This is a genomic window from Gemmiger sp., assembly GCF_057431175.1.
The window spans coordinates 1-57,671 of record NZ_DBMDDV010000008.1 but is presented as its reverse complement, the minus strand read 5'-3'; the positions used below and the strand labels follow the sequence as shown (position 1 = coordinate 57,671).

The window sequence follows — 57,671 nt, the reverse complement described above, 5'->3', positions numbered from 1 at the left end:
AGGCCGGATGAGGGGGGCCTTGCCGTAAGTTTCGCTTTGTAGGGTGGCATGGCAAACTTGCCCCTCATCAGCCCGCTTTGCGGGCAGCTTCCCCCCAGGGTGAAGCCTTTTAGCACAGCAACGCCCCGCATTCCCTATACCGGGAATGCGGGGCGCTGTTGTTTATATTGCGTAATGGTAGTACGCCCACCTTGGCGTGCCGTCCTCGGTGTAAATTGTCCCGCAGCGCACAAAGCCGCAGGCTTTCAGCGTGTGCTGCATATAGGTGTTGTCGGCGTGGGTATCGGCGCGTACCGGCAGGCCCTGCTGTAAACACCACTGCACGCACAAGCGCCCGATGCCGCCCACGTGCCCCGCCGACGCCAGACGATGGATCGTCGCGTAGGGTACATCCTCGGGCCAGGCACCGTCCTCGATGTGATGGTAGGTGGGGTCGTCGCCGGGTATCAGGCAGAACACCGCCTGAATGGTCTCCTCCCCCATCACCACATGGCAGACGCCTCGCTCGATTTCAGCGGCCAGGCGGGCTTCACCGGGGTAGCCTGCGTGCCATTGGGTGGGGTTGCCGTGGGTCTGCATGAAGGCCCGGGCGTTTGTGTATAACTGCATCAGTTCCGGCAACTCGGCGGTTGTTGCCGCGCGGACGGTGAATTCCATAGACAGCACTCCTTAATAATACCCGCAAAGTATATCACATTTCATCCCGGTGCACAATCACTGAAACTGCGGCGGCTTACCGCTTTTTTGATATTTTTCTTGCATCCGGCCCCTGTGTGTGCTACACTGTATCTGCAAAGTTAGAAGAGCCAAACTTTTAGACAAAAGAGGATTGTAAAATGACACTGGCAGAACTAAAAGTTGGGCAGGATGCTGTGCTGCGCACGATTGGCGGGCAGGGCGAACTGCGTCATCACCTGTTGGATATGGGGCTGACCCCCGGCACCGAAGTGACCTTGCGCAAGGTCGCACCGATGGGCGACCCTATCGAGGTGGAGCTGCGTGGGTATGAGCTGACCCTGCGCCTGGCAGATGCCGCGAAAATTGAAGTGGAAAATATCCACGAAACGGATCGCGCCGCCCGCAGTGAGCAGCGGCACACCCCTGTCCCCCACCCAGGTGTAGGCGAACTGCGCAAGGCCCCCAGCTATCATGACCGCAAGAATGGTTCGGAGATTGCCAAGGGCCGCCCGCTGCGCTTTGCCCTGGCCGGCAACCAGAACTGCGGTAAAACGACACTTTTCAACCAGCTTACCGGCTCCAACCAGCACGTCGGCAACTTTCCCGGTGTGACGGTGGACCGCAAGGACGGCGTTATCCGCGGCCACAGTGAGGCCACCGTCACCGATCTGCCGGGTATCTATTCCCTGTCGCCTTATTCCAGCGAGGAGATCGTCACGCGCGATTTTTTGCTGAACACGCACCCGGATGGCATCATTAACATCGTAGATGCGTCAAACATCGAGCGGAACCTGTACCTGACCATGCAGCTGATGGAGCTGAATATCCCGCTGGTGCTGGCGCTAAATATGATGGACGAAGTCCGCGCCAATGGCGGCACGGTCATGGTCAACGAGCTGGAGGAACTGCTCGGCGTTCCGGTCGTGCCCATCTCTGCCGCCAAAAACGAGGGTATCGACGAGCTGGTCGAACACGCCTTGCATGTGGCCCGCCACCGCGAGACGCCCGGCCGCATCGACTTTTGCGATGCTGGCGACGGCAAGGGCGGCGCGGTGCATCGCTGTATCCATGCTGTGAACCATTTGATTGAAGATCACGCCGCCCGCGCGGGCCTGCCTGTGCGCTTTGCCGCGACCAAACTTGTGGAAGGCGATCCGCTGATTGAAAAAGCGCTGGATCTGGATGAGAACGAGAAGGAACTGCTGGGCCACACGATTGCCGAGCTGGAAAGTGAAACCGGGCTGGATCGTGAGGCCGCCCTGGCCGATATGCGGTTCAACTTCATTGAACGTCTGTGCGAAAGAACCGTTGTGCGCCCCGGCGAAAGCCGCGAGCACAAGCGCAGCGTAGCAATCGACAAGATACTTACCGGCAAATATACGGCTTTGCCATGCTTTATCGGCATTATGGCGCTGGTGTTCTGGCTGACCTTCGGTGTGATCGGTGCAGGTTTATCCGACCTTTTGACCCTGGGCATCGATGCCGTGACAAATTTGACTGACCGCGCGCTGACCGCCTACGGCATCAACCCGGTCGTACATAGCCTTGTCATTGACGGCGTGTTTGCCGGTGTAGGCAGTGTGCTGAGCTTCTTGCCGGTTATTGTCACACTGTTCTTCTTCCTTTCGATTCTGGAGGACACCGGCTACATGGCCCGCGTTGCCTTCGTTATGGATCAACTGCTGCGCCGTATCGGCCTTTCCGGCCGCAGCTTTGTTCCCATGCTGATTGGCTTTGGCTGTTCTGTACCGGCCATCATGGCGACCCGCACATTATCCAGTGACCGCGACCGCAAAATGACGATTCTACTCACACCGTTCATGAGTTGTTCGGCCAAGTTGCCCATCTATGCGCTGTTCACAACGGCGTTTTTCCCGCGGCAGTACCGGGCCCTTGTCATGATCGGGCTGTACCTGACCGGCATTGTGTGCGGAATTTTGTACGCCATCCTGTTAAAATTCACCAAATACAAAGGTGAGCCGGTCCCCTTTGTCATGGAGCTGCCCAACTACCGTTTTCCCTCTGCACGCAGTGTCGGCCAGTTGATTTGGGAGAAAGCCCGAGACTTTTTGCAAAAGGCATTCACCATTATTTTTGTTGCCACGGTGCTTATCTGGTTCCTGCAAACATTTGATGCACGGCTCAATGTAGCCGCCACCCCGGACGCCAGCCTGCTGGCGGGCATCGGCAGCTTTATTGCCCCCATTTTTAAACCGCTCGGCTTTGGCGACTGGCGTGTTTCTACGGCGCTTATCACCGGTTTTACCGCAAAAGAAAGCGTTGTTTCCACCCTGACTGTGCTGCTGGGCGGCGATACCACTGCGCTGGCTACGCTGTTTACGCCGTTCACGGCAATCGTATTCCTGGTATTTACCTTGCTGTATACGCCCTGTGTGGCCGCCATTGCGGCTGTCAAGCGTGAGCTGGGCGGTGCTAAGGCTGCTGCCGGGGTAGTTTTGATGCAATGTGCTATTGCATGGGGCGTGGCATTTGTGGTACACTGTGTAGGCAGTTTAATAGGTTTTGTGTAACGCAATACAATAAATCGAGGTATCCTACATGGCAAGTGTCATTGTTGTTGTAATTATTTTTGTTTTGCTGGCGCTGGCGATCCTGTTTATCTGCCAGAACGGCGGCTGGCAGGGCGGCTGCGGCGGCAACTGCGCCGGCTGCCATAACAAATGCGCCGAGAGCGAGAAGAAAAAGAAGTAACGCACTTGTAAAGGCTTTCCCCGCGGGGAAAGCCTTTTTCAAATGGCTCTGTTTTCCCATCTTGTTTTCCTTTCCGGGTTTCGCGTTTCTACTCCCCTATGCTTAATGCCCGGCCTTTTTTTCTTGCTGCCAAGGTTGCACAATCCGTCAAAACCGGGTATACTATTTATATCTATATTTTGGGGGAGGTTCTGCCCATGAAAGCCGATAAATACCGCTTTGACGGCTCCCGCGCCTGTGATCTGCGCGCACTGTCCTGCGATGGCAAGGACGACGCGCCTGACAAGGACGAAATTATAGCCAAAACGGCCGAGAATCTGCAAAAAATGGCCGCTTTGCAGGACGCCTTTTACGCCGATGGGCGCGAAGGGCTTATCATTGTTTTGCAGGCGCTGGACGCCGCAGGCAAGGACGGCACGGTCAAACACGTTATGTCCGGGCTGAACCCCCAGGGCGTGCAGGTCACGAGCTTTAAACAGCCCAACAGCGAGGAATTGAAGCACGACTTCCTCTGGCGCGTCAACAAAGCGCTGCCCCCGCGCGGGACCATCGCCATCTTCAACCGCAGCTATTATGAGGATGTGCTCGTAGTGCAGGTACACGACCTGCAAAAGACTTACCAGATGGCCGACCGCGTGCTGGGCGAGAGCAAAAAGGCATTTTTTAAAAAGCGCTACCGCCAGATCAGAAATTATGAGGAGTATCTTTTCGACAACAGCTACCGCATTGTGAAAATTTTCCTCAACATCTCCAAGAAAGAGCAGAAAAAGCGGTTTTTGGAGCGCATCGACAACCCGGCCAAGAACTGGAAATTCTCGTCCAGCGATCTGGCCGAGCGGGCGCATTTTGACGAATACCTGGACGTATACGCGGACGTCATCGACGCCACCGCCACGCCGGAAAGCCCCTGGTATGCTCTGCCCGCCGACCGCAAGTGGTACACCCGCTATCTGGTCAGTGAAATTGTGCTGGACGCTTTGCAGCAGTGCAGCCATACCTACCCGCAGCTGGACGCCGCCGCACAGGCCGCGCTCAAGGACTGCCGCACCCGACTGGAGGCTGAGTGATGCCGCCTATCCGTGTTTTGCAGATCATGCCCGCCATGGACGCCGGCGGCATGGAGACGTTCGTCATGAACGTATACCGCACCATCGACCGCGAAAAGGTCCAGTTTGATTTCCTCTACCATTACGATAAGCCGTGCTTTTTTGACGATGAGATACGTGCCCTGGGCGGCCGCATTTACAAGTTGACCGTACGGCAGGACAATAACATCCCACGCTACCTGCGCGCGCTGCGCACCCTGTTTGCCGCCCACCCGGAGTGGCGCATCATCCACGGCCATTACAGCGGGTTTGGGATGTTTTATAACCCTGTGGCCAAGCGGGCGGGCATCCCGGTACGGTGCGGCCACAGCCACAACACTGCCTATGAGCCGAACCTGGTGGGCCAGCTGGACCGCGTCATGAGCAGCTTTTTCCGCTTTGGCCTGACCGACCGCTTCGCCTGCAGCGAGAAAGCCGGGCAGATGCTGTACGGCAAAGCGCCGTTTACCGTAGTACCCAACGGTATTGACACGGCGCGATTTGCCGCCCGCGATGCCCAGCGCCGCGCTCTTTTGCGGGGCGAACTGGGCGTGACCGACCAGGAGATTTTGTTCGGCCACGTGGGGCGGTTTTCGGCCCAGAAAAACCACCCCGGACTGCTGAAAATTTTTGCCGCAGTGCGTACACGTCTGCCCAAGGCGCGGCTGGTGCTGCTGGGCGGCGGTGAACCTGCCTACGTGGAAAAAATGCAAAATCTGGCCGCCGAGCTGGGCCTGGGCGACAGCGTGATTTTTGCCGGTGTGCGAAGCAATATGCAAAGTTTTTATGATGCTATGGACGCCTTTATGCTGCCCAGCCTGTTTGAGGGGCTCCCTGTCGTGCTGGTGGAAGCCCAGACCGCGGGCCTGCCCTGCTTTGTGTCTGACACGGTGGACGCGGGCGCGGCCTTTACCGACCGGGTGAAATTTTTGCCGCTGAACGATGTTTCCGCCTGGACAAATACAATCGCGGCGGCATCTTTCCGCCGTGACCCGCAGGCGCGGGAAAAGGCCGTGAAGGCTGGGTATGATATCCACACCAGCGCCCAAGTGCTGCAACAATTTTACCTGCGCCGCTATGCCGAGGTGACGAAATGAAGCCCTGCGAGATTGCAGTCATTGTGCCGGTACATAACGCGGCGGCGTTTTTGACCGCCTGCACCGATGCCATTGCCGCACAAAAATTTGACGCCTTTCGGTGCATTTTGGTGGACGACGGCTCCACGGACGGTTCCCCCGCCCTGTGCGATGCCATTGCGGCGGGCGACCAGCGGTTTGTGGCCATGCACCAGCCCAACAGCGGTGTCTGCGCGGCCCGTACAGTCGGACTGCGCCGCGCCCAAGAACTGGGCGCACGGTGGTATGCCTTTTGCGACGCGGACGATCTGTATCACCCGGAACTGCTGGCTACGCTGTACGCCGCCGTGACCAACAGCGGCCTGCCGCTGGCCTGCTGCCGCTATGACACATTTACCGACGCTGCACCGGCAAATTCTTCCGTACCGTCCAACTGTAAGGTTCTGCGCAGCCCCGCGCATCTGGACGCGCTGCTGCATGACCACGCCGTGGACTACGGCCTGTGGAACAAGCTGTTCTCGGCCGATTTGCTGACTGAGGAAATGCTGGACAACGGCCTGGCCTACAATGAAGATTTATTGGCGAACTGGCGTGCATTTTTGGCAGCACCAGGGTGTGCCTACTGCGATTTTGCAGGCTACCACTACCGCCAGCACGCGGCCAGCGCCAGCCACCGCGCCCTGCCGCCGCAGAGCATCGACGACCAGCGCCGCGCTGCTGCTGAGATACGCGCAACCGCCCCCGACGCCCTGCGCGAGAGCGTGAACGCCTTTTATTATGAAAAGCTCGTCTACCTGGCCAGCATGATTTTACGCCGTGCCAACGCCGACGATTACCGTACCCAGCTGTGTGAGCTAAAGGTGGCGATTGCAGCCGGGGAAAAAGACCCCCAGCTGGGCCGCAACCCGCAGCTGCCGCGCAGCATACAGCTTGCGGCATTTTTGACGCTGCACGCGCCGCGTTTGTGGCGGTGGGCGTGCAAAAATTTCTTGAAGGACCGACAATAAATGCGCATTTTATTTGTACTGGACCGGGTGGAGAACGCCGCCAGCGCCAACGCCCTGATGGGGTTCCGACTGGCGGAACAGCTGGTTGCCTGCGACCACTCCGTACATATTTTGACCTTGTGGGACGGCCTGCACACCCCGCCTGCCCCGCCGGAAGGGGTCGTGCAGCATCTGCTGGCCTTTGCCGACGAGCGCCTGATGAATGAGGCGCTGGAAAACGGCCGCAGAGGCGGCACGCCGGTACCGCTGCGGCTGGCCCGGCTGGCCGCCCACCCCACGGCTGTGGCGGCAGCGTTCCGCCAGCTGGTGCTGAAAAGACCCCGCCGCACCGTGGATACGCAGCGGAAGATCGAGCGGCTGGACGCTGAATTTCACTATGACGTCGTCTGTGCTGTCTGTGCACCCTACCGCGCGGCCTTTGCGCTGGAGGAGGCGTCCATCGGCGGTAAAAAGTACCTATGGCAGCTAGACCCCTACGCCAGCAACCGGGACTACACGGCCCCGGGCGGCTTTGCAAGGGAGGGTCGGCTGCTGGACGCGCTGGATGGGACCTTCATCACGCCGCAGGCCGTGCCCGACTATGCCGACGATGCCCCGCTGGCGAACTGGTGCGAAAAGACCCATGTGCTGGGCTTCCCGACGCTGCTGCCGCGGGAGTGCCGCGCGGAAGAACACGACGATATGCGGTGCGTTTTCTGCGGCAGCTTGTACCCGGAACTGCGGGAGCCGCACTTTGCGGCGGCATTGTTCAGCGCCCTGCCCGGCACAGACGTGACCCTGACGATGGCAGGCGGCGGCTGGGAGCGGTTCGCCGCCGATGCCGCCCAGCTGGCGGACAAAATGGGCGCAAGATTTGTGCGCCCGGGGATGCTCTCGCCCGCCGACGCCGACGCACTGGAAAACAGCGCGGATGTTCTGGTGAGCCTGGGCAACGCCTACGACAATCAGATGCCGAGCAAGCTGTTCGGCTATTTTGCCACCGGCAAGCCGGTCTTGCACCTGGCCGTGAGCGAGAGTGACCCTACCCTGCCCTACCTGGCCCGCTACCCGCTGGCACTGGTGCTGCACGCGGGGGAAGACGTGACGCCTGGCGTAGTGGCAAAATTGGACAAGTGGCTGCATGATGTAAAGGGAAAACATCTGCCGTTCGCCGAGGTGGCGAAGCTCTACCCAGAGTTTACGCCCGAAAAGGTGGCGGAGGCGTTTTTGCGGGGAATGTGATAGTAACGCCCTAGTGCAACCGTAGGGGCGGGGCTCTGCTCCGCCCGTGCCCATTTGCCGTGTGACAGGCTTTCCGGGAAAAGGGATACCATCGAAAGGCTTCCGGGCGGAGCAGAGCCCCGCCCCTAGCCTGGCAATCATTTTGGTTATAGAAGGAGCACCCCATGCACATTCTCTGGCTTGTAAAAACGACGCTGCCGCAGGCGGCGGTGGCGTGCGGACTGGCAAGGGCCAGCGACGTGAGCGGCAGCTGGCTGACCGGCCAGCTGGCCGCACTGCGCACCCACGCCGATCTGCACCTGACGGTGCTCTGCGTCGGCAAGGCCGATGCCAGCGGCGCAGCGGACGGCGTGGACTACCGCATCGTGGCCGATGCCGCCGCCTTTGCGCCGCTTTTGCAGGCCGGGGCGTTTGACCTTGTGCACATTTGGGGCACCGAGTACGATGCTGCCGCCGTGATGGCCGACGCCGCCCGGGCGCAAAACCTGCCAGTGCTGTTCAGCATCCAGGGTGTCATGCGGGACTGCGCCGCCCACCTGTGCGACGGCGTGCCCGACGCCTACCGCCATTCGGGCGCGGTGTGGCACGCCATTGACCGCGCCGTGCCCGGGGAGCTGCTGGACAATATGCAGGCAAATTTTGACGCACTGGCGGCAAAAGAAGCGGCTCTGCTGCACGATGCCCGCCATGTGACCGGCCGCACAGGTTTCGACCGTGCCGCCTGCGCCGTCCTGGCCCCGAGCGCCCGCTACTACCCCTGCAACGAAACACTGCGCCCGCTGTTTTACACCGGCACGCTCTGGCACGCGCGGGAGTTTGCCGCCTCGCCGGTGCTGTTTCTGCCCCAAGGCAACTACCCGCTGAAAAATCTGCACACCGTCATCAAGGCACTGCCCGCCGTGCTGGCCCAATACGGCAACGCCCAGCTGCAAATTGCGGGCTGGCCCCCGCTGGACAAAGGCCCGCTGCTGCGCCCGGTCATCGACCGGATGTTCCCTTACAAACTCTACTGCAAGCGGCTGGCCGCGCAGCTGGGCGTGGCGGGGCACATCCGCTACACCGGCCCGCTGGACGCCTCCGCCATGCGCCAGGCATATCTGGAGGCCGACGTTTTCCTGCTGCCGTCCAGCTGCGAGAACAGCCCCAACAGCCTGGGCGAAGCCATGCTGCTGGGCCTGCCCTGCGTGGCCGCCGCCGTGGGAGGGATTTCCTCAATGCTGGAAGATGGCCGCGAGGGCTATCTGTACGGCGACGCGCTGGATGAAAAAGCGCTGGCCAACGCGATCCTGCGGGTGCTGCAAAGCCCAGACGGCGGCACGGCCATGGGCCAGGCCGCCCGCGCCCGGGCGCTGCAGACCCACGACGCCGCCCGCAACGCCGATGATTTGATACATATCTACGAGACTATTTTGCGCGAGGAACACAAGTGAGCATCCGTAACGTTTCCATCATCATCCCCTGTTATAAGGCTGCGGCCACGCTGCGCCGCGCCGTAGCAAGTGCCTTGACAGACGCTCCCTCCGACATAGAGATCCTGCTGGTGGACGACGGCAACCCCGATGACACCGGGGCGCTTTGTGACGAGCTGACCGCCGCAGACCCACGCATAACGGCCCTGCACCGCGAAAACGGCGGCGCGGGCGCAGCCCGCAATACCGGGCTGGACGCGGCAAGCGGCGAATGGGTGCTGTTTTTGGATGCCGACGACGCGCTGCTGCCCGGGCTGTGGTCTGCGTTGGACGGCGTAATCACCGACGCCGATATGATTTTGTTCGGCCTGACGCGGGTTTCCACAGGTGATATCCAGCCCACGGACTACCTGCCTGCGGGCGAATACGCCGACCTGGCCGCACTGGGCGGGGCGCTCTCTCCCCTGCTGTTTGACACCGGGCTGCTGGCTGCGCCCTATCCTAAGCTGTTCCGCCGCCGCACGCTGGGCGGCCTGCGGTTTGACGATCAGCTGCAAATCAATGAGGATGTTTTATTTAACATACAATTTTTACAAATTTCCTCTGCCATTTATTGCCTGCATGGTGTATACTATAAGCAGTATGATACGGAGTCTGGCAGTCTGTCCCGCCGCCTGCGGGGAGATTTGCTGGACGCCGAGCGCATCACCCGCCCGGCGCTGGCCGCCCTGCTGCGGAAAAGCGGCCTGGACCCCGCGCCCTACGAGCACACCAGCCGTCTGCGGGCCTGCCTGAACCAGTACGGTTTGCTGACTGGCTGCAGGGGGGATTTGCCATATGCAAGGCGCCGCGCACTGTTTGCCGAGATCCTGGCCGACAATGACGCCCGCGCCGCCCTGCAAGAGCGGCTGCGGAATGACCCAAACAAGATTCTGGCCGTGCCGTACCGTATTGGTGTGGCATGGAATTGGCCGGGGTTATTGGCGGCGTATACGCTCATCAAACAGCGGCTGCTGTAATGCGGGCGCATATAGAATGCGGCCCTCCGCCTTCCCATAAACGCTCGCTCGCCTTACACGACCGGGCCGGGCATGCCCGGCCCCTACAAGGCAGTTACTATAAAAGGAAGTACCTATGTCTGACCATCCCAAAATCAGCATAATCTCCACGGTGTACAACACAGGGCCTTATCTGCGCCCCGCAGTGGAAAGCATCCTGGCGCAGACCTTCACCGATTTTGAGCTGCTGCTCGTCGACGACGGCAGCCACGACGGCTCGGCGGAAGTCTGTGACGCACTGGCCGCGCAGGATACCCGCATCCGGGTATTCCACCAGGCCAACGGCGGCCCCGCCCACGCCCGCAATACCGGGCTGGACAATGTCCGGGGCGACTACATCGGCATCGTGGATTCCGACGACCTCATCGAGCCGACGATGTTCGAGACGCTTTATAACGCAGTACAGGCCCCCGGCGTGCGGCTGGCGGCCTGTGCGGCGGACTGCATCGACGCCGACGGCAGCAAGATCGAGGGCCGGATGGTCACGATCCGCCAGACCGGCGTGCGCGACGCCCAGGAACTGCTGCTGGAGGCATTCCAGACCGGCAGTTTCTATGGGCCGCTGAGCTGGAACAAGCTGTTTGACGCGCGGCTCTTCAAGGAAAAAGGCATCCATTACGATGAGACGATGCTGTTTGGCGACGATGCCAGTGTGCTGCACCGCGTCTTTGAAGGTGAGCGCTGCAACTGCCTGGGCGACGTGCTCTACCATTACCGCACCCGCGCCGGGCAGATCACGACGGCAGGCTTCCCGCCCCGCAAAATCGATGACTTGCGGATGTACTGGGAATGGCTGCAGTATTTCTCGGCCCGGCCGGGGCGCGAGGAATACTACGACTGGGCCGTTGTGCGGTACTGGCAGATTTTTTACCAGTTCTGGTGCCAATCCGACGCGGCAGGTAACCTGCCCGAACTGAAGCCTAAATTTTTGGCGCACAAAAATCATCTGGACGCCATTTTGCCGGATATCATAGCCAGTAAGCATCTGCCGCTGGGCGAGAAGCTGCGGGCCGCAGCCTTCTGCGCAAGCCCCACGCTGACCTACGGCGCGGCGGCGGCCTGGGGACGTCTGCACAAGAGGAAGGGGAACTAACCATGGAACATATTGCGATCAGCGTGATCGTGCCGATCTACAACACCAAGCCGTATCTGGAAGAGTGCATCGAGAGCATCCTGGCCCAGAAGATCAATGTGCCCATCGAGGTGCTGCTCATCGACGATGGCTCCACCGACGGCTGCGCCGAAATCTGCGATAAATATGCTGCCCGGGACGAGCGCGTGCGGGTCATTCACCAGGAGAACCAGGGCCTGTCCGCTGCGCGCAATGCGGGCATTGATAACGCCAAGGGCCGCTACTATTCCTTCGTCGACTCCGACGATATCGTACTGCCGCGCTTTTTGCAGACGCTGTACGACGCCTGCGAGGAGCACGACGCCTATATGTCCCTCTGCTCGGTCGAGGACGTGCAGGAGGACGGCAAGAGCTGTGACCCGGCCTACTTTACCCGCCCCACGCAGGAGGGTATTTTCTGCGGGAAGAATCTGCTGAATGAGTTCTACACCCCCTACGGCACGGTCTACACCGTGGCCTGGAACAAACTCTACCGCGCCGAGGTCTGGAAGCTGCTGCACTACCCCGAAGGCCGCCTGCATGAGGATGATTTTGTGGCACACCGCCTGTTCTGGCGCTGCGATAAGGTCGTCTGTGTGGACAAGCCGCTCTACCATTACCGCCTGCGCAACGGCAGCATCTGCCGCACCAACATCAAACCCGAAGCCTTCGACGCCGTGGACGGTCTGGCCGACCGTTACCGCTTCTATGTGGAGAACCGCGCTGACCGCACGGTCGTGGATGCCGCCTATGCGGCCTGCTGGCGGCGGTATCTGTTCCTCTGCGCAAAGGTGCGTCAGGCCCCGACGCCCGAGCTGGTCAAGGCCATCAGCAAGGAGCAGTTCCTGATGCAGGGCTTAATCAGCTACCTGCCCAACTGCCGCAACATGAAGATGACCGAAAAGCTCAGCGCCGCCCGCTGGGCCATGATGAGCGCACAAAGTTTGTGCCCGATCAAGTAAGGTTCGCGCGGCCCTCAACCTGCCGGGAACTGCCTTCCTGCGGGAAAGCTGCGGGCCGGGCATACCCGGCCCCTACACGCAGCCGATATCTGTTCAAAATCCACTTTCTAAGGAGCCTGCATTGGCGTTACGAAATCACGACAAAGAAAAGCGTCCCCGCGTGCTACTGATACCGCCGCCGGATCTGCCGGTGCCTGCGGTGCAGGGCGGTGCGGTGGAAACCCTGCTGACCCATTTGATCCGTGAAAACGAGAAACAGGGTCAGCTGGAGCTTTTGTGCGCCAGTGTGCCCGACGATGTCGCCCGCCGCGCTGCCGAGGGCTGGCAGCACACCAAAATGCTTTACGTGCCGCGCCCCAGCGGGCACCGCCGCTACTGGCCAATGGTCTTTCTGGAACGGTGCGTCGGCATCGCCGCCCCCTATGACCCCTGGTATCAAAAAGTTCAGCTTGCCCTCGCACTGGAATTGCCCCCGCCCGACCTGATTATCGGCGAGGGCGGCAACCTGACCCAATGCAGCGCCATCAGCCGTATGTATGGCCGCAGGCGCTGCCTGGCGCACCTGCACGGCCAAACAAACTGCACCCCGGTCATGGATGATATCTATGGCGGCGTGCTGGCCATCAGCGAGTTCATCCGCGGCGAGTACCTTTCCACCAGCAGCATTGACCACCAGCGCGCCTACATTCTGCATAACTGCATTGATACGAACCGCTTTCACCCCGGCCCGGCGTCCAAAACGCTGCGCGCCCAGCTGGGCTTTACCGATGAGGATTTCATCGTCCTTTACTGCGGCCGCCTTGACCCGGACAAGGGCATCCACAAATTGATGGAGGCCGTCGCGTCGCTGCCGCTGCCCCACGTCAAACTGCTGATCGTGGGCAGCCCCTTCTTTGCCCGCACCCAGCAAAGTGTGTTCCAACGCAAATTGGAGCAGCAGGCCAAGAGTCTGGGCGACCGGGTGCAGTTCACCGGTTATATTCCTAATGAAGATTTACCAGACTATTACCGCCTCGCCGACCTATGCTGCGTGCCCACCCTGGTGGAAGAAGCCGCAGGCCTTGTGGCGGTGGAGGCCATGGCCTGCGGCCGCCCGGTGCTTGCCACCCGCAGCGGCGGTATGCCCGAGTATCTGGAAGGCAGCCAGGCCGTGCTTGTCGAGCGCGGCGACACCGTGGCCGACCAGCTGGCGTGGAGTATCCGTATGCTGTACGAGCACCCGGCCCTCTGCGCCGAGATGGGCGCGGCCGGGGCCGAGCGCGCAAAGGCATTCTCGGTAGAACATTACTATGCGGAATTTGTGCGCATCGTGCGCGACATGACTGAAAACGGAGGTGCCCAGTGAGCAAGCCGACCATCACCGTCATTGTGCCGGTCTACAAGGCCATGGCTACGCTGGACCGCTGCGTCGAGAGCGTTGTCTCCCAGGACGTGGCAGGCGGGCTGGCCTGCATCCTGGTGGACGACGGCAGCCCTGACGACAGCGGCAAACTGTGCGACGCCTGGGCCGCGCGTGACCCCCGCGTGACGGTCATCCATCAGGACGACCTGGGCGTTTCCGGTGCGCGCAACAGCGGTCTGGCCGCAGCGGACAGCGAGTATATCGTCTTTCTTGACTCGGACGATGCCCTGCGCCCCGGGGCTTTGCAGGCGGCCCTGGACGCCCAGAACGCCGCACCGAATTCTTTCGTCTGCTGGCACTACACCACCGATGAAAACGACACTGCGCCGGTAACAGCCGCCGCCGAAACCCGCCCCCAGAGCGGCCTGGCTCGGCTGTGGCTGGACTGCCTGTTGGCGATGCCCTGGAATAAACTCTACCGCACGGCCTATGCCCAGCAGGTACAGTTTGACAGACAGTATACTTTGGGTGAAGATTTACAGTTCGTATTGGATTATGTCGAACTTTTGGGCAAAATCACCCCGGATTTCGCCTATACGGCCCTGACCGCACCGCTGACTTTTTACGATTGCAGCCGCGGCGGGACACTCTCGACCCGATATCACGCAGATTACTGCAAGATTTGGCCCGAGCATTTTGCCAAGCTGAACCGTGCTTGCAACGCCGCCCACTGCCCACAGGAGGATATGCGCCCCCTGCACCGTGCCGAGCTGACCGTTTTTGCCGAGGGCGTCGCCGACATCCTGCGCCGTGACCCGGCCAAGAGTGCCCGCGTGCGCCGGGATAAGGCCATCGCTGCGCTGCGCTGCCCCTGGATGCACGCTTTGCTGGAACGCATGAAAATTGAGGGAGCCTATTCGGCCTACTACCTTCCCTGCCGCTGGCACAGCACCCGCCTGATCTGGGCGCTGGCCGAGGCCAAGCGCACCGGCTCACCCCTGTACGGCAAGCTGGATTGGGCTGGCTATTACCTGCTGCGCGGAAAAATGCGCAGAGATTAAACGTAAAACCGCGGTGCCTGGCCGCGGTTTTTGTGTTATAAGGGCTGTGGCGCGAATCCTCTATGTCGCGCACAAAAATCCATATTCACACTTTCGTTCTCCTCATTCTCCCGCCCTTTTCTTGATACACTTTGCAAGGTTTGTCCTTTTTGGAAACGTTTCCTATTGAAATTGTTAAATGTTTGTCGTACAATACGTTTATACGCCAAGCGTATAACGTTTGTATAGAGAAGGGTTCTCCATGGATAAAAAACTGATCCTCGTAACCTCTCCGCCAGCCTGCGGCAAAACCTACGTTGCCAAGGCGCTGGCTCACGAATTGCAGCATATCGTCTACCTGGATAAGGACACGCTGATCGTCTTGTCCAAACAGATTTTTAAGGTAGCCGGGCAGCCGTATGACCGCAGCAGCGCGTTTTTCCAGGCCAACATCCGCGATTATGAGTATGACTGCGTCCTGGCCCTGGCCATGGAGGCGCTGGACTATGACGATATCGTACTCATTAACGCGCCGTTCACTCAAGAAGTGCGCGACAATGCGTTCATAGCCAATCTGAAGGCCAAACTGGCTGAGAAGGGTGCGACGCTGGCCGTCATCTGGGTCGAGACCTCGCCCGAGGTCGTCCACCACCGGATGATCGACCGCAACTCCGACCGCGACACCTGGAAGCTGACCCATTGGGACGAGTACATTAAGCAGTGTAATTTTGCCATCCCGGAAAACCTGGCCGACCCCCAGCACAAAGATAACTTGATTTTGTTCCAGAACAATAACGACGAGGAATTTGCCGCCTCTATGAAAAAGTGCGTGGCGATTCTCGAGGACACCGAGAACTGAAAAACGCCGGTACAGCACTTACGCTGTACCGGCATTTTTGTGATGTAAACTTTAAACGATGGTGAACTGGCAGTTCCGCATGGCGTCTAGCGCGGTCTGGTGCGACCGGGGCGTGACCCCGGCGCAGCAATCAGACTGAATCTCGATTTCCGTTTCTGGGAAGGCCGCGCGCAGCACCATCGCGTTGCTGATGACGCAGATGTCGGTGCAATAGCCGTAGATGACGAACTTTTCAATATCGGTCGCGGCCTTGTTGTGGGCCATCAGCTCGTCCAGAATGTCGCTGGGCAGCATATAGCTCCCGAATGTCGGCTTATTGACAATATGGGTGACTTCCGGCTCGGTCGCGGCCATGGCGTCCTCCAACTCAGGCGCAAAGTTCCAGCCGGCCTCGCCCTCGACGCAGTGTTCCACCGGCAGGTGGCGGCCCTCCCGCGTGTCCAGATAGTTGTCCTCGTGCGTGTCACGGGTGAAAAACATCCAATGCCCCGCCTCGGCGTGCGCCTTGGCAACCTTCGCCAAATGCGCCACATTGGCCTGCGCCTGCTCGTTCGCCAACGCCCCAGTGATAAAGTCCTTCTGCACATCGACTACCACGTCGATGATGATTTTTTTGTCGCTCATATCTGCAACTTCCTCTCTGCGTTTGCAACCAGTATACTGCAATATGCGCGGGATGTAAAGGGCTGCGATGAGCATGGGACGGGCGGATATTTGGGCGATTTTTTAGGAGAAGAAGAAAAATAGTTGAAGAAAACATTTGCATTTTTCTGTGAGATTTGCTATACTATATAAAGCCAATTATGTAAGCCATAAGTAATCGTGGCGCGGTTGGATAGCGCGTTGGACTCCGACAACTGCGATGCGGCAGGTTTCAGGCTCGTTTTTATTCGATACAACGCGATTTGCACTCACAAAAACGCGGTGGTCAGCGGTAGTCAGACCACGAATTGACCACTATTGGAAATTGACTACTTTACAAGATTGAAATACGCTGTAACAGCGTTTTTCATACATAAGCGATCGTAGCTCAGCTGGATAGAGCGTTCGGCTCCGACAACTGCGATACGGCAGGTTTTTGGCTCATTTTTGTTCGATACAGCGTTATTTGCGCTCGCAAAATCGCGGTGGTCAGCGGTAGTCAGACCACGAATTGACCACTATTGGAAATTGACTACTTTACAAGATTGAAATACGCTGTAACGGCGTTTTTCATACATAAGCGATCGTAGCTCAGCTGGATAGAGCGTTCGGCTCCGACCCGGAAGGCCAGAGGTTCGAATCCTCCCGGTCGCACCAAAAAACCTCATTGCGATGTATTTTTTGCAATGAGGTTTTTTGTTTTTGTTAGTGTTTGATTTTCAGAATAATTTTAGCAGCATATCATCTGCCGCGTCCGTGTACTGACCTTTTGCTAATCGTTCATTTCTCAGTCTGTTTATAGTTTTTCGCATAAGGAAAATTTCTTCTGTGGAAAAAGTGGCTTTTTTATCGGTTGGGAGAGAATCAATTTTCAGTATTAGCTTTCCAATTTCTTGTGTGCCATACCCAAGCGCCCTTTGCTGGTAATAGTAAGGTGCGAGAGCTTTCAGCGTAATACTTTTGTTTGCTCTGGTTAATTTGATTTTCTTCATCATAGTCCAATCGCCTTTCCCAACTTTTCCTGCGCCTTGCGCTTGTTTTTGTCAAAGGCGTGGGCATAAATATCCAGCGTTGTACTTGCCTGTGCATGACCCAATAGACTAGCCACCGTGCGGACATCCACGCCTTGTGCAATCAGCAGGCTGGCGTTCGTGTGCCGCAAGCTATGCACATTCAAATCCAGCGGCAAGTTGTTGGCTTTCAAAATCAGCTTGAAGCGATAGGTAAATGTGCAGGGATTCATCGGCTTGCCGTTAGGCTGGCGGAATAAGTAATCATCTTCAGATACGGTTTCGTTCGCGGTTTGCTGCCTATCCCACTCACACTCTTTCCACCACGCCTTGAGTAGCTGGCACATTTCTTTGCTCAAATACACCATACGGTCACCGCTGGTCGTCTTAGGGTCTTTCGTGATGGACTCTTGGTGGCTCAACTTCACGACTCCGCGTTGTACATGAATCGTCCGTTTGCGCCAGTTAATGTCACTCCACTTTAATCCACATGCTTCTCCCCTACGTAGCCCGGTTGCCAGCACCAGCTTGAAATAGGTTTCGTATTTCATACTCTGACCTTCAAACGCTGCAATCAGCTTTTTGACTGTTTCCTCATCTGCTACGGGACGTTCTTTCTTCTGCCCTTTCGGCTTGTAGCATCTCCATGCAGGATTGTGAGTAAGGTATCCCTCGTCCACAGCCGCCGACAGGATGCCGCACAGCGTGTTGTGTAAGCCCTCGACCGATTTTTCGGATAGATTTCCTCTGCCGTCCAGACGTGGTGTGTGCCGCATTTCTTCGTAAAACTCACGGATAACTTCTTTTCGCAAATCTGTCAGCTTGTAGTTGCCCAGCGCCGGCAGTATGCGCCGAACATCCTGCAAATCTCGTTGATATGTAGAGTCTGCCAGCTTCTTCGGTCCAACATCAGTCGCCCAATGCTCAATGTACTTTGCCAGTGTAATGCTTCGGTTGATGGGTTCCGGTGTATGCTGAACCTCTCGTTCAAATAGGATTGCCTGTTCCTTTACCCATTTTTCCGCTTGCTTCGGCGTATACTCCTTGGGTGGCTTGACCGTTTTCTGCACGGATTTCAGCCTGTTGCCCTCGTAGTCATACCCACGAGATACTACAATCAAGTAACTGTTGCTGCCGCGCTTTCTGATAGATGCCATGCTTTGCACGCTCCTTAGTATTATTTTTGACCTGCGGTACTACAAAGCATACCGACAACTGCGACAGAAAGCTATCACCACACCCAACAATCTTTCGCCCTAAAATCTACCTATTACTGACAAAAACGGCACCGCCATCTCTGACGGTGCCGCCTGTTATTTAACCTGCTTTCTTAGGTTTTCTATTCCTATTTTTCATAAATGCAACATAGCATGGATTTTGGCTGTTCAACAAATCCTGCATCAGGTTTGCGGCCTGAAGCTTCACCGCATCCTGTGGGTGGCAGTAGGTGCGCTCCAAGAACGCCGTATCCGCATGACCCAGCAGGGATGCCGCCACCTGTTTACTGGTGCCCTCCTGCAGCAGATAGGTTGCGTAGAAATGCCGCAGGGTGTGCAGGTGGTAATCCTTAGATAATCCGCATTGCTTATACAGTTTACTCAGATGCCGTGTAAAAGTATCCGGGTGCGGCACATGACCGTCTGGGTCTGTAAAAATTGGCTGTTCTCTATGTAAGCCATTGTACCTCCTTGTCAGCGCTGCCGAGAACGATCTCGGCTGCGGGTTTTATTGTTTGTATGTTGATTTCGGTTTTCTTGGTCTATGCGGTTGGATTCGCGTGTTCTTTGGATGCGCTTGATGGCTCCCTCCGCAATTTTATCCTCTTTACGAAGTTCGGCAATTTTGCAGGTCAGCATTGCTCTACGGTCTGCCAGTTCCGGCGGGGCATCCTTTCTGCGCATCTGCTTGACGATTTCCGCCCGCTGTGCGTGAAGAGTTTCTACCTGTTGGGACAAGCCCTTGCGGTAGTCCACAATTGCCTGCAAGGATGGAAACTGGTGGTCGTGGACAAAAGCGTGTTCTGCAAGGATTTTCTCGGTATCTTTCCAGATGCGCTCCAGTTCCGGGCGGTTGATGCGGGGCTGTTGTTTCTTTGGTAGAATACCCAACTGATAGCAGTAGTACAGATACAAACGGTGCATCTGGGATTCCCCAAAGAATACCTCGAAGAAAATTTGGAGGATGCTTCTATTTTCCGTAGGACGATACCGTTTCGGCGTGTTTTGCCGGGGCGGGTGTTTCAACTCATACAGCCTTGGTCCGTACAGCAGGTAGTTCCCGCGCAGTCTGTCATCTATGGTTGCAAGATCGTATTCTTCTCCCAGCCTATAAAGCCGCACGGCTCGACCACCATCCCGCGCCCGGATGGTTGCATATTTTCGGTGTGGATCACTGCCGAAAATATACCCTTGCCGATACAGCGCCCTGTGGAAATCTTCCGGAGTGCTGGCATCCTCACAGGCTTGGTCGATGGCCTCCCGCATCCGGGCATATCGTGCAGGTTCCTTTGACCTGGGCTGCTCCACCACCGACAGACCGTACTCCCGGCACAGCTTGTCGGATGCTGCCCGGAACTCGGCATACTGACTGCGGCGTTGCTCGTATTTCTTGCCGTCCACATACGATACGGAATTGATAACGAAGTGGTTGTGCAGATTGTCTGTGTTCATGTGTGTGGCGACCAGCACTTGGAAACGCTTGCCCCAGACCTTGCGGGCCAGTGCCACGCCAATTTCGTGGCACTGCTCCGGAGTAACCTCCCCTTCGCGGAAACTCTGGTAGGCATGGAGTGCCACCACGCCGTCTGTTTTACCAAAGCGTTCCTGCACCGCCCGCATATCTTCCCATGCGTGGTCCGGTCTGCAATGGATGCCGGTGACAAGCTGGGCGCTCTCGCTCAGCTTGGTCTTGGCATCGTTCTCCGCATAGTGGAGAGTCTGAGCAAGGGCATCGTATTCGGTCTTGTCCGGGTTGGCCGCATAGTCAAGGACGCGCTGCAAGCTGTCCTTGATAGTCCATATCTTAGTTACCGCCAATGAGCAGGTCCCTTATCTCATCTGCACAGGCTGTAATTTTAGCACCGGCACTCGGTTGACAGCTTTCTGCGATTTCATCAAGTTTATCCAATACATTAAACACCTCCGTGGGCGGATGCCCGCCCGGCTCATATCCCAGCGCCCGCTGGCGTAAATACTCTGAGAGTGACAAACCACACTTTCTAGCCAACATCGTCACCTTTTTCTTTTCGGTGACGGTCACTCGGACATTGATTCCAACTGTTCTGTTTCTCATGCGCTCACAGCCTCACAGGGGTTCGGGGCTGTCCCCGTAGGCTTTTCGGCGGGTTGCCCTGTGGCAACACTTCGCCCATGCTTGCTTCCCTCAAGCGCTCCGAGTGACGATGGTGACGATGGTGACGGTCTTTCTGGGATACCCCACCCCGATAATTGAGTTATGTCAATATCATCGTCACCACCGTCACCATCGTCACCATAGAAGTTCAAAAGGCGAACCTTGTTTTTTCGATGGGTTTTATATCGGATGTTTTTCGGTTCAAATACTTTATCAAAATACTTGGCCATATTGTAAGTGAACTGGTTCGGCTTGGCATTTTCAATACCTGCCGCTGCAAGCAACTCGGAGGCTGTTCCCTGCCAGTTTCCGACACTTTCGATGTACTCCACCGCTTTCCACAAGTAATCCGGCACAGCCTTGATCTCTCGTTCCTCTGCGGTTTCTTCATCTTCCAACGTCCAGACGCAGTGTTCCTCACGCAAATGCAGCGTTCTATCGTCCATATCGCGTCCGGTAAGCAAAATGTCAGCAGTTTGGCTCATTCGCTTGCGCTGCATAACCCAGCTGGTATCTGCCACACCCATAAGACCTGTGGAGCCTGAAATCTGGTCAAATGGGTCGGATGCAGTTTGCTTGCGCAAGTGGTGAATCAGCAATATGCAGATGCCATACTTGTCGGCAATCTTTTTCAATGCCCCCGCTTCTTTATAGTCGTTTGCATACATCCCGCCGTTTCCATCGCTCACACGCACTTTTTGAAGTGTATCGATGACAATCAAGCCAACATCGCAGTATGTATGAATCAAAGATTCTACCTGTTCCTCTAAGCCCTGTCCGATGCTGGGGCATTCTGTTTGGAGAATCAGACGCTCTGGGGCATCTCCGCCGTCGATAAGCTGAAAAATGCGGTTTTGCAAACGATTAAATGTATCTTCCAGCGAAAAATAAATCACGGTGCGTGGCTCTATTTCTCGATTCCAGACAGGATTACCCTGCGCGATCTGCAAACACAGCCACAAGGTCAGCCAGCTTTTGCCCGCCTTGCTGGGGCCTGCGAACAGCGCCAGTCCTGCCGGGAGCAGACCGGGAACAATCCACTTTACGGGCGGCAGCGGCGTTGAGAGGAGTTCTTCTGCGGTAATAGATTTCGGAAGTTTCGTAAAAGTCATTTGCATCATCCCTTCTTGTTTGATATATATCTATTATCTCATAGTATCGTAATTTTGTGTGTAGTAAGTTTTACTCTCTAGTGTTAAGTTGTACGGCTCATGCCGTCCCACAGCCCCACATACGCGCCAAACGGCGGGTTTGCGGGTGATGTCGCGTCCGTGTGCGATACGGAGCATCCGCCCCACACAGGGCGCGTTTGGACGAAATGTGAGAGTGAATCAGATTTGATTCACTTTTTCGGTTTTACCTCCCCAGAGTGAATCAGTTCTGATTCACTTTGGCGGTCCTCGTGCGTATTTCACACAATCTCTCAGAATTGGTCTAATCATAAGTTCACTACCTTTCCGTGTTGTATCGTTATTCTGTGTAACCCTCTTGAATACACTTTCCGGAGGAGAAAAAAGAGCCCGGAGGACCTTACCGATTTGGTAAGGTCCTCCGGGCTCTTTATATATTTTCTCTGTTCTATCCGGGCGTGAGGGTACACTTTCCCCGCAAATCTTGATGTAAATTCAATAAAAATCAAATACTGCGCGTAATAGCGTCAATCACACGGTCATGTAAATAATAAAAGAGACCGTGTACATCAAAATAAATGCTGAAGAAAAATGTCTAATTTGCCGCTCGCCCCCAGACTTGGGAACATAACAGGCAAGCCGCTGACGACGACCGTACACTGACTCTGCAAGGATCTTACTGATTCCAATCCCTGCGCGGTCACCCCATCTGAAGCTGTGGGGCATCTGGAGTATCATTATGTTCTCTCCCCGCCGTGGGTTGGGGTCTGCCTTGACCTTGCTGTGCGCCCCACCGGGAAAGTAAAGTACCTGTTATGCTGTGTATTCAATTGTAAAGGTGCTGGTACGGAGTAAATCCGTGTGATTAGTATACATCACAGATTAGCAGTCGGTCAATAGTAAGTGCTAATTGTTTACACGCCATTCACAATTCACGGTGACAATCCGCCTATGATGGATTTCATAAGCAGGGCTTGTTCATCATCCAAAACACTGCACACATCCATCAGAAGTTCCCGCTGATGTACTGTCAGCCATCGCTGCTGCAAGCGACTCGAATCCAGTATGAACACTCCTCCACCCGCACCTATCTTTGTATAAATAGGATATTCCAATTCCAGTATCCGAATATCATTGCGGATCGTATGGGAACTTACATTAAATTCAAAGGCGAGATTACCAACGGTATCGCTTTGCCGTTCATATAAAACCGCTATCAGCTGTCTGCGGCGTTCATAAAGTGATAATTTTGGATTCAAATACACCTTTGGAATCATATCGCCTCCCACTATTTCACGCTGCTAAATCAGGCGACTTTCAATGCTCATGTATAAAAAGACTGCTGTTAGGTTCTTTTAAAACACAACCCGAATCCATATTCGTAGTAATTTCCGGCACTATCCCTGTACGCATAAGTCTTTCCGTTTTCATCTTTAAGCCGCTCCGGCATATACAGGTCTTTGTCAAAGCCCGGCACATCATTAAGGCTAACACAAACTGCATCTGCATTTAAAACCGCTTTTTCGACTGGTGGATGTTTCTTCAGACGCGGGTCACAAGGGTCTGGCAGTTGCCCTGCACAGTGTAATGGCCGCTGTTCGCGGGCAGGAAATAACTTTCGCCTTTTTGGACACTGACGGTTTCGCCGCCGCAGGTCAATGTGCCGGCACCATCGGTGATGAGCAGCGATACAAAGGATTTTTCATCAGCTGTACCGTTGAAATCCCCGTTTTTGACATCAACGGTAAAATACTCGCACTGGGCAAGATGACCGCCGAAATCCTGCTTCTGCGGCGGGGTGCGCAGGGTCACGTCCAGCGCCTTTTCAATGTGCAGCGCGCGGGGCTTGCCGTCCGCACCCACGCGCCCGTAATCGTACACGCGGTACGTCACGTTGGAGTTCTGCTGCACCTCGGCAATGACGATGCCTTGGCAGATGGCGTGCAGCGTGCCGGACGGGATAAAAAAGCAGTCCCCTTTATGTACCGGCACGGCGTTCAGCACCTCGGTCAGGGTATTATTTTTGATACGCTCCGCAAACTCTTCTTTGGAGATTTCGTGGTCAAAGCCATAATACAGGTGCGCCCCCGGCAAACAGTCCAGCACATACCACATCTCGGTTTTGCCATACTGATGTTCTTTTTCGAGCGCGTACTCGTTGGACGGATGCACCTGAACGGACAGGTTCTGCTTGGCGTCAATAAATTTTGTCAGAATCGGGAACTGCTCAAACTTGTCGCAGTCGGAGCCAAGGCAGCCGGGGTGCGCCGCAACATACGCCGCCAGCTTCGTGCCGTCGGGCAGGTAGCTTGCTCCGTCCGGGTGGCAGGACAGCACCCACGCTTCCGCCAGCGGGTCAAGGTCGCTCTTGATGCCGAAATCGGTGCGCAGGCGGCTGCCGCCCCATAGATAATCCTTGCAAGTGGGGGTCAGTTTCAGAACAGGCATACAAATACCTCCTATTATACAATATTCGTTGTATCGTACTTTATCTTGAAAAAAGGGTACAACAAAATCTGCCCCCGCCATTTGCGGCGGCAGGAGCAGGACTATATAGATAAAGCAGTATGGATTATTGTTGCTGCATCAGCCGGGCGGCAGCTTGGGACAATGTCTGGTTTACGGCATCGGCTTCTGCCTCGCTCTCGCCCACAGCGGACAGGTAGACCTTGATTTTCGGCTCGGTGCCGGAGGGACGCACCATCAGCTTATGCCCGCCCGAAAGGCGGTATTCCAACACATTGGCACGGGGCAGCCCGGTGCCGGCGGTATCGTAATCGACACAGCTTTCCACGGCATAGCCCGCCAGCGCGGTGGGGGCATCGGTGCGCAGGTTCTGCATCAGCTTCTGCATCGTGTGCATACCGCGCTCGCCCTCAAAGGTAAAGCTGCACAGCGCGTTGCGGTAGTAACCGAACTCCTTGTACAATGCCTCGATGGCGTCCAGCAGCGTTTTGCCCTGACGGGCGTACCAAGCCGCTGCTTCACAGACAAGCAGTGTGGCATTGACGGCGTCCTTGTCGCGGACATGCGCGCCGGACAGGTAGCCGTAGCTTTCCTCAAAGCCGAAGATATAGCGGTCAGGATGCCCCTCGGCCTCCAGCTTGCCGATCTGCTCACCGATGAATTTGAAGCCGGTCAGGGTGCGGCGCAGCTCGACACCGTACTTTTTCGCAACCGGCGTTGCCATATCGGTGGAAACGATGGTCGTTACCGCCACGGGGTCGGCGGGCATGGTTCCCTGTGCCAGACGGGTGCGGCAGATGTAGTCTAGCAGAAGGGCGCCCATCTCATTGCCGGTGATGAGCCGGTAGCCGCCCTTGCCGTCCGGCACGGCGGTGCCGCAGCGGTCACAGTCGGGGTCGGTGCCCAGCAGCAAATCAGGGTGGACTTTGTCGCAAAGTTCCAAGCCTTTCTGCATAGCTTCGCGGATTTCCGGGTTCGGGTAAGGGCAGGTCGGGAAGTCACCATCGGGCTTTTCCTGTTCAGGCACAACGGTCACATGGGTGACACCGAGTTTTTTCAGCAGCTTGGAAACACATTCCAGACCTGTGCCGTTCAGCGGGGTGTAGACGAGCTTGAGCGCATCAATGCCCGCGCCGTCGCCCACGCGCAGGTCGTAGACCGCCTGCACAAAATCATCCAGACAGGTATCGTCAATGCCAACGATTTTCCCCGCTGCGGCGGCAGCGTCAAAATCTGCCAGCCGGACATCGTCAAAGCAATCAATTTTTTCGATAGCTGCCAGAATTTTCTCGGCAGCCTCCAAGGTAATTTGGCAGCCGTCTGCGCCGTAGACCTTGTAGCCGTTGTACTTGGCAGGGTTGTGGCTGGCGGTCACACAAACGCCAGCGCCGCAGCCGAGATACCGCACCGCCCACGAAAGCGCCGGGGTGGGTTCCAGCCGGGGGTACATATAGGCCGTGATGCCGTTGGCTGCCAATACACGGGCAGCCTCGCGGGCGAACAGCTCCCCATTATGGCGGCTGTCGTGGGCGATGGCGACCTTTTTGGGCAAGTCGCTTGCGTTCAGGTAGTCCGCCAGCCCCTGTGTTGCCTTGCGCACGGTGTAAAGGTTCATACGGTTAGTGCCTGCACCGATGACCCCGCGCAGACCGCCGGTACCGAATTCTAAATCGCGGTAAAAGCGGTCGGTAATGGCGGCGTCATCGTCTGCGATGCCGGCAAGCTCCTGCCGCACGGCGTCATCCAACGCGGGCTGTGCCAACCAGCGGGCATACAGTTCCTTGCAGTGATCCATTCGGAACATCTCCTTTTATACTTGTTTCAGGTACCAGATTTTTGACGGCACCTCGCCGTAATCACCGGGCAGAGGCAGCCCCAGCGTTTGCAGCACAAAGCCGCTGCAGGTTTCGGTGGTTTCGCCGTCGGTGACGGTGTAAACAGCGGATTCGTCCAGCCCCTGCAGAACAAGGCGCGGGCAATGCCCGCCACTGCCCGCCAGTGCCGTACCTACGGCAAAGACGGCGGCTTCCACCTTGTCGGGGCTGACCGTCATCCATGCCGCGCCTAGGTTGGCGGCATCGGGGTTGACAAGGCGGTACAAATCGCCGCCGCGCAGCAGTGCGCCGTGGGCGCGATACCATGCAATAAACGGCGTTAAATCGTCCAGTTCTTTCCGGGAATAGGCGGTCAGATCCAGCTCGAAGCCAAATGTGCCAAACAATGCCATCGCCATACGCGCCTGCGGGGCGGAAATATGTCCCGTGCAGTGGTTGGGTACGGTGGAAAAGTGCGCGCCCATCGTGCAGCCGGGGTAAAACAGCCCGGTGCCGTACTGGATGCTCATTCGGGCGCGGGCGTCGGTGTTGTCACTGCACCAAATCTGCGGGCTGAAATACAGCATACCGCAGTCAAACCGCGCCCCGCCCCCGGCGCAGTTTTCCAGCAGAAGGTCGGGGTAAGCTTCGGTCAGGCGGCGCTGCAATTCGTAAACGCCCAGCACATAGCGGTGGTAAACCTCACCCTGCCTTGCGGTGGGCAGTGCGGCGCTGTACACATTGGCAAGGCTGCGGTTCATATCCCATTTGAGATAGCGGATGGGGCAGGAATCCAGCACCGCCTGCAGCTGTGCCCAGATGCCGTCCACAACCTCAGGGCGGGAGAAATCCAGCGTATACTGGCGGCGGATGGAAACGGTTTCGCGGTGGGGTATCTGCAGCGCCCAGTCGGGGTGCGTGCGGTAAAGATCACTGTCGGGGCTGATGGCCTCCGGCTCGACCCAAAGGCCGAAATCAAGCCCAATATCGTTGATCTTTTTGCATAAGCCCGGCAAACCCCCGGGCAGCTTGGCGGGGTCTGCGACCCAGTCTCCCAGACTGGTGCTGTCATCGTTGCGCCCCTGAAACCAGCCGTCGTCCAGCACAAACAGGTCGATGTCGGCCTGTTTGGCGGCGCGCGCCAGCTGCAGCAGACGCTGCTCATCAAAGGTAAAATAGCAGGCTTCCCAGCTGTTGATCAGCACTGGGCGGGGCGTCTGCGGGTCAGCCCACGGTCGGCGCAGAAGATGGCGGCGGATCGCCGTGTGGAACCGCCGGCTCATCTCGCCAAGTCCCTGCCGACTGTACACAAAGGCCGCCTCGGGGGCAGCAAAGCTCTGTCCCGGTGCCAGTGTCCATGCAAAGTGATAGGGGTGGATGCCCAGCAGCAGTCGGGTACCGGCCTCACAGCTTTCGGCGGTCAGCGCAAAGTTGCCGCTGTATACCAGCAGCGCGCCCCATGCCTCGCCCTGCGTTTCGTTGGCGTCTGGTGTACAGAGAATCGCCGCCGGGTTGTGGGCGTGACCGGGAATGCCGCGCACCGAGCTGATGGTCTGCTCGCCGGGACGCAAGGGGGCGCGGTGGGGTGTGCGTTCCCCGGCCCAGACGCCATCGGTGGTGATAAGCTCCAACGGGCGCGGGGAAAAATCCAAGCAAGCGCTTGCCGCCCTGCGTAAAATCAGCGGCGCACTACTGGTGTTGGTCAGGACGGCGGCACGGGTAATGAGGTCGCAGTCCGGATACACAGCATACCAAAGCTCGACCTGCAGACCGGCGGCGTCCCGCAGCGTAATGCAAAGGCTCTCGGCGTTTGCATCTTGCCGAAAAGCAGGCAGAGCGGGCAGGCTGTACTTGCCGGGCAAGATCTTGTGGGATGCGTACCGCAAATCGGCAGCTTCGGTGCCATCGGCGTACTCCGGGCAGACGGCGCAGCAGCGATTGTCCGCCGTGCCGGGGGCAGGGTATTCCAACGGCAGCAGGTCAGGCCAACAGCCAGGATCGGTGTGCGGGGCACGCGGTTCGGCCATATCAGGGCAGCTGTCAGGCAGACGCCGCCCGTACCATGTGTGCAGCAGCCGACCGTCGGCATCTGTTTTCATCTGATAGCTTGTGTGCGGGGTAGAAAGCGTAAAGATCTTGGCAGCAGCGTCATAGCGAATCATGGGTTTTCCTCCCTGTCAAGATAGTAGTTGTTTTTGTGCTCAAGTTCGGTCACGGCGGGGCGCATGGCGCGGGCAATACACCACGCGGACGCACCGGGCAAAACGAACAGCCAAAACGGCAGCAGGTAGAAAAAGAGCGCGGGTGCGCCTGTTAAAACCGCCCAAGGCAGAACCGCAAGCAGCAGGGTCAGCAGCGCTGCCCGCGGGGTGCGCAGCGCCAGCACAAGACCGTTTTTCAGCGCATCCGCGCTTTTTCTGTAGGTGAAACGCGCCAGCAGCGCCAGTCCCCAGCTAAAGCTCAGCACCCAGACGAGTGTCGCCGCAACGGCTGCGCCGCGCAAAAGCCCGCCCCACGGCGCGGGGATGCGCCCGCCGTACCAGCCGTCCAGCACCAGCAGCAGCGCCAGTGCCAGCATCGGCAGCCAGAGGACCGTCGCCTGCCGGAAATCGCGCCGAAACGCCTTGCAGAAATCGCGGCAGACGGCGTAGTCCTGCCCGGCTGCCATCTTATGGGCAACCGCAAACACCGACAATGTCGCCGCACCGGCTGTCACCACAGGCAGGCAGCCGATGACCCACAGTACGCTGAGCATGACCCAGTCCCCGATAAGCGCCATTGTGCGGAAAAACCAATTGTCGATGTTGAGCTTTTTCATGGTGTAAGTTCCCCATAAATACACCGTAGGGGCGAGGCCTGCCTCGCCCGGTCGTGTTCCAAACCGCAAGCCTTACGATATGGCAGACGGCCGGGCCGGGCATGCTCGGCTCCTACCGGTTGCTTATTTTTATTTCTTCAAAAATTCCAGATTCTTTTCAATCAGCGCCACCCGCTGCGCCACGCAGTCGCGGCTGCGCAGCGGGTCGGCGGGGGTATTGAAGGCGAAGTCCAGCATTTTGTCCACCGTGGTCGTGGCCACATGCAGGCGGGTGTCACTGGCCGCATAATAAATATACACCTTGCCGTCATCGTCCGCAATGGCACCGTTGGTAAACACAACGTTGGACACATCGCCCACGCGCTCCCAGCCGCGGGGGGCAATCAGGAACCCGGACGGCTCGGCAATGACCTTCCACGGTTCCTTGAGGTCGGTCACAAAAACATAGATGACATACCGCAGCCCTGCCGCCGTGTTGCGCACGCCGTGGGCAATGTGCAGCCAGCCCTTGTCGGTTTTGATGGGGGTCGCACCCTCGCCGTTCTTGGCTTCGGTGATGGTGTGGTAGCGGCGGGCGGAGGTGATGATCTCCTCATCCACAACGGCGTGGGTAATGTCGCTGCAAAGCCCAAAGCCGATGCCTCCGCCGGAGCCGGTGTCGATGAAGTCGTCCATCGGGCGGGTAAAGAAAGCATATTTGCCGTTGACAAACTCCGGCAGCAGGTCCACGTTGCGCTGCTGCGGGCTGCGCTTGGTGACAAGGTTGGGCAGGCGCTCCCATGTTTTCAGATCCTTGGTTCGCACAATACCGGCAGCTGCCACGGCGGCGCTGAGGTCAGGGTTGGCGGTATCCTTGCTCTCGGAGCAGAAGATGCCGTAGATATAGCCGTCCTCATGCTGGGTCAGGCGCATATCGTAGACGTTGGTTTCCTCGGGGCAGGTGTCGGGCAGCTCAATGGGCTTGTCCCAAAAGCGGAAGCCCTCCACGGGGGAGTCGCTTTCCGCCACGCCGAAAAAGCTCTTGCGGTCGTTGCCCTCGATGCGGGCTACCAGATAATACTTGCCGTTCAGCTTGATGGCACCCGCGTTGAACACGGCGTTGACGCCCAGACGCTCGATAAAATAGGGGTTGGTTTTGGGGTCAAGGTCAAAGCGCCATTCCAGCGGGATCATCTCGCGGGTCAGCACGGGGTTTTGCCAGCGGTCATAGATGCCGTTGTAAAAATCCTCGTCAACGGCGTTGCGGCGGGTCAAAAGCGCCTCCAGTTTGGCTTTTTGGCGCGCGTATTCGGGATGCAGTTCACACTTGGACATCGGGGTCCCTCCTCATAAGTTCCAGACACATACGCCCGTTGTGATAGGGGCATTTCCACGGTTCTACGATTGGTTTTTGGGCAGGCACGCCGTTTTCATCGGTCTGCCAGAACCACTCGCTGCCGGGGCGGGGGTCAACCATCTTGTCGCAGATAAAGTGATAAATATCTGCGGCAGCGGCGGCGTATTTGGGGTCATGGGATTTCTCCCACTCGTTCACAAAGCCCAGCACACTTTCCGCCTGTACCCACCACACGCGGGTGGTGTTTACCGTGCCGCGCTCGCACTCGTTGGCGACGCTGTGTTTGGTGTAGGCAATTTCATAAATGTGCTGTGCCAGATCGCTGTCAACTTTTTTGATGGAAGCGGTCAGCTTTTCATCACCCAGCAGCCTTGTACCCCAGTCGATGAGCCAGCTCGTCTCAATGTCGTGGCCGTAGCTGTACAAATCAATCAGGCTGTTATAGTCGTGGTCAAAGAACACCAGCTGGCGGTGCAGCTCCGGGCTGTAAATTTTGGTTACATAGATGTCCAGAATCCGCACCAGCGCGGTGCGCACCTCGTCAGAGGGGGCGGCTTCGTAAAGACCGGCGTAGCCTTCAAAAACGTGTAACAGGGTGTTCATCGTGCGGGTCGCCATCACGCCGTTTTCCGACAGCTTTTCGTTGCTTTCGGGCTGCCAGTCGATGGTGAAAGCCTCCAGATAGCCGCCCGCATCGGTGCAGTGGCTCTCGATTGCCTCAAACAGGCTGCGCGCCAAAGCCAGCGCGTCGGCGTTTTTCGTCAGCCGATAGTAGGCGGACAGCGCATAGATGGCAAACGCCTGATTGTAGGTGTGCTTGGTGGTGTCCAGCGGCTTGCCGTCGTAGGTCACGCTCCAGTACACACCGCCGTTTGTGCGGTCCACGCAGTGCTGCGTCATAAAACGGTAAGCGTGATCCGCCTCGGCGCGCAGATCCTCGCGCCCGGTTGCCAGCGCCGCCGATGCAAAGAACCACAAAATGCGGCTGTTTAAGATGCAGCCCTTCTCGGCGGTCTTGTCAAGCTGCAAATCAAAGTCCATATAGCCGTAGTAGCCGCCGTTTTCGTCGTCCCGCAGGTTTTTCCAAAAGGGTACGATGCCGTTTTCCAGCATCGCCTGCGCTGCTTGTGCTATGCGCATAAGTCCTTTCCCCCTTTATCAGCGGATGCCGATTTCCTTGTCGGTTTCGTTGGCGTTGTCGTTATTCTTGATGTATTGCACGACCTCGTCCACAGTGGTAAACGCCATACCGACATAGGAGTCCGCGCAGCCGTAGTAGATGGCAATGCGCCCGGTGTCGGCATCCTGCAGGGTCGCGCAGGGGAAGCAGACGTTCGGCACAAAGCCGCGCTCCTCGTAGTCGGTTTCGGGCGTCAGCAGGAAATTGCCGCAGCGGTACAGTACCTTGCTCGGCTCATCGCGGTCAAGGATGGCACCGCCGATGGAGTAGACAAAGCCGTTGCAGGTGCCGGTAACGCCGTGGTAGAACAGCAGCCAGCCCTCGCTGGTTTCGATGGGGGCTGCGCCGCCGCCGATTTTCACGCTCTCCCACCAGTTGGAGCCCTTGCTCATCACATGGCGGTGACGACCCCAGAATTCCATATCGGGGCTTTGGGAGAGGAAAATATCGCCGAACGGCGTATGACCGGAGTCGGACGGGCGGGACAGCAGTGTGTAGTAGCCGCCGATCTTGCGCGGGAACAGCACCGCGTTGCGGTTGAAGGGAATGAACGGGTTTTCGATGCGGGTAAAGGTCTTGAAATCGGTGGTTTTCGCCATACCGATGGACGCACCGTAGAAATCCTGGCACCAGATAATATAGTAGGTGCCTTCGATCTCGACAAGGCGCGGATCGTAGGCATAAACCGGCATAAACGGCTCGCCCTTTTCGTTCACAAAGGGAATTTTATCCTTGTCAAAATCCCAGTGGATGCCGTCGGCGCTGCGTCCCAGATAGATATACGGGATGCCGTTGACCTGCTCGCCGCGGAAAACACCGATGTACGCGCCCTGATAGGGCACCACGGCAGAGTTGAAGATGCGCGCCACGCCGGGCAGCGGGTTGCGCCCGATAACGGGGTTTTCGGTATAGCGCCAAACAGGGGCGCTGCAGGAGGCAGGCTTTTCCTGCCAGGGCATATTCGGCAGTGCGCCGCAGTACAGTTTTACAGTAGACATATTGGGTCACTCCTCTATTATTCTTTTACCGCGCCGGCGGCCATGCCGCTGTAGATCTGATCCTGACACAGCAGGAAGATGATCAGCGCGGGGATGATGGTGATGATAACACCGGCACAGATGTAGTTATACTGGCTGCCCATAGGGCCGGAGAAAACATACAGGCTGGTGGAAACGACCTGATACTTGTTTTTGTCCTGCAGGTACAGGTTTGCCATATAGTACTCGTTGTAGGTGCTGACACCTTTCAGGATAGCGCTGGTCACAACAGCGGGCTTGAGCAGCGGCAGCAAAATTTTGAAGAACACGCCGAAGTAGCTGCAGCCGTCCAGAATGGCGCTTTCGTCCAGACTGACTGAAAGGTTCTCAAAAAATTGCAGGAAGATGTAAATGGTGATAACGTCGGTACCCATCATCAGCAGCATATAGCCGGGCAGCGAGTTGACAAGGTGCAGCGCCGTCATGATCTGATAGACGGTGACCTGCGTGGCGATGCCGGGAATCAGCGTGGCGATCATAAACAGGTTGCGGATCAGGCCGTTGCCGGGAAACTTAAAGCGGTTCAGCACATACGCCAGCATCGAGGAGATCATAATGGAGCCTGCCAGCACGCAGACCAGCACCAAAAAGCTGTTCAGGAAGGCGTGTCCCATATCGGCCTTCTGCCATGCGGTGATGAAGTTATCGAAGTTCAGCCAGCTTTTGGGCGGGGTCATCACGTTGGTGTTGTTGTACTCATCCACCGTTTTGAACGCCGTGACGACACAGGACACAATGGGCACCAGCGCAATGAAGGCGGCAAAAATCAGCAATGCATATTTGCAGATGTTGAGGATAACATTTTTGATTTTATAAGAAACGGAATCGTTCTTTTTTGTTACCATAGCCATAACCGTTTCCCTCCTTATTCCTTCGCCGGGCGGGCGCTCATCGCCTTGGCGGCGGTGTTCTGCTCGGTGGTTACCGTCAGCTTGACCGGGCGGCTCTCCGCCTTTTCCATCATGTGCTGCACCCACTTCTGCACATAGGTCACGATCATGATGAGTACCAGCAGGACAACTGCCATCGCGGAGGCAAGACCGACCTTCTGGTCAGTGTGGGCGAGCTTATCCATAACAACAAAGTAGGTCGATGTGCCGAAGCCGCCGCCCGTGACAACGTAGGGCATCTCGAAGGCGGACAACGCACCGGAAACCGAGATGATGAGGTTCAGCACCACGATGGTGCGGATGGATGGCAGAATGATGTCCTTAAAGCGGTGCCATGCGTTGGCGCCGTCAATTTCGGCGGCCTCGTACAGAGTGGCATCCACCGAGGCGATTGCACCGATGAACATCACGATGTTCTGCCCGACGTATTTCCAGACCGAACACGCCACCAGCACAATTTGTTGATGGACTCATCGCGCAGCCAGTACGGCAGCGTTTCAGGGTTGAAGCCCACCCAGGAGAGCAGTGTGTCCAGCACAAAGCCGTGGGTGAAGAAGAACTTGAAGATAAAACCAACCGAAATGCCGCAAATCAGGCACGGGAAGTAGAGCGCACCGCGGAAGAACTTGCCGCCCTTGACCTTGAAGCTCAAAATCGTGGCGAACAGCAGCGCAAGCGCCATCTGCACGACCGAACCGACCATATAATAGAGGCTGAGCTTGAGGGCTTGGAAACAGTCCTTGCGGGTAAAGACATCAATGTAATTCTGCAGCCCCACAAAGGTACGCCGTCCGATGTACTTCATTTTAAAGAAAGAGAACTCCACCATCTTGAAGAACGGCAGATAGGTGAACATGAAAAGCAGCAGCAGCGGCAGCACCAGAAAGACCACCGTGCAGATAATCTGCTGCCCGCGCATACTCTTGCACCATTCGAGAAAGCTCTTTTTGGGCTTTGCAGTGGCTTGAACAGGTGTACTCATAGGTTTTCCTCCCTCTGAGATTTTCCACAAAACAAGGGGCGGGGTCATCCCCCGTCCCTTAGGCTTACAAGGTTATTTATGCCTTGGGGGCGTATTTTTCAACGGCCTTGCCCCAAGAATCGTCCCAGTCGGCCACGATGTCATCGAGAGTCTCGTCCCCGTTGACGGCAGCCTCAACCACACGCTGCACATGTGTCTCGTCAGCGTTCAGGGCCAGCTCAGCCTCCTGTTTGACATTATCGGCAAGGTCAGCGATCTCGCTGGGAGCAGTAGTATCCTCAACCAACTCCATACCGTCAAAGGCAGCGAGGGTTTCGGGGTATTCCTGGCTCTTCAGAACGGGAACACCGCCTTGGTCGTAAGAGAAGTTGCTGGACTCGCTGAACCACTTGATGTACAGCTCGGCAGCGAGCTTGTTGTCGTCAGAGATGTTCTTGTTGACACCGAAGCAGTAGTCAGCACCGGCGGAGGCGTACTGCGTACCGTTGACGGTGATGGGGAACGGCATATAGGCGATGTCCGAAGCATGGTCACCTGCATCCTGCATCTGCACGACCGCCCAGCTGCCCAGAACCATAGCACCGATCTGACCGTTGTTGATCATGGGCTTGCAGCCCTCCCAGTCGGTCGTGGTGGGGTCATCCTCGGTCAGACCGCGCTTCACAGCCTCGTACAGGGTGTAGTAAACGGCGTAGGGACCGCTCTGGGCATCACCGGTGGGGACACCGGGAGCAAACGGGTCAGCGGTCTGGGGCATCGTGATGTTCATCCAGTCGGCATCGCCGGTAGCGCCGCCGCCGATGTAGGCATCCCAGGCACTCATCGTCCAGCCTGCGGCGTAGTTGGTGTACAGGGGGATGGCATCGGTGTTGTCCTTGATCTTCTGCAGTGCATCAAGGAACTCATCAGGGGTGGTAGGCAGCTTGTCGATACCGGCCTTCTCAAAGACGGCCTTGTTGTAGACGATGCCCTGCACATTGCCGGTGGAGGGGATGCCGTAGACCGTGCCGTCAAAGGAACGGTTGCTGGCGAAGTTGTAGTCGTTCTCAATGTCGGAAACACTGCACAGCGGCTCAAAGTAATCGCCCAGTTCGGTCAGGGGGATGGTGGTGGGCACCATGCAGATGTCGCCCCAGTCATTGCTGGTCAGGCGGGTGGTCATATCGTTGGCGTAGTCGGTCATGCCCTCATACTTGATGGAGATGTTGGGGTAGATGGCATTGAACTCGGAGATGTACTTATCAAAGGTGCCGTCCTCGATCAGGTCAGTGCGCTGGGTCAGGATCTTCAGGCTGGCGGTCAGGTCGGTGCCGTCAGTGCCAACGGTCAGCTTGCTGTAGTTCAGGCCATCTGCAGCTCAGTCGTGGCGGCAGAGGATGCCTCGGTACCGGTAGAGGCGGTTGAAGCAGTGTCTGCGGCAGAAGATGCAGCGCCGCCGCAGCCTGCCAGCAGTGCGGCGGACATGGCACCGGCCATACCCATTGCGATAAGCTTTTTCATAATGCGTTTTCCTCCTTAAGAAAAGCAGTTTCATTGGCGGAGTACCCCTAAACATTCGCTCTTGTTTCCGCATCGCTCGCGTCCGTTTAGCTAACTCCCGATTGCATATTTAGTATATAATTTTCTTTCGTTTAAGTCAATATGTTAGCTAAAAGTTTCTTAAACTTGGGAAATCGCGCAAATTTCGTGGTTTCTGACTATGCAAAACGACAACAAAAACGCTCGAAATATGGCAAAACGCAAGCTAAACGAATTATTTAGCCTGCGTTTAAGTTAAATACTTAATCCTGCTTGGCGGTGGACTCGCGCACGACCAACGCTCCCGGCACCATAATGGTAGGGGCAAGGCTGTGCTTTCGTGCCATCTTACGGCGCATCTGATCCACGACAGCGGCCGCCATGCTGTCCACATCCACGCGGTAGCTTGTCAACGGCGGATCGCAGATGGTGGAATATCGGAAATCGTCATATCCTGCCACGGCCACATCCTGCGGCACCCGGTATCCGGCACGGCGCAGTGTCTCGACCAGATTGTAGGCAACCTCATCGCAGCTGCAGACAAATGCCTGCGGCATCTGCTGCGGCAGCGTAAGCGGGATAAACCGTCCGTCCGCACCGCGGTCCTCAAGCCGCCAGTCGGCGCGCGGCTCAAGACCGGCGCGCAGCAATGCCTTGGTGTAGCCGAGATAGCGATCCATGATTGAACTGGTCGCATTGACACTGCCCACAAAGGCAATCTCCCTGCGCCCGGTGCGCAGAATAGTTTCGGTCAGCTGATACGCGCCGCTGACATTGTCGGACAGCACACAGTCTGCCGCGATCGCATCATCGTAGAAATCAAGCAGCAGGAACGGCAGGCCGCTCTGCGCAGCAGTGGACATATACCGGCGGTCGATCTCCCCCATAAAAATCAGTCCGTCCACCTTGCGGTTGACCAAAAAGGTAGGCATCGTACAGCTTTGCTCCGCCTGAGGGAAGACGATTTCCATCGCCACGCTGATGCCCTGCGGTGCGCTGTGCTGCAAAATAGCGCGGTACAGATTGGAATAGAATGTATTTTCGTTAAAAAAGTGATCTGCCACCAGCACGCCGATGATCTGTCCGCCGGTCTGCTGCGTGGCCGTCGCCTTGGCAGCAGGTGAACGGTAGCCCAACTCCTCCGCCGTGGAGAGTATTTTGGCGCGCATCTCCTCGCTTACGCCGTCTTTGCCGGCCAGCGCCTTGGACACCGATACGATGCTGATGCCTAATTTTTCGGCAATATCCGCCATCCGGACACCCTTTGCCATACGCAAACACTCCTTACCCATCCTAGTATATACTTTATTATAATGGCTGTATGGCTAAAGGTCAACCATCAAATTAGCTAAATACCGCAATCATTTTTAGTTAAAACTACTTGACAGACCGTTTTTCTTTGCTATACTAAAAGCCAAACAGGGACTTATATTTTTCGTGCAAAGGGGTTGCCTCGCTATGTTCAATCACCCGTTTACTGCTGTCAATTTTGCCGTATTCCCGCACCGCGGCGTACTGGGCGGGGGCACCGCTCGCCGCAGCCTTGCCGCAATGGCCGCCAAAACCGGCTGCCGCTGGGTCATCCTTACCCCTGCCGGGGTGCAGGCCACCCCGTACAGTGAAGAAATCGACTACCGCAGCGCCGCCACCCCCACAGACGCGGAGCTTTGCGGCTGCATCCGCTTTGCACGCAGCCTTGGGCTGGAGGTCGCACTCAAGCCTACCGTCAACTGCGCCAACGGCGTATGGCGGGCGCGCATCAGTTTTTTTGACCACGATGTCCCCTGCGAGAGCCAATGGGGCCGTTGGTTTGCGCAGTACACAGCGTTTCAGCTGCATTACGCCGAAATCGCCGCCCGCGAAGGCTGCAAGCTGTTCATCACCGGCTGCGAGATGACAATGACCGAGCACCGTGAAGCCGAATGGCGGCAGCTTTTGGCCGCCGTGCGCGGGGTATACCCCGGCACACTGACCTATAACTGTGACAAATACGGCGAGGATCACATCGCATGGTGGGATGCCGTGGATGTGATTGCGTCCAGCGGGTACTATCCGTTGCAGGACTGGCCGCGCCAGCTGGCGCGCATCGGACAGGTGGCAGAAAAATTCCGTAAGCCCGTGCTTTTTACCGAGGCAGGCTGCATGGCGGTGCATGGCTCCGCCGCCGTACCGAACAACTGGGAGCTGACGGGCGCACCGGACAATGCCGAGCAGGCCGCATGGTACAAGGCCATGTTCGATGCCTGCCGTCAGGCTCCCTTTGTACAGGGCTTCGGCGTCTGGGACTGGCCCGCCGACCCGGGCGTTTCCAGCCCTTACGCCGTCAACAACCGTCCCGCTGCCGACATCATTGAAACCTATTACAAAGGAATGTACCGCAAATGACCGCACTGCAAATCAGCCCGCTTTCCGTCCTGCCGCAGATCCGCGCCTTGGGCCGCCATAGGGGGCGCAACCCGCTGCCGCTGTTCTGGACTGCCTCCGGCGCAGAGCTGCTTTTTACCGGCAGTGAGCTGTGGTTCCAACTGGAGTGTGACTACACCGAGATCGAGCCGTGGGTCAGCATCGAGCTGAACGGCGCATGGATTGCCCGGCAGGCACTGACCCCGGGGCGCAACCGTGTCTGCGCGTTCCGCGGTATGACGCCCGGCACGCCGAAGCACGTCCGCCTTTTAAATGATGTACAGCCGATGCAGCAGGATCCCACCCACTTTTTGCAGCTGAACGCCGTAGAATATGCCGGCGGCGAATTTCTGCCCCTGCCGGAGCCGCGCTGTCGGCTGGAATTTGTGGGAGACAGCATCACCAGCGGCGAGGGTACGCTGGGAGCCCGGCAGGAGGAGGACTGGATCGGTGCCTTTTTCAGCGCCGAAAACCACTACGCCCGCCTGACCTCCGATGCGCTCGGGGCTGAGTACCGCCTTGTCTCCCAGAGTGGTTGGGGCATCGTCTGCGGGTGGGACAATGACCCGCACCATACCCTGCCGCCCTATTACGAGCAGGTCTGCGGCGTGGCGGAGGGTGCGCGCAACACTGCCCTCGGTGCTAAACAGCAGAACGATTTTTCTGCTTGGCAGCCCAATGCAGTCATTGTAAACCTCGCCACCAACGATGAACACGCCTTCTGCAATCCGGCGTGGCTCGACCCCGTGACCGGCAAAGCGTACAAGCTGCGCACACTGCCGGACGGCAGCTACCACCCCGAGGATGTGCGCCGCCTGCAAGATGCCGTCTGCGATTTTTTGACGATACTGCGTGAGCGCAACCCCCGCGCCGTGCTGGTCTGGAGCTATGGAATGCTGGGCAGCGGGCTGCAGGAGGTGCTGCAGGGTGCCGTTCAACAATACGGCAGCCGCAGCGGCGACACGCGCGCCTTCTACCTGCCGCTGCCGGACACAACTGCCGACACCGTGGGTTCGCGGCAGCACCCGGGCGTTCTCTCTCACCGTGCCGCCGCCGAGGTATTGACCGCCTTTTTGAAACACAAGCTGGAGGAACAGGCATGAACACAACCAAACTGAAAAGCGTCCTTTGCCGCGCCGCTGCCGGCGAGGAACTGACCATCGGATTTCTGGGCGGCTCCATCACACAGGGCAGCCTTACCACCCAGCCGGAAAACACCTACGCCTACCGTGTATACCGCTGGTGGTGCGAAACGTTCCCGCAGGCAAAATTCCACTATGTCAACGGCGGCATCGGCGGTACCGACTCGCTGTATGGGGTGTCCCGCGCTGTGACCGACCTTTTGATGTACCAGCCCGACTTTGTCGTGCTGGATTTCAGCGTCAACGACACACGCAACACATTCTGTCAGGAAACCTACGAGGGAGCCGTCCGCCGTATCTTGTCTTGGCCGTCCCGTCCTGCGCTGGTGCTGCTGCACAACATCTATTATGACAGCGGTCTGACCACCGAGGCACAGCACGGTGCCGTGGGCGATTGGTACGCCCTGCCCCGCGTCAGTGTACAAAACACGATCTACCGCCAAATGAAAGACGGACAGTACACAATGCAGCAGCTCACGCCCGATGGTCTGCACCCGAACGACTTCGGCCACGGGCTTGTGGCAGAGGAGATTACAAAGCTGCTGGCAGATGTCAATGCCCAGCGGGACGAGCCGGAAGCCGAATCTCCGCTGCCCGCCCCGCTGACCGCCAACGCCTACGAAAACGCCCAACGGCTGACACTGCGCGAAGCCTGCCCCGCGCTGCACGGTTTCCGCGCCGACACGAGGGAAAAGCTTGGGCATCTCGACCACTGGAAAAACGGCTGGTTTGCCCAAAAGGCAGGGGATTCCCTGACCTTTACGGTGGACTGCAGCTGCCTTGCGGTGCAGTTCCGCCGCACGATCCAACGCCCCGCCCTGCAGGCGCAGCTGGTGATGGACGGCGACACCGCGCACCCGATTTTGCTGGACGGCAACTTTGACGAGGATTGGAGCGACAGTCTGGCGCTGACCCCGGTGCTGCACCACGCCCCCCGCGCCCGGCACACCGTGACGATCACAGCGCTTCCCTCCGCCGCCCCGGACCCGACACCGTTCTATCTGCTGTCGCTGATTCTTGCTTAAGGCAACACCGCACAATTCCCGCCTTACGGCTTAAGCACCGCTCCAGCGGCTTCGGCACGGCATCTGCGTTGCCAAAATGCTCGATAATACACAAAGTATTATCTGCGCTTTTGGCTTAGCAGCTGCCGCACCTCGCTCGCCGTATCGGCACTTAGAATTATGCGGTATTGCCTTGACCCTGAAAGCCGGACAAAAGCGTGATTGCTTTTGCCCGGCTTATCGTTTATAATAGATACAAAATCATAGGAAGGCGGTTTTGTATATGGCACCGATTACCCGCGAACAGGCATTGGAAAACGCTTTGGCATCTTCGCGCATGGAAGGGTACGAGGTTACGGAACAGACTCGCATAGATTGCCGCCGCCTGATGGACGGCAAAGTAGATGCCCGCACCTTGGCTGCCGAAATTCTGGCACGGCGCAGGGCGCAGCGAGGGTAAAATGCCATGGCAAACTATGCAGTGGATTCTTTGCAGGATGGGTGCTATCCGGGTACGGTTGTATTGATAAACACATTGAACATTCGTAATCAAGCGGATTTGGACGCTGTGGAAGGTACGATCGTTCCTGCCAAGGCTGCTTTATGGGAAGAAAAACCTTTAGCAGAAAGTTTCGATTTTGCGCATTACTGTGCGATTCATCGCTTTTTGTTTGAAGATTTATACGAATGGGCGGGTAAGCCGCGCACCGTAGATATTGCAAAGAAAGGCACGCAGTTTTGCCTCGCTGCGCAAATTGAAAGTACATCAAGTGCGATTTTTTCCAGATTAGAGAAGCAATGCTTTCTTGTGGGGTTAGATAAAGCACATTTCATTTCTGCCATAGTAGATTTATACGAACGGACAAATGAACTTCACCCATTCCGCGAAGGCAACGGCAGGACCCAGCGTGTTTTTCTTTCGCAGCTTGCCCGCCATGCGGGATATGTCATTGATTTTGCCCGTGTTGACCCGGATGATTTGATGATTGCCACAATTCAGGCTGCAGGCGGCGTGGATGATTTTTTGAAAGAGCTATTTGGCGAAATGATTTCCGAATAGTGTATTGGCTCTGTCCAAGTCTTCTATTTCTTTGGCTCCCTGAATTTCTGCCCATTCGTAGTTGACCACCATTTGACAACTACTGTGCAGCGGCACCACAAAACGCCAAAAAAAAGGGGGGCTGTTGCACATCCCCCTCTAAAAAAGAAAGACCGAAGTAAAAAGCCAAAAAAGGCTTTACAACTTCGGTCTTTTGCTTTAAGTTAATAGTTGTGAAAGAAACTCAAAAGCAAGAACAGCATATCGAAATTTTGGAAAAAAGTCAACAGTTAAAATTTCGGATGCCGACAGAAATAAGAATATCGAAACACAACGCGCTCTATCAGGCAAGCACCCAGCTTGAGGGACTGGATTTCACAAAGTTGTATAGCGTTTATTCGGAAATCCGAAAATTGCGGATAGAGCCGCGTGTGTTATTTAAAGTTCTGGTGTGCGCCTACATGAAGGGCGTATATTCCAGCCGTAAAATAGAGGATCTGTGCAGGGAGAATATGGTATTCCGCTGGATGCTGGAGGATCAGAAAGCGCTGGATCACTGCACCATAGCAAGATTTCGGAGCAACCGTAACCTGTAGGAAGCGTTCGAGGATTTGTTCTTTCAATATGTAAAGAAGCTGGAGGATAAAGGGTATACCGAGCACTCTGAGGTGTTTGTGGATGGAACCAAAATCGAAAGCATGGCAAATCGGTATACATTCGTATGGCTAAAGCAGGTAAGCAAACAGCTTGAGAAAATCAAGACAAGGTTGAAAGAGCTGGTATGTCCGCAAGGAAATCTGACCTCGACTAAGGTTGAGAAAAGACCGGAACAGCTCAATGCGGAAATCGAGGCGCAGGGCATTGAAGTGAAAAAAGGCCGCGGGCATCATAAGCCGGAGATCGTTCGGGAGCGGGATGAACTGGCTCTCTTGTATAGCCGCTGGATGGAGTATAACAGAAAGAAGGCAATTTGCGGGGAGAATCGCAACAGCTATTCCAAGACAGACACAGATGCCACTTTTATGCATATGAAAGACGACCATATGCGCAATGGTCAGCTAAAACCCGGATATAATGTTCAGTTTGCTGTCAACAGCGGTTTCATAACCGACATTGGCGTATTCAGCAACAGAACGGACTTCGGCACGCCGATTCCGTTTTTGACCTATTTATGGCATAAGCATGGAAAATCCTAACCTGTCGCACTTTTTACCGCAGAACAGAAATAAGCCCCTGTCATATGGATTCATTTTGAAATTCTGCATAACATATGGAACCGGACTTCGAAGCCCTTTGCGTATACCCGGTTACGATATACACATTTTAGGTCTGAGGAATTTTTCCCAGCATTAGGCGAGTCCTTTCACAATTTCCAGAATATACGCAGCAGGCAGAGTGCTTGGCAGGGAAATTAGCAATCCGTCTTTCTGGATGCGAATCTGCAGGTGCGGTGATTCTCACCGTTTATGGACGTTTATTTCGCCTGTATGCCCACAAAACGCAAACTGCCGTTACCGCTGGTGAAGCGGTAACGGCAGGGCAGGTTGTTGGGTATGTGGATTCAACTGGCAACCATCTGCATTTTGAGGTCATGCAGGGCTGGGTTAGGGTTGATCCGCTGAGCTTGCATTCTTTAAAGTATATTCGCTTTACTGCTTTTGTTTTGCCAGAAGCGCCGCACCTATGACCCCGGCGTGGTAACCCAGCGTACAGGTCGTAATCCTCGTATGCTTTTGGGCAAAGGCATTGCCGAACACCATCGGTTCCACTGCTGCACGCAGTGGTTTCAAAAGTGCCTCTCCCTGATTTGCCACACCACCCGAAAGTCCAATGACTTCCGGGAAAAAGATATTAATGAGGTTTGCTACTCCAACCGCCAAGTAATGAATATAATGTTCCACCACTTCCTGGGCCGCAATATCACCCTGGATCGCGGCATCGAAGGCGGTTCGTCCTGTGATAGTATCCTCCCGCGGGGCCAGCGTATGTAGCAGACTCTGCGGATGGGCACGGCACGCCTCTGCCGTCATTCGGATCAAAGCCGTTGCACTTGCGAGGCTTTCAAAGCATCCACACCGCCCGCAAGTGCAGCGGGGTGCATCGAGGCTGTCCATAATCACCATATGCCCCGGCTCTGAGGCTACACCAGTATAGCCAGTTAGAAGTTTTCCTTGCAGCACTACGCCACCGCCTATGCCGGTGCCCAATGTCACGATGACCGCGCTTTCTGCACCTTTGGCGCAGCCCGCCAGCGCCTCACCCAAGGCTGCCACATTGGCATCATTACCGATATAAACTGGCAGACCTGTACGACTCTGCAAATATTCTGCCATATTAAAATTATGCCAATTCAAGTTGTTAGAATAGAGCACCCGGCCACGATCCACCGAACCAGGGCAACCGACACCGATTGCTTCCACCCACTCCCCCGAGGCCAACTCTGTGCAAAGCTTCACTATGTCATCGCACACAGCCTCGGACGAACGCGGGAGCGCCGTGGGCACTGATGCTTCTCGCAGGATTTTCCCTTCCTCCGTCACCAGCGCCGCCTTAATATTGGTTCCACCTAGGTCAACGCCCAAATATGCCATACCAAGTCCTCCTTTACTGCTTCAGGGTAGTTTCTGCGCTGATTCTCTTTGCGTTACAAAATCAATCAGATAGCACGGGAAGTGGAGTGGCTCACCGTGTTATCCCCAATGCTGATGTCTATTCTTATTTCGAAGCAAAAATGACATATTTAGTTTTCAGAATGTATCTGCCACACTACGCACTTGCAAGCTTTCTCGCAACTGTTCTGCTGTCACTCCCGGCGCCACAGAGTCCTTTTCCAGTGCGACATGTACACCCTGCGGTGTACACAAGGAGAAGTAGTTATCGGAGAATGGGCGGTCAGTCAAGTTTGTTTCTATCTCCACTTGATGCGCATAACAATCGCTTTTTACGTAAATATCAAACACATTACCGCAGTCCAGCACATGCACTGTGTAGTTCGGTCGTGGTAACTCCATTTGTTTGGGTCGACAGAACAGCGTGCTGGCATATGCGCCGGTATTGTTCTTTTCGCACAACCGATACGCAACAAATACCGTATCCTGTCCGCGTTCCGCCAACTCCTGCATAAAGTCAACCGGATCCAGTTCTGTCACGCTGAGAGGCGGCACCTGAACCGGCACCTCCATATGAGCCAAAAGACCATAAGCCGTGTCTCTCAGCTCTACCTCAACCGTGCCCTCAAGCGCTGTGCGACTGTCGTTGTGAACCCACATCCGCAGTTTGGCATCTTCCGCCTTTGCCGTCACCATACGCGGCGAAAAAAAGCGGCGTGCATAATAGTGCAACGCTTTCCAGCGTCCGAAATAATCAATACTGGCCCACGATGCCACCGGCCAGCAGTCGTTGAGCTGCCAGTAAATGGCGCCCATGCAGCGGCCTCTGTTACGTCGCCAGTGTTCCACGCCGTGCCGCATCGCTTCCGCCTGCAAAAGCTGCGAAATATAGAGCAGACTGTCAAAGTCCTTCGGGTAGCGGTAATAGCTGGAAATATAGAACATGATCAATCCATTGGCTGCACCGTTTTTCTGATGGCTTTCCATCACGGGAGAAAAAATATTACGGTCACTTGGCTCTGTGAAAGTCTCAATGGTTTTGCGCCCGGGGAATGATTCAAATCCAAATTCAGAGCAAAAACGGAAATAGAACTTTTCGTAATCTGTAAAGGGCTTCATTCTATGCCATACGTCCCAATAATGGACATCTCCCCGATTCTCGGCATTCGGATCATCGAAGGAACCACCCGAGGAGGGCGAGGAGGGCCAGTAAAACACGTCCGGCGCATTAATCTGTGCTTCCTGCGAGATTACGTATTCGAACATCTTGATGTAGTCTGCTTTCAGCGCAGGATGGTGCGTTACCACGTCTTCCCAGCCCACCCAGCCAAGCTCCATTTCGTTGTTACCGCATAGAAGACCCAAGCATGCGTGATGACGAATGCGCAGCAGATTGTCCCGCAGCTCTGCACGAATATTCTCTTCAAACGCCGCATCCATCCGGTACACATTACAGGCAAACATTGCATCCTGCCAGACGATCAAGCCAAGGCGATCGCAGGCGTCGTAGAACCAATCATCGGGATAGTAGCCACCGCCCCATACGCGGATTGTGTTGAAGTTGGCAGCGGCGCAATCCTTCAGAAGACGCAGCGTCTGCTCGGGCGTAACTCTCGTGACTACACTGTCCTCGGGTATATAGTCAGCTCCCATGGCGAATATCTTGACACCATTGACCCGAAAACAGAATTCCTCACCCCATTCATCCTGATTACGGCTTATCGTCAACTCCCGCAGACCAATCTGCTTGTGCCAGTCATCCAGCACTTGACTATCTTTGTCATGCAGTTCCACATTCAAAGTATACAGAGGCTGCTCGCCATACGTGTTCGGCCACCACAGTTGCGGAGATTTCAGCACGAAAGATACCGCTGCTGTTTCCTCTGCGGACACACTTTGTGCATATAGCGCATCTCCTGACGGCGAAGTGAGTGTGCAGCAGACAGTGTAACTCTCTAAGTCTGCAAGTTGGGCGAGACGCACTTCCGTTTGAAGGAAGACCGTTCCGGTGCAATGTTCCTGCTTTATGCGCACGTCGGCGATGCGCGCGTCCGAAAAAGCGCACAACTCCACCGGGCGCCAGATACCTGCATCCGGCAGTTGGGGACCCCAATCCCAGCCGAACATACAATGTGCTTTTCGTAAATAATTGTTTCCGCGGATACAGCCCTTTGCCACATAGTGTATGGAGGGATCCTGACCTTTTTCCCGGATAAATTTCAACGAAGATCGAAAGATAATTTCCAGATGGTTTTCGCCCTTTTTCAATTTGCCGGCAACCGGCAAACGCCATGTGCGATGCATATTATCCACCGACGCGAGGAACTCACCGTTCAATCGAATATCAGCCAGGGTGTCCAGTCCGTAAAAGACCAATTCGGCATACTCCTGCTTCAGAATCTCCTTTTGCGGTACAAAGCACAGCGTGTAGCAAAAGTCCTGATTAAACAGCTCTCGGACTTCATACTCGTTTTTTCGATAAAAGGGATCACATACCAGTTTTGCATCCAGCATTGCATGCAACACACTGCAGGGAATATTCGCCTTTATTTCCCAGTCTCCGTGCGTACATGGCCGGATGCACCAGCCTCTGTTCAGTGTTTGTGTTATCATGACGGCACTCCTCTGTTATTGAATGACTCTGTTCCGACGCCCTCCCTTCTGCGAGCATAAACGCTTCCGCGTCCCATATGGCATCGCAGCTACGCATAGAGTACGTCATAATTTATATATTTGCTGCACCAAGAGACAGAACATCGAATCGGCCCATGCAAACCATGCGCGCGTAAAATGTGTCGGATCGTTCGCCTCAAAACTTTCATGCATGTGATAGGTGCCGGCGGTGGTGTTGAAAAGCATCGACAGGATTTCCTTTTTTTCATCAAGAGACGTGGATGTCAACCCCTGGACGGCAAGTGCAATCGGCCAGATATACCCTTTACGGGTGTGCTGACTTCCAATCCCCGCGCCAAACTTCCCCGTGAAATAATATGGATTATTCTCGCTGAGGAGAAAACGACGCGTGTTTTTATAGATCTCATCCTCCGGCTGGCAGTAGCCGTACCATGGGGCACCCAGCAAGCTGGGCAGATTCGCGTCATCCATCAAAGTATAGTTTCCAAGACCATCCACTTCATAGGCAAAAATGCGACCATACTTCGGATGCTCGATAACTCCGAACTTTTGAATGCCGGAATCAATCTCCCTGCTGAGCGATTTGGCAGATTTCAAGATGGCATCAGGCAATGGTAGTTCCTGTAAACGGTTAAGCACACTGACCGCCAGCATATTGGCAGGAATCAAATAATGCAGCTCGCACGCGTCGTCGCTCGGGCGGAAGCCGGACCATGTCATTCCTGTATAGCCCACAAGCGTGCCCTGCCCTCCATTGCTTAATGTTTCCGTTTTCAAAGGAGAGTCACGTTCGAACCGATAGGGGGAGAATTCCGCGTGTTTTTGCTCTGTTCGCCAAACCTCTAATATGGTCTGCACCGCACCAACCACGGTCTCGGTAAATACCGTGCGATCCTTCGTCCGACGGAAATAGGCTTCCAGGAAGAACAGAAAGAACGCCAGAGAATCCACCTCATACTTTCGCTCCCAAACCCACGGGCTCATTTGCGTGTGATCTGCGCAAAAGCAGCTGCCATCGGGCTTTCGGTTGAACGCGTTGGCATAGGGATCAATTTGAATAAAGTGTGCCTGCTGAAGCACAACGCCACGCAGAGCCCTCGCCACAACATCAATATCCGCCATACTCAAATACGGAAGAAGCTGCATTGCGCTGTCCCGTAGCCACATGGCATGAATATCGCCCGTGAATACATAACTCTTTCCATCTTCCTCTAGGGACAGCGTCGTCTCCCATGCCGTTTTGTAGCAGCTGGCATACAGCTGGGCAATTTCCAGCTCTCTAATTTTGGTATAAGATTCTTCTATTGCCTCTTTCAAAGGCTTAATCATAAACATTACTCAATGTACCCCATTTTTTTGAGAATCCGAGTGTATCTCGAGATTGTGTGCGGAAGAACATTGATTGTCTCCCCATGCACCATCCAGTTGACGATTTCCATGAATTTGCTGCCCCTGTTCCAAATATATGGCGTGAACGAGACAACTGGCGAATCAAGCACTCCCATAATCCAGCCGGGCGCAGTGCGCTCACACTCAACGATGTCCTCCATCACAGACATACGCACATAGGGGGACCCGGCGCACACATTGCGCGGGGTAAGATTGAAAGCAACCATGGACTTTCCCTGGTATAGAATGCGATTTCTTCCCGGCAGTGCGGAAGAAATGTAATAATCCAGACCGACTTCCTCCACCGCCTGATACAGCTCCGGATGAAGCTGTGTGAGCGTTTTTAAATCAGTATCCATAAATGCCATATAGCCCTTTGGCATTCCTGCTTTTCCGGCAATCTCTTCGATTTCCTTCATTGCACGGACGCAGTGCTGTTTCAGCGCCTCCGGGGGGCAGCCGCATTCGGCCATGACACCCATGCCGCCGCAGTGCAGAATGGGTTCGATCAAGCCCCACACACCGCCCTGTGAGCGTTCCACAGAAAGCAGTTCCCACAGCTGTGGGCATGTCTGATAGCGTGCGGCATGTACGCCAATTCCCATTTTAATGCCGGTGAAGGAAGCCAACTCCATCAAATTGATCATGGCCTCGTTATGGGCCATTTCGCCCGAATGCCACACTAAGGTGGAGAGGATTTTTCCCTGCTGGGCATATTGCATCAGTTGTTCGTCACTGGGTTCGTTCTCATCCCAGCAGCGTTCTGTATTGGCCCACTGATACGGAATGGTAGAAACACTCGGAAACGCCGGACGATTCGGATCCATGATTTTAATGCAGATGCCGTGCTTTCCCCACTCAAACAAATCTCCGTCCCCAATCTGGCGCCCGACTAAAACATTATTGTTTGTTGCCTTTGTCAGCTGCTTAATATCTTCCATTGCACAGGTGTATTGCTCGGTGTAGGACGATACCTCTATATCTTTCAACTTTTTGGGTTTCGCTGCCCCGTAAAGAGCAACATATTTATCCCGACAAAGCGTGGCCATCATGGACAAAATGGCCTCCGGATCGCCAAAAGCAACTCCCTTTGCCTGCTTTTCGTACCGGTGAGCTATTTCAGCCGACAGAGTTTCTACTCCAATCGTATTCGAGAGGGGGGGAATCTCCGAAATAATGGTTTCGGGCAGAAAATTTTCCTTCTGACCTATGTATCCCCACGCTTGATGAAACAGCACTTCCGGATAGAAATACGGAAGAAATTCCCGGCTGGTGGTTCCGTCGTTGATGTACTCTGTGTCGAACAATACGACTTTTTCTTCTTCCAGACCAAAGTAATCCTGTACGCCGCAGTAAAATTCCCGGATGGATTTTGCTCGCACAATTACATTTTTAGAAAATGCCCGAATCGAAGAATCGAACAAGCTGGTTGTCCCATAGATGAAATAGTAAATGTCATAATATGCATTCAAATAATTAAACTGCTGAAAATGGTTGCCCCCCAGTACTGTGCTACCCGTTTTCGCAAAAAGAAGTCCGTCCCGCTCACTCCCCAAGTAAGCTTCAAAAACCATTCCGGCTTGCTCTGCCACCCAAGACAGAGTGGGGATAATCACCGATACTTCTGCCATCTCCAACTGGGAGATAAACATTAGCATTTTTTTCTTTTCTACCATAGCAAACAGTTCCCTTTCATTTAATTGATCCCTGAATTAGCCCATTGTAAATTTGCTTTTGGAGCAAGATAAATATTATTAGAATTGGGATAACTGTAATGATAGCACCCGCGCAAATGACCTCCCATTGCGTTCCATATTGCCCTTTGAATTGAAACAATGTCGTGGCAACTACACGCAAGCTGTTCTTTGGCATGTACTGATAGGGGATATAAAAGTCGTTGTAAATTCCAACTCCCTTTATGATGACTATCGTGGTAATTGCCGGTCGGAGCAACGGTAAAATGATGCGTCGGTACACTGTGAAGTAACTTGCCCCGTCAATGATGGCTGCTTCATCCAGTGATACGGGGATGGTCGAGAGTTGCTGCAAGAAAATATAGATGGCGATTATGTCGGTGCCGATGTACAGAAGAAAACCCGCCATCCGCGTATTATACACACCTAAAGCACTGATAATGCGGTATACCATCACCTGAACGCTCATACTTGGGACGATAGAAGCGAATAAGAAAGCGTTTTTCAGAAGTTTCTTTCCGCGGAACTCAAACCGACTGAAGATATATGCGAGCATTGTCCCGTTCAAAATCACGAAGATTAACGACACACCCAACATGATGACAGTGTTCATAAAACCGTTCAGCATATTTCCGTCCACAAAGGCTGTGACATAATTTTCAAAATGAAGCCTTTCAGGCAGTTGCAGAACACCTAAATCATACACTTCCGCCTTTGATTTGAGCGATGTAACAATGGCCAGTATAATGGGGGCTAAACACACAAGCGTGATGAGAATGAGGGAAATGTACTTCAGTGCCACCAGCACTTTCCCAAGCAGGGTAGAACGCTTCCTGACACTCATTCTGCCTCCTCCTTTCCAATGACAAGCTTTTGCAGTACTGCCACAAGCAAAACGACAGCCAGCAAAACCAGCGACATACTGGAAGCAACGCCGTATTTATTGTATTTAAAAGCGGTATCCAATATGTTCATCAAAAAAGTCTTTGTTCCATTGGCGCCTCCTGTCATGATATACGGCATCTCATAAATGCTCAGCGCGCCACTGATGTTGATGACCAGGTTTACGAAAATCACCTGGCGGATTGATGGCACAATAATGAACCAAAACCTCTGCCATGCATTCACACCGTCAATTGCTGCCGCTTCATAAATGTCCGTGGGAATCGAGGAAATGGCTCCATAGAAAATCACAAACATAAATCCCATGTAGCGCCATATGGATGCTGCCACGATCGACCAGTTAACAATGTGGGGATCTCCCAGCCACTTGTGAATGTGCGTTCCCAATCCCAGGAACTGCATAACAACATCCAGCATCCCTTCGCTGCGGTAGAAAAGCAGGAAGATGAATCCGATAGCTACACCATTGATCAAATAAGGGAAAAAAATAACAGCTTTGAAAAAGTTCTTAAACCTTACCCTGAAGCTCAAAATCGTCGCAAAATACAGAGCAAGGGCCGTCTGAATCAGTGTACCGATGATGTAGTACAAAGATACCTTTAGGACAGCAAATTGTTCCGGATCCTGCCACAGTTTAGCGTAATTATTGAGGCCAACGAACTGAAAATTTCTGCTGGTGCCGTTCCAGTCGGTAAAGCTGTAAAGCAGTAGCTGTGTAAGAGGCAGATAATTGAATACGATCAGCAATGTCGTGGGAAATAGTAAAAAGCACACAATGATAATTCGTTGCTGAGTTTTTCGTTTCAAATCGGCAAACCTGGTAAACTTGAAATTCTTCATCAACGTGTATCCCTTTCGTTACCCTTTACCCCGCTTCAGATGGTCTTAATTTACATCCGAATCTGAGAAGGTTCTGAATAATTCAATTTCGGCTGGCGGCGAATCTTTTGCTCCGTCCTTGCAGTTCCGAAAACGGTAAAAATGCAAAGTATTTTGCCGCCGGCTCTCATTGATATAATCAGAGCTTCCTGAACTGGGTGCTTCTTTATTCCTTGTAGAAAAGCAAAATGAAGTAAAAAAGCAGAATGAAGCGTTAGGCAGAACGCTTCATTCTGCAAAGCAATCTTCTACATTTGAACAAGTCAGACGCTCATTGTACGCCCAGTGTATCCATCGCGGCGACCCAAGAGCTGTTCAGATCATTCATGATATCATCGTAGGTTTCATCTCTGTTGCCGATGGCGGCGTCAATGATGCGCTGCTTAAAAGTCGCATCCAGAAGGCCGACCTCAGATTCCTTATCAATCTTATCGAGCAAACCCTGATCTTCTCCTTGGGCCGCTGTGCAGGCTGCAAACTCTACGCCCAAATCGTACCAATCCACAGCGATCTCCGGGAGCTCACTGCCAACCAGGGGAGAAACACTGGAAGCAAGACGAGTGGAGTAGTCGGTCTCCGCGAAGAATTTCACCCAAGCAAGCGCGATGTCCTGATGCTTAGAATGTACGCTGACTCCGTTCACATAGTCACGACCCAAACGCACCAACTGCTTCATATCAGCCGTTGGGGTCGGGAACGGCATGTACCCAATCACATCCTCGCTCACTCCGGCATCAGCAGCCGCCTCTTGGAATTGGCTGATTGCCCAAGAGCTGCACACACATGTCGCCACTTTGCCATTTGCCATCAGGCGCTTTGCTTCGTCAAAAGTTGCCGTGGCAGGATCGTCTTCAATCAGACCTGCTGCAGGGGCCTCATACATAATGCGGTACAGATTGTAGTTCGGGCTCCCCTTCAAGAAGTTCTGACGATCATGAGCCTGCAACACATACGGATAATCCACATCGCCGGCCACCGTCAGCGTGTTGGCCTCCCACTGATTCAGCGGCCACTGTTCCGCATATGCCGTATACAAAGGAATTGCATCCGTCTTTTCCTTAATCGTCTTTAGGACATCCATAAACTCGTCAATCGTGCGCGGAATCTGTGTGATGCCGGCTTCCTCGAAAACCGTTTTATTATAGAAGATTCCTGTGAACTGCACCGACACCGGAATTCCGTATACCACATCATCGTAAGTGCGGTCATCAATGCAGTAATACTGTTTCGACAACTCGTCATATTTTCCCAGCGGTACAAAGTACTCGTCCAAGTTCTCAACATCCACCGTGTTCGGTATCAGCAGGACATCGCCATAATCCGAGCCGGACAAACGGATTTTCGTCTGATTCTCATAATCGTCGATGGCCTCGAATTCCACCTTCTGAGTACCGGGATATTTCGCATCGAACTCCTGAGCGTATTTCTCCAATTCCTTCAGGCGATTGCCTTCCGTCACATTAGTAAGCACTGTGATTGTTCCCTCGCCGATGCTCACATCCGGGTTGGTGAATACATTTCCACTCTGGGATTCAGTCTGTTCTGTCTTCACAGACGCCTCAGACGTGGGCGCAGCACTGGATTCCTGTGCTCCGCAACCGGCGAGCATAGTAAGCAGAAGTGCGCAGGCCAAACCAACTCCTAAAAAAGCTTTCCGTTTTCTCATTTCGTTTATTCTCCTTCGTTGTATTTTGCACCTATTCGCAAATTCATGCGGATTTGCATTATCACCGGTGCAAATTCAGTATAACAAACAGACCGTAAATGAATATGTCATTATTCCATCTTTTTTTATGTCTTATTACGTTCTCGCTGTGCTCGGTATTCTGTCGGCGTCAAGCCGAACTGCTTCCGAAACTGTTTGGCAAAGTTAAAGTAGTCATTATATCCAACGCTTTCCGAGATATCTCTGACTTTATTGTTGGTGGACCAAAGCAGGGATTTCGCCGCATTAAGCCGTGTTTGAATGAGATATTGATTTACACTCATCCCAAAGATCTTCCGAAAACTCCTATCAATATAGGAAGGTGAATATACCAAGATGGACGATAACATCGAGAGATTGATTGGTGACGGATAGTTTATGTCAATGATCCGGCGAACTTTCCAGGAAATCCCGACGCCGTCCTGCTTCTGTTTTGCCGCATCTTCACAAATTAGAAGCAGTAGTTGCTCAACATCTTCCAAAACCTGAAGTATGTCCTTATAGTGAAAGTTCGTTTCTTGGTTACGGATGTTTAGCATTAGCTCGCACACTTCGTCGAACCGGGACAAACATATCGTCATCAGCAGCCGCAGATAATCCTCAATCAGTTTTTTGTTTTTTCTCATCGCAGAGAAATCACGGATGTCACTTCGGTCCAAGCGCTTCATTAGTGCGTTAGCCATGCCCTGGTAGTCAATCAAAGACCAATAGATTTTTACTTCATCCTCTAATTTTTCTAAGATAAACCTCTCGTCATGTACGACCAGATTCCCAGCCCAAAAAGCCGTAAGGGCGACCTTTTTTTGATGCCAACAAAATAGCTCCCCACTTCGTCAATCAATACCGCCTCCGGAATGGGCTCAATCACATATCTGCAACCATCTCGAGCGACTAAGGCATTTGTTATCTTTTTCAAATTGTCCAGGACGTCATTCTTCTCAAAAATCAATAAGAAGGTTTGAAAGTATTGAGTGGGTGCCTTCAATATCTGCCCCGAATACTTTGTCGCACAGATGCTTTCGATCTCCTCTGTCGTCGGAAGCTCCCAGCCGGCCAAAAAGACCGCACAATATTTTTCGGTAGAAGAAAGATAGCTGTTCAAGGCATATTCGTATAAGTTGTACAGATCCTCGTCTGTCCGTCCGCCTCTGCTTTGAATGACAGCGATGGCCGAAGCAATGGACTCGTTCAGCTCTTCACCACTGATCGGTTTTAGAATATAGTTGAGGCATCCCGCCTGCATGGCCTGCTTAGCGTACTCAAACACTCCATGGGCACTAATGGCGATAACCTGAATCATCGGATAATACCGGTGTATCTTCTGCATCAATGTAATTCCATCACAGCCGGGCATTTTTATATCGGTGATTACAATATGTGGAAGACGCTCTTCGCACAACCGAAACGCTTCGTTTCCATCATGCGCTATTGCAACCAGGGTAGCGTTATGCTGCTTCCAGCTGATTAAGTTCACCAGCGACATGCGGACGAGAGAGTTGTCATCTACAATTAAAATTCCGTACATTACGCTTACCTCCATACCCGATATGGGTTTGCGTTAAGTATAACATAGGCACCTAACATTACAATGCTTTTTTTAAAAAAAAATATGTCATTTTTCGCCCTTTCACCTTTCATGTGAAGAGGGTGCGGACGAAATCCTGGACTCAAATGTGTAGGAGGCCAGAGATGTACAGCCTTGAACAAAGAACAGATGCTATTCAACTTTTTATTGAATCCGGATTCAATGAGAATGCTGTTATTCGCAGCTTGGGGTATCCTTCACCTACAATGACGATAGACTGCCTTGACAGGGACACCATCCGCCGCTATCGCCAGCGCATGGATAATCTCCGACCCGGTCATGTATGGTCAGAATTAGCTGTGGAGGATTTTCTGCACCGCATCGGTGCTATGGCGCGAGATACGGACGGTAAACTGCGCCCCACAGCGGCCGGATTGCTTATGTTCGGCCATGAATACGAAATTGTACGCGAGTTCCCACATTATTTTCTGGATTATCAAGAGCATGACCGTTCTGTCACAGAAGATGAACGTTGGACAGACCGTATCGTCTCCAGTTCCGGTGATTGGAGTGGTAACATTTGCGACTTTTACTTCCGCGTATACAACCGGATTGCGCAGGATATTAAAGTGCCTTTTAAGCTGGAGGGTACAGATCGTATTGACGACACCCCTCTGCATAAGGCTTTGCGCGAGGCTTTGGCAAACGCCTTGATTCACGCCGACTACTATGACCGGCGCGGTCTGGTGATTCAAAAATGGCCGGATAAAATTCGCATCGCCAATCCCGGCGCGTTCCGTATCAATGTGCAGGAGGCCCTTGCCGGTAGCATATCCGACCCGCGAAACGAGTCGCTCATTAAGATGTTCAACCTGATCAATGTCGGTGAGCGCGCGGGCAGCGGTTTGCCGAGCATCCGTACCGTCTGGCAAAAACAGGGCTGGCAGGAGCCGGAAATCGTGGAGAGCTTTAATCCAGACCGCACAACACTGTTGTTGCCGCTTGCCGCCAATAAAGCGGCGGCAAAAAACGGCGGAAAGTCTAATTCTATCTCAGAGAAGCGAAAGAACGACATCCTTCAATATTTGACCGACACATCGGAAGCAAGTAGCACCCAAATTGCCGACGCCATCGGCTTACAAGTCCCCCGCACAAAGATGTATCTGTTAGAACTGATTGCCAGTGGAGCGATTGTTGCGGAGGGTAGCAGCAGGGCAAGAAAGTACCGATTGAAATCGTAATTCTTTTCATCCTTAAAGCATCTCATCTTAAGGTTACGCGGTTTTTGACCACCATTTGACCACTACTGTGCAGTGGCACTATAAAATGCCGGAAAAGCCTGTTGTGACAACCAACAACGGGCTTTTTCTTGTTTTAGCGGCAAATGTGCAGAACCAACAAAATTCACGCTTCAGCGTCTGGTTGCACTGCCATGTCGTAGTTCTCCGACAACTGCGGCATGACAGGTTTTGGGCTCGTTTTTGTTCGATACAGCGTGATTTGCACTTACAAAAACGCGGTGGTCAACGGTAGTCAGACCACGAATTGACCACTATTGGAAATTGACTACTTTACAAGATTGAAATACGCTGTAACGGCGTTTTTCATACATAAGCGATCGTAGCTCAGCTGGATAGAGCGTTCGGCTCCGACCCGGAAGGCCAGAGGTTCGAATCCTCCCGGTCGCACCAAGAGCAGCACCTTATGGGGTGCTGCTCTTTTTGTTTTGCACGGATTTTACGAGGCAGTAAAAGAAGGGATTCGGACAGCCCGTGCCCCGCGCTTTGCGTCCCGCGGGGCAGGAACGCCCCGGTGGGGCGTTTCTAGGGCACGGCTCGGCGAATCCCTTCGGGCGCACAAAAAAGCGCATTGCAATGTACTTTACGCAGTAAAGCGGTGATAGTAGGACTTATATTTAACACACGGCAAGAAACAATTTCCGTTTCGCACATTGTAATGTTCGCAGAAAAAACTTATAATGCTTTTGAACCTGTAGGACACACAAAACACAGAAAAGAGAGGGAATCATGAGAAAACTGTTCCTTTTGGAAGATGATCTGAGCCTGATCAGTGGGCTGACCTTTGCATTCAAGAAACAGGGCTTTGCACTGGATACAGCCCGGACGCTGGCAGAAGCCGAGGTGCTGTGGTCAGACAGAAAATATGACCTGCTGGTGCTGGATGTTTCCCTGCCGGATGGCTCTGGCTTCGATTTCTGCCAGAAGGTGCGGCGCACATCCAACGTGCCGATTCTGTTCCTGACTGCTTCGGATGAGGAAATGAATATCATCATGGGACTGGAACTGGGCGGGGATGATTACCTGACCAAGCCGTTCAAGCTGGGTGTCCTGTTGTCGCGGGTCAATGCACTGCTTCGCCGTGCAAATGCGTCCAGCGCAGGAGAACCCGTACTGGAATCGGGCAGCATCACCGTCCGGCTGTTGCAGGGGCAGGCGTACAAAAACGGAGTCTTGCTGGAACTGACCGGCGCAGAGTACAAGCTGCTCTGCTTCTTTATGCAGCATCCGAATGCCGTGCTATCCAAGGAACAAATTCTGGATGCACTGTGGGACTGCGATGGGGATTACATTGACAGCAGTGCCTTAACAGTGTACATCCGGCGGCTGCGGATGAAGATTGAGGACGACCCCGGCAAACCGCAGATGCTGCTGACTGTCCGCGGCATGGGCTATAAATGGAATGGGTAAAGGTGCCGTATGAAAGTATTCGCAAACCGGGGAATCCGGATTTTGTTCCGGACAGTGCTGGCGGTCTGGGCGGTGGCATTGGCTCTCACGCAGGGCATCGTATGGCATACGACGCACGCATTCTCTTTCGGGTTACTGTTGGTTTTTCTGCTTCTGGGCGGCTGTCTCTGGGGCGTGCTTTTTCGCTATTTCCAAAGGCAGAGCGCGCTTCTGGAACAGGCAGTCCAGAAAATCCAAAGCTGTCTGGATGGCAATCCGGATGCACGACTGGACTGCGACCGGGAGGGAGAACTTTACCGTCTG

54 protein-coding genes, 2 tRNA genes and 1 pseudogene are annotated in these 57,671 nt (G+C 54.8%); 26 read left to right on the top strand and 31 right to left on the bottom strand.

The features are described from left to right. Positions 1–162: 162 nt before the first annotated feature. Entirely contained in the window at positions 163–657 is a 495-nt protein-coding gene (locus ACZO0A_RS04895; protein WP_302376933.1) for an N-acetyltransferase, read from the bottom strand. 179 nt (positions 658–836) lie between these two features. Between ACZO0A_RS04895 and feoB the strand changes: the two genes are divergently transcribed. From feoB to ACZO0A_RS04830, 13 genes are all read left to right on the top strand, one after another. Then, positions 837–3,209 (top strand): ferrous iron transport protein B, encoded by a 2,373-nt coding sequence (gene feoB, locus ACZO0A_RS04890; RefSeq protein WP_302376934.1) that lies wholly within the window; start codon positions 837–839, stop codon positions 3,207–3,209. 28 nt (positions 3,210–3,237) lie between these two features. Further along, a complete protein-coding gene (locus ACZO0A_RS04885; RefSeq protein ID WP_215691313.1) occupies positions 3,238–3,390 on the top strand; it encodes a FeoB-associated Cys-rich membrane protein in 153 nt (50 codons plus the stop codon). 197 nt (positions 3,391–3,587) lie between these two features. Beyond that, complete coding sequence (locus ACZO0A_RS04880; protein WP_302376937.1) at positions 3,588–4,457, top strand: PPK2 family polyphosphate kinase; 870 nt, start codon at positions 3,588–3,590, stop codon at positions 4,455–4,457. Beyond that, positions 4,457–5,572 (top strand): glycosyltransferase family 1 protein, encoded by a 1,116-nt coding sequence (locus ACZO0A_RS04875; protein ID WP_302492871.1) that lies wholly within the window; start codon positions 4,457–4,459, stop codon positions 5,570–5,572. Before ACZO0A_RS04880 ends, ACZO0A_RS04875 begins: the two co-directional genes overlap by 1 nt. Next, positions 5,569–6,558 carry a glycosyltransferase family 2 protein gene (locus ACZO0A_RS04870; protein WP_302376940.1) on the top strand — a complete coding sequence of 330 codons (990 nt, stop codon included), beginning with the start codon at positions 5,569–5,571 and terminating at the stop codon, positions 6,556–6,558. The genes ACZO0A_RS04875 and ACZO0A_RS04870 overlap by 4 nt, the downstream gene beginning before the upstream one ends. Further along, positions 6,559–7,779 carry a glycosyltransferase family protein gene (locus ACZO0A_RS04865; protein ID WP_302376942.1) on the top strand — a complete coding sequence of 407 codons (1,221 nt, stop codon included), beginning with the start codon at positions 6,559–6,561 and terminating at the stop codon, positions 7,777–7,779. Positions 7,780–7,943: 164 nt separating this feature from the next. After that, positions 7,944–9,209 (top strand): glycosyltransferase family 4 protein, encoded by a 1,266-nt coding sequence (locus ACZO0A_RS04860; RefSeq protein WP_302376944.1) that lies wholly within the window; start codon positions 7,944–7,946, stop codon positions 9,207–9,209. Continuing rightward, positions 9,206–10,207: a glycosyltransferase family 2 protein gene (locus ACZO0A_RS04855; protein WP_291231496.1), complete on the top strand. Its 1,002-nt coding sequence runs from the start codon at positions 9,206–9,208 to the stop codon at positions 10,205–10,207. The genes ACZO0A_RS04860 and ACZO0A_RS04855 overlap by 4 nt, the downstream gene beginning before the upstream one ends. A gap of 115 nt (positions 10,208–10,322) precedes the next feature. Further along, positions 10,323–11,339, top strand: coding sequence for a glycosyltransferase family 2 protein (locus tag ACZO0A_RS04850; RefSeq protein ID WP_291209842.1), 1,017 nt, complete (start codon positions 10,323–10,325; stop codon positions 11,337–11,339). 2 nt (positions 11,340–11,341) lie between these two features. Beyond that, positions 11,342–12,319: a glycosyltransferase family 2 protein gene (locus tag ACZO0A_RS04845; RefSeq protein WP_291209840.1), complete on the top strand. Its 978-nt coding sequence runs from the start codon at positions 11,342–11,344 to the stop codon at positions 12,317–12,319. A gap of 121 nt (positions 12,320–12,440) precedes the next feature. Beyond that, complete coding sequence (locus ACZO0A_RS04840; protein WP_302376946.1) at positions 12,441–13,664, top strand: glycosyltransferase family 4 protein; 1,224 nt, start codon at positions 12,441–12,443, stop codon at positions 13,662–13,664. Beyond that, positions 13,661–14,722 (top strand): glycosyltransferase family 2 protein, encoded by a 1,062-nt coding sequence (locus ACZO0A_RS04835; protein WP_302376948.1) that lies wholly within the window; start codon positions 13,661–13,663, stop codon positions 14,720–14,722. Before ACZO0A_RS04840 ends, ACZO0A_RS04835 begins: the two co-directional genes overlap by 4 nt. A 241-nt stretch (positions 14,723–14,963) precedes the next feature. Further along, positions 14,964–15,560, top strand: a complete 597-nt coding sequence (locus tag ACZO0A_RS04830) for a P-loop nucleotide/nucleoside kinase family protein (RefSeq protein WP_486846119.1) — start codon at positions 14,964–14,966, stop codon at positions 15,558–15,560. A gap of 51 nt (positions 15,561–15,611) precedes the next feature. On the opposite strand, the gene ACZO0A_RS04825 is transcribed toward ACZO0A_RS04830, so the two are convergent. After that, complete coding sequence (locus tag ACZO0A_RS04825; protein WP_486846118.1) at positions 15,612–16,184, bottom strand: cysteine hydrolase family protein; 573 nt, start codon at positions 16,182–16,184, stop codon at positions 15,612–15,614. A 598-nt stretch (positions 16,185–16,782) separates the two neighbouring features. On the opposite strand from ACZO0A_RS04825, the gene ACZO0A_RS04820 reads away from it, so the two are divergent. Further along, positions 16,783–16,859: transfer RNA gene (locus ACZO0A_RS04820), tRNA-Arg, on the top strand. Between the two features lie 62 nt (positions 16,860–16,921). On the opposite strand, the gene ACZO0A_RS04815 is transcribed toward ACZO0A_RS04820, so the two are convergent. The 20 genes from ACZO0A_RS04815 to ACZO0A_RS04720 form a co-directional block, all read right to left on the bottom strand. After that, complete coding sequence (locus ACZO0A_RS04815; protein ID WP_455489547.1) at positions 16,922–17,197, bottom strand: hypothetical protein; 276 nt, start codon at positions 17,195–17,197, stop codon at positions 16,922–16,924. Further along, a complete protein-coding gene (locus ACZO0A_RS04810) occupies positions 17,194–18,369 on the bottom strand; it encodes a tyrosine-type recombinase/integrase (RefSeq protein WP_486846117.1) in 1,176 nt (391 codons plus the stop codon). The genes ACZO0A_RS04815 and ACZO0A_RS04810 overlap by 4 nt, the downstream gene beginning before the upstream one ends. Positions 18,370–18,529: 160 nt before the next feature. Beyond that, a complete protein-coding gene (locus tag ACZO0A_RS04805) occupies positions 18,530–18,844 on the bottom strand; it encodes a tyrosine-type recombinase/integrase (protein ID WP_486846115.1) in 315 nt (104 codons plus the stop codon). Positions 18,845–18,903: 59 nt separating this feature from the next. After that, the gene (locus tag ACZO0A_RS04800; protein WP_302412298.1) at positions 18,904–20,247 is read right to left on the bottom strand and encodes a relaxase/mobilization nuclease domain-containing protein; all 1,344 of its coding nucleotides are present in this window, start codon (positions 20,245–20,247) and stop codon (positions 18,904–18,906) included. Continuing rightward, complete coding sequence (locus ACZO0A_RS04795; protein WP_412314111.1) at positions 20,234–20,503, bottom strand: plasmid mobilization protein; 270 nt, start codon at positions 20,501–20,503, stop codon at positions 20,234–20,236. The genes ACZO0A_RS04800 and ACZO0A_RS04795 overlap by 14 nt, the downstream gene beginning before the upstream one ends. Further along, positions 20,500–21,675, bottom strand: a complete 1,176-nt coding sequence (locus tag ACZO0A_RS04790; protein ID WP_486846113.1) for an AAA family ATPase — start codon at positions 21,673–21,675, stop codon at positions 20,500–20,502. The genes ACZO0A_RS04795 and ACZO0A_RS04790 overlap by 4 nt, the downstream gene beginning before the upstream one ends. 950 nt (positions 21,676–22,625) lie before the next feature. Then, the gene (locus ACZO0A_RS04785; RefSeq protein ID WP_417345387.1) at positions 22,626–22,970 is read right to left on the bottom strand and encodes an HTH domain-containing protein; all 345 of its coding nucleotides are present in this window, start codon (positions 22,968–22,970) and stop codon (positions 22,626–22,628) included. A 265-nt stretch (positions 22,971–23,235) separates the two neighbouring features. Further along, positions 23,236–24,141: a type I phosphomannose isomerase catalytic subunit gene (locus ACZO0A_RS04780; protein ID WP_417345389.1), complete on the bottom strand. Its 906-nt coding sequence runs from the start codon at positions 24,139–24,141 to the stop codon at positions 23,236–23,238. Positions 24,142–24,265: 124 nt separating this feature from the next. Next, positions 24,266–25,954, bottom strand: coding sequence for a phospho-sugar mutase (locus ACZO0A_RS04775; RefSeq protein WP_444067442.1), 1,689 nt, complete (start codon positions 25,952–25,954; stop codon positions 24,266–24,268). A gap of 15 nt (positions 25,955–25,969) precedes the next feature. After that, positions 25,970–28,135, bottom strand: coding sequence for an alpha-galactosidase (locus tag ACZO0A_RS04770; protein ID WP_417345393.1), 2,166 nt, complete (start codon positions 28,133–28,135; stop codon positions 25,970–25,972). Further along, on the bottom strand, positions 28,132–28,791 hold the full coding sequence (locus ACZO0A_RS04765) for a DUF624 domain-containing protein (RefSeq protein ID WP_418599998.1): 660 nt from the start codon (positions 28,789–28,791) through the stop codon (positions 28,132–28,134). The genes ACZO0A_RS04770 and ACZO0A_RS04765 overlap by 4 nt, the downstream gene beginning before the upstream one ends. Positions 28,792–28,920: 129 nt before the next feature. Then, a complete protein-coding gene (locus ACZO0A_RS04760) occupies positions 28,921–30,105 on the bottom strand; it encodes a glycoside hydrolase family 130 protein (protein WP_417345397.1) in 1,185 nt (394 codons plus the stop codon). Beyond that, a complete protein-coding gene (locus tag ACZO0A_RS04755; protein WP_417345399.1) occupies positions 30,092–31,267 on the bottom strand; it encodes an AGE family epimerase/isomerase in 1,176 nt (391 codons plus the stop codon). The genes ACZO0A_RS04760 and ACZO0A_RS04755 overlap by 14 nt, the downstream gene beginning before the upstream one ends. Before the next feature lie 18 nt (positions 31,268–31,285). Next, positions 31,286–32,305, bottom strand: coding sequence for a glycoside hydrolase family 130 protein (locus ACZO0A_RS04750; RefSeq protein WP_417345401.1), 1,020 nt, complete (start codon positions 32,303–32,305; stop codon positions 31,286–31,288). A 17-nt stretch (positions 32,306–32,322) separates the two neighbouring features. After that, positions 32,323–33,189 carry a carbohydrate ABC transporter permease gene (locus ACZO0A_RS04745; protein WP_417345429.1) on the bottom strand — a complete coding sequence of 289 codons (867 nt, stop codon included), beginning with the start codon at positions 33,187–33,189 and terminating at the stop codon, positions 32,323–32,325. Between the two features lie 20 nt (positions 33,190–33,209). Further along, positions 33,210–33,641: a carbohydrate ABC transporter permease gene (locus ACZO0A_RS04740; RefSeq protein WP_486846110.1), complete on the bottom strand. Its 432-nt coding sequence runs from the start codon at positions 33,639–33,641 to the stop codon at positions 33,210–33,212. Beyond that, positions 33,641–34,216: a carbohydrate ABC transporter permease gene (locus ACZO0A_RS04735; protein WP_444067440.1), complete on the bottom strand. Its 576-nt coding sequence runs from the start codon at positions 34,214–34,216 to the stop codon at positions 33,641–33,643. The genes ACZO0A_RS04740 and ACZO0A_RS04735 overlap by 1 nt, the downstream gene beginning before the upstream one ends. 76 nt (positions 34,217–34,292) lie before the next feature. Continuing rightward, on the bottom strand, positions 34,293–35,420 hold the full coding sequence (locus ACZO0A_RS04730) for an ABC transporter substrate-binding protein (RefSeq protein ID WP_444067443.1): 1,128 nt from the start codon (positions 35,418–35,420) through the stop codon (positions 34,293–34,295). Positions 35,421–35,557: 137 nt separating this feature from the next. After that, a complete protein-coding gene (locus tag ACZO0A_RS04725) occupies positions 35,558–35,716 on the bottom strand; it encodes a hypothetical protein (protein WP_444067439.1) in 159 nt (52 codons plus the stop codon). Positions 35,717–35,997: 281 nt separating this feature from the next. Then, the gene (locus ACZO0A_RS04720; RefSeq protein WP_444067438.1) at positions 35,998–37,005 is read right to left on the bottom strand and encodes a LacI family DNA-binding transcriptional regulator; all 1,008 of its coding nucleotides are present in this window, start codon (positions 37,003–37,005) and stop codon (positions 35,998–36,000) included. 187 nt (positions 37,006–37,192) lie between these two features. On the opposite strand from ACZO0A_RS04720, the gene ACZO0A_RS04715 reads away from it, so the two are divergent. From ACZO0A_RS04715 to ACZO0A_RS04680, 8 genes are all read left to right on the top strand, one after another. Further along, entirely contained in the window at positions 37,193–38,119 is a 927-nt protein-coding gene (locus ACZO0A_RS04715) for a glycoside hydrolase family 113 (RefSeq protein WP_417345409.1), read from the top strand. After that, positions 38,116–39,240: an SGNH/GDSL hydrolase family protein gene (locus ACZO0A_RS04710; RefSeq protein WP_418590412.1), complete on the top strand. Its 1,125-nt coding sequence runs from the start codon at positions 38,116–38,118 to the stop codon at positions 39,238–39,240. Before ACZO0A_RS04715 ends, ACZO0A_RS04710 begins: the two co-directional genes overlap by 4 nt. Next, positions 39,237–40,304, top strand: coding sequence for an SGNH/GDSL hydrolase family protein (locus tag ACZO0A_RS04705; RefSeq protein ID WP_444067437.1), 1,068 nt, complete (start codon positions 39,237–39,239; stop codon positions 40,302–40,304). Before ACZO0A_RS04710 ends, ACZO0A_RS04705 begins: the two co-directional genes overlap by 4 nt. 262 nt (positions 40,305–40,566) lie before the next feature. Then, the gene (locus ACZO0A_RS04700) at positions 40,567–40,743 is read left to right on the top strand and encodes an antitoxin VbhA family protein (protein ID WP_417345414.1); all 177 of its coding nucleotides are present in this window, start codon (positions 40,567–40,569) and stop codon (positions 40,741–40,743) included. A 6-nt stretch (positions 40,744–40,749) separates the two neighbouring features. Next, the gene (locus ACZO0A_RS04695; RefSeq protein ID WP_417345415.1) at positions 40,750–41,343 is read left to right on the top strand and encodes a Fic/DOC family protein; all 594 of its coding nucleotides are present in this window, start codon (positions 40,750–40,752) and stop codon (positions 41,341–41,343) included. 281 nt (positions 41,344–41,624) lie between these two features. Beyond that, positions 41,625–41,918, top strand: a complete 294-nt coding sequence (locus ACZO0A_RS04690; RefSeq protein WP_417345431.1) for a transposase — start codon at positions 41,625–41,627, stop codon at positions 41,916–41,918. A gap of 15 nt (positions 41,919–41,933) precedes the next feature. Continuing rightward, complete coding sequence (locus tag ACZO0A_RS04685) at positions 41,934–42,518, top strand: hypothetical protein (RefSeq protein ID WP_417345417.1); 585 nt, start codon at positions 41,934–41,936, stop codon at positions 42,516–42,518. A gap of 203 nt (positions 42,519–42,721) precedes the next feature. Further along, complete coding sequence (locus tag ACZO0A_RS04680; RefSeq protein ID WP_417345419.1) at positions 42,722–43,009, top strand: M23 family metallopeptidase; 288 nt, start codon at positions 42,722–42,724, stop codon at positions 43,007–43,009. Here ACZO0A_RS04680 and ACZO0A_RS04675 read toward each other — a convergent pair. From ACZO0A_RS04675 to ACZO0A_RS04635, 9 genes are all read right to left on the bottom strand, one after another. After that, positions 42,972–43,913 carry an ROK family protein gene (locus tag ACZO0A_RS04675; RefSeq protein WP_486846107.1) on the bottom strand — a complete coding sequence of 314 codons (942 nt, stop codon included), beginning with the start codon at positions 43,911–43,913 and terminating at the stop codon, positions 42,972–42,974. The genes ACZO0A_RS04680 and ACZO0A_RS04675 overlap by 38 nt on opposite strands. Positions 43,914–44,069: 156 nt before the next feature. Further along, positions 44,070–46,544: a beta-mannosidase gene (locus ACZO0A_RS04670; RefSeq protein WP_417345423.1), complete on the bottom strand. Its 2,475-nt coding sequence runs from the start codon at positions 46,542–46,544 to the stop codon at positions 44,070–44,072. A 105-nt stretch (positions 46,545–46,649) separates the two neighbouring features. Further along, the gene (locus ACZO0A_RS04665; RefSeq protein WP_417345425.1) at positions 46,650–47,900 is read right to left on the bottom strand and encodes a glycoside hydrolase family 125 protein; all 1,251 of its coding nucleotides are present in this window, start codon (positions 47,898–47,900) and stop codon (positions 46,650–46,652) included. After that, positions 47,900–49,630 carry a hypothetical protein gene (locus ACZO0A_RS04660; protein WP_486846104.1) on the bottom strand — a complete coding sequence of 577 codons (1,731 nt, stop codon included), beginning with the start codon at positions 49,628–49,630 and terminating at the stop codon, positions 47,900–47,902. Before ACZO0A_RS04660 ends, ACZO0A_RS04665 begins: the two co-directional genes overlap by 1 nt. A 16-nt stretch (positions 49,631–49,646) precedes the next feature. After that, complete coding sequence (locus tag ACZO0A_RS04655) at positions 49,647–50,492, bottom strand: carbohydrate ABC transporter permease (RefSeq protein WP_292107919.1); 846 nt, start codon at positions 50,490–50,492, stop codon at positions 49,647–49,649. After that, positions 50,489–51,391: a carbohydrate ABC transporter permease gene (locus ACZO0A_RS04650; RefSeq protein WP_417344319.1), complete on the bottom strand. Its 903-nt coding sequence runs from the start codon at positions 51,389–51,391 to the stop codon at positions 50,489–50,491. Before ACZO0A_RS04650 ends, ACZO0A_RS04655 begins: the two co-directional genes overlap by 4 nt. A gap of 310 nt (positions 51,392–51,701) precedes the next feature. Beyond that, on the bottom strand, positions 51,702–53,096 hold the full coding sequence (locus tag ACZO0A_RS04645; protein ID WP_417344318.1) for an ABC transporter substrate-binding protein: 1,395 nt from the start codon (positions 53,094–53,096) through the stop codon (positions 51,702–51,704). A 125-nt stretch (positions 53,097–53,221) separates the two neighbouring features. Continuing rightward, complete coding sequence (locus ACZO0A_RS04640; RefSeq protein ID WP_486846102.1) at positions 53,222–53,836, bottom strand: helix-turn-helix transcriptional regulator; 615 nt, start codon at positions 53,834–53,836, stop codon at positions 53,222–53,224. Between the two features lie 35 nt (positions 53,837–53,871). Continuing rightward, positions 53,872–54,660 (bottom strand): response regulator, encoded by a 789-nt coding sequence (locus ACZO0A_RS04635; protein ID WP_486846100.1) that lies wholly within the window; start codon positions 54,658–54,660, stop codon positions 53,872–53,874. Between the two features lie 164 nt (positions 54,661–54,824). Here ACZO0A_RS04635 and ACZO0A_RS04630 point away from each other — a divergent pair, with 164 nt between their 5' ends. The 4 genes and pseudogenes from ACZO0A_RS04630 to ACZO0A_RS04615 all read left to right on the top strand — a co-directional run. Beyond that, positions 54,825–55,901, top strand: coding sequence for a DUF8451 domain-containing protein (locus ACZO0A_RS04630; RefSeq protein ID WP_486846099.1), 1,077 nt, complete (start codon positions 54,825–54,827; stop codon positions 55,899–55,901). Between the two features lie 373 nt (positions 55,902–56,274). Beyond that, positions 56,275–56,351, top strand: a tRNA-Arg gene (locus ACZO0A_RS04625). Between the two features lie 336 nt (positions 56,352–56,687). After that, positions 56,688–57,368: a response regulator transcription factor gene (locus ACZO0A_RS04620; protein ID WP_112146629.1), complete on the top strand. Its 681-nt coding sequence runs from the start codon at positions 56,688–56,690 to the stop codon at positions 57,366–57,368. 9 nt (positions 57,369–57,377) lie between these two features. Continuing rightward, positions 57,378–57,671: pseudogene (locus ACZO0A_RS04615) on the top strand (sensor histidine kinase); the annotation flags it as partial.

Excerpts from the sequence above, each read along its gene's own strand:
- ACZO0A_RS04775 (WP_444067442.1), bottom strand. The coding sequence starts at position 25,954 with ATGGATCACTGCAAGGAACTGTATGCCCGCTGGTTGGCACAGCCCGCG.
- ACZO0A_RS04720 (WP_444067438.1), bottom strand. The coding sequence starts at position 37,005 with ATGGCAAAGGGTGTCCGGATGGCGGATATTGCCGAAAAATTAGGCATC.
- ACZO0A_RS04845 (WP_291209840.1), top strand. The coding sequence starts at position 11,342 with ATGGAACATATTGCGATCAGCGTGATCGTGCCGATCTACAACACCAAG.
- feoB (WP_302376934.1), top strand. The coding sequence starts at position 837 with ATGACACTGGCAGAACTAAAAGTTGGGCAGGATGCTGTGCTGCGCACG.
- ACZO0A_RS04780 (WP_417345389.1), bottom strand. The coding sequence starts at position 24,141 with ATGCCTGTTCTGAAACTGACCCCCACTTGCAAGGATTATCTATGGGGC.
- ACZO0A_RS04760 (WP_417345397.1), bottom strand. The coding sequence starts at position 30,105 with ATGTCCAAGTGTGAACTGCATCCCGAATACGCGCGCCAAAAAGCCAAA.
- ACZO0A_RS04675 (WP_486846107.1), bottom strand. The coding sequence starts at position 43,913 with ATGGCATATTTGGGCGTTGACCTAGGTGGAACCAATATTAAGGCGGCG.
- ACZO0A_RS04725 (WP_444067439.1), bottom strand. The coding sequence starts at position 35,716 with ATGAAAAAGCTTATCGCAATGGGTATGGCCGGTGCCATGTCCGCCGCA.
- ACZO0A_RS04785 (WP_417345387.1), bottom strand. The coding sequence starts at position 22,970 with ATGATTCCAAAGGTGTATTTGAATCCAAAATTATCACTTTATGAACGC.
- ACZO0A_RS04885 (WP_215691313.1), top strand. The coding sequence starts at position 3,238 with ATGGCAAGTGTCATTGTTGTTGTAATTATTTTTGTTTTGCTGGCGCTG.
- ACZO0A_RS04870 (WP_302376940.1), top strand. The coding sequence starts at position 5,569 with ATGAAGCCCTGCGAGATTGCAGTCATTGTGCCGGTACATAACGCGGCG.
- ACZO0A_RS04695 (WP_417345415.1), top strand. The coding sequence starts at position 40,750 with ATGGCAAACTATGCAGTGGATTCTTTGCAGGATGGGTGCTATCCGGGT.
- ACZO0A_RS04875 (WP_302492871.1), top strand. The coding sequence starts at position 4,457 with ATGCCGCCTATCCGTGTTTTGCAGATCATGCCCGCCATGGACGCCGGC.
- ACZO0A_RS04655 (WP_292107919.1), bottom strand. The coding sequence starts at position 50,492 with ATGAGTGTCAGGAAGCGTTCTACCCTGCTTGGGAAAGTGCTGGTGGCA.
- ACZO0A_RS04850 (WP_291209842.1), top strand. The coding sequence starts at position 10,323 with ATGTCTGACCATCCCAAAATCAGCATAATCTCCACGGTGTACAACACA.
- ACZO0A_RS04830 (WP_486846119.1), top strand. The coding sequence starts at position 14,964 with ATGGATAAAAAACTGATCCTCGTAACCTCTCCGCCAGCCTGCGGCAAA.
- ACZO0A_RS04740 (WP_486846110.1), bottom strand. The coding sequence starts at position 33,641 with ATGTTCATCGGTGCAATCGCCTCGGTGGATGCCACTCTGTACGAGGCC.
- ACZO0A_RS04735 (WP_444067440.1), bottom strand. The coding sequence starts at position 34,216 with ATGAGTACACCTGTTCAAGCCACTGCAAAGCCCAAAAAGAGCTTTCTC.
- ACZO0A_RS04860 (WP_302376944.1), top strand. The coding sequence starts at position 7,944 with ATGCACATTCTCTGGCTTGTAAAAACGACGCTGCCGCAGGCGGCGGTG.
- ACZO0A_RS04795 (WP_412314111.1), bottom strand. The coding sequence starts at position 20,503 with ATGAGAAACAGAACAGTTGGAATCAATGTCCGAGTGACCGTCACCGAA.
- ACZO0A_RS04745 (WP_417345429.1), bottom strand. The coding sequence starts at position 33,189 with ATGGTAACAAAAAAGAACGATTCCGTTTCTTATAAAATCAAAAATGTT.
- ACZO0A_RS04815 (WP_455489547.1), bottom strand. The coding sequence starts at position 17,197 with ATGATGAAGAAAATCAAATTAACCAGAGCAAACAAAAGTATTACGCTG.
- ACZO0A_RS04690 (WP_417345431.1), top strand. The coding sequence starts at position 41,625 with ATGCCGACAGAAATAAGAATATCGAAACACAACGCGCTCTATCAGGCA.
- ACZO0A_RS04790 (WP_486846113.1), bottom strand. The coding sequence starts at position 21,675 with ATGACTTTTACGAAACTTCCGAAATCTATTACCGCAGAAGAACTCCTC.
- ACZO0A_RS04705 (WP_444067437.1), top strand. The coding sequence starts at position 39,237 with ATGAACACAACCAAACTGAAAAGCGTCCTTTGCCGCGCCGCTGCCGGC.
- ACZO0A_RS04635 (WP_486846100.1), bottom strand. The coding sequence starts at position 54,660 with ATGTACGGAATTTTAATTGTAGATGACAACTCTCTCGTCCGCATGTCG.
- ACZO0A_RS04620 (WP_112146629.1), top strand. The coding sequence starts at position 56,688 with ATGAGAAAACTGTTCCTTTTGGAAGATGATCTGAGCCTGATCAGTGGG.
- ACZO0A_RS04630 (WP_486846099.1), top strand. The coding sequence starts at position 54,825 with ATGTACAGCCTTGAACAAAGAACAGATGCTATTCAACTTTTTATTGAA.
- ACZO0A_RS04755 (WP_417345399.1), bottom strand. The coding sequence starts at position 31,267 with ATGCGCATAGCACAAGCAGCGCAGGCGATGCTGGAAAACGGCATCGTA.
- ACZO0A_RS04710 (WP_418590412.1), top strand. The coding sequence starts at position 38,116 with ATGACCGCACTGCAAATCAGCCCGCTTTCCGTCCTGCCGCAGATCCGC.
- ACZO0A_RS04665 (WP_417345425.1), bottom strand. The coding sequence starts at position 47,900 with ATGTTTATGATTAAGCCTTTGAAAGAGGCAATAGAAGAATCTTATACC.
- ACZO0A_RS04880 (WP_302376937.1), top strand. The coding sequence starts at position 3,588 with ATGAAAGCCGATAAATACCGCTTTGACGGCTCCCGCGCCTGTGATCTG.
- ACZO0A_RS04650 (WP_417344319.1), bottom strand. The coding sequence starts at position 51,391 with ATGAAGAATTTCAAGTTTACCAGGTTTGCCGATTTGAAACGAAAAACT.
- ACZO0A_RS04810 (WP_486846117.1), bottom strand. The coding sequence starts at position 18,369 with ATGGCATCTATCAGAAAGCGCGGCAGCAACAGTTACTTGATTGTAGTA.
- ACZO0A_RS04750 (WP_417345401.1), bottom strand. The coding sequence starts at position 32,305 with ATGTCTACTGTAAAACTGTACTGCGGCGCACTGCCGAATATGCCCTGG.
- ACZO0A_RS04895 (WP_302376933.1), bottom strand. The coding sequence starts at position 657 with ATGGAATTCACCGTCCGCGCGGCAACAACCGCCGAGTTGCCGGAACTG.
- ACZO0A_RS04670 (WP_417345423.1), bottom strand. The coding sequence starts at position 46,544 with ATGATAACACAAACACTGAACAGAGGCTGGTGCATCCGGCCATGTACG.
- ACZO0A_RS04770 (WP_417345393.1), bottom strand. The coding sequence starts at position 28,135 with ATGATTCGCTATGACGCTGCTGCCAAGATCTTTACGCTTTCTACCCCG.
- ACZO0A_RS04660 (WP_486846104.1), bottom strand. The coding sequence starts at position 49,630 with ATGGTAGAAAAGAAAAAAATGCTAATGTTTATCTCCCAGTTGGAGATG.
- ACZO0A_RS04865 (WP_302376942.1), top strand. The coding sequence starts at position 6,559 with ATGCGCATTTTATTTGTACTGGACCGGGTGGAGAACGCCGCCAGCGCC.
- ACZO0A_RS04700 (WP_417345414.1), top strand. The coding sequence starts at position 40,567 with ATGGCACCGATTACCCGCGAACAGGCATTGGAAAACGCTTTGGCATCT.
- ACZO0A_RS04715 (WP_417345409.1), top strand. The coding sequence starts at position 37,193 with ATGTTCAATCACCCGTTTACTGCTGTCAATTTTGCCGTATTCCCGCAC.
- ACZO0A_RS04825 (WP_486846118.1), bottom strand. The coding sequence starts at position 16,184 with ATGAGCGACAAAAAAATCATCATCGACGTGGTAGTCGATGTGCAGAAG.
- ACZO0A_RS04645 (WP_417344318.1), bottom strand. The coding sequence starts at position 53,096 with ATGAGAAAACGGAAAGCTTTTTTAGGAGTTGGTTTGGCCTGCGCACTT.
- ACZO0A_RS04765 (WP_418599998.1), bottom strand. The coding sequence starts at position 28,791 with ATGAAAAAGCTCAACATCGACAATTGGTTTTTCCGCACAATGGCGCTT.